This window comes from Candidatus Dormiibacterota bacterium (assembly GCA_035635555.1).
Lineage (GTDB): Bacteria > Acidobacteriota > Polarisedimenticolia > Gp22-AA2 > Gp22-AA2 > Gp22-AA3.
Genome location: DASQAT010000035.1, coordinates 288,358 through 346,028 on the forward strand (window position 1 = coordinate 288,358; position 57,671 = coordinate 346,028).

Annotated in this window: 44 protein-coding genes and 1 tRNA gene (2 of these 45 only partly in view); 32 read left to right on the forward strand and 13 right to left on the reverse strand. The window is 63.7% G+C overall.

Going from position 1 to position 57,671, the window contains the following annotated elements; translation table 11 throughout:
• The 3 genes in view from VEW47_09905 to VEW47_09915 are tightly spaced (at most 33 nt apart) and all read left to right on the forward strand, a layout consistent with a single transcriptional unit that may run on beyond the window.
• A protein-coding gene (locus tag VEW47_09905) for a TonB-dependent receptor (protein ID HYS05493.1) crosses the window boundary here: on the forward strand, positions 1-703 show its final stretch. 1,427 nt of this gene lie to the left of the window's left edge; only the last 703 of its 2,130 coding nucleotides appear in the window; its start codon lies off the left edge, out of view; the stop codon is at positions 701-703.
• Between the two features lie 33 nt (positions 704-736).
• On the forward strand, positions 737-868 hold the full coding sequence (locus tag VEW47_09910; protein HYS05494.1) for a hypothetical protein: 132 nt from the start codon (positions 737-739) through the stop codon (positions 866-868).
• 3 nt (positions 869-871) lie between these two features.
• Positions 872-1,054 (forward strand): DUF2238 domain-containing protein, encoded by a 183-nt coding sequence (locus tag VEW47_09915; protein ID HYS05495.1) that lies wholly within the window; start codon positions 872-874, stop codon positions 1,052-1,054.
• Here the strand turns inward: VEW47_09915 and VEW47_09920 are convergent.
• Positions 1,051-2,295, reverse strand: a complete 1,245-nt coding sequence (locus VEW47_09920) for a PP2C family protein-serine/threonine phosphatase (GenBank protein HYS05496.1) — start codon at positions 2,293-2,295, stop codon at positions 1,051-1,053. The genes VEW47_09915 and VEW47_09920 overlap by 4 nt on opposite strands.
• A 54-nt stretch (positions 2,296-2,349) precedes the next feature.
• A complete protein-coding gene (locus VEW47_09925; GenBank protein HYS05497.1) occupies positions 2,350-5,718 on the reverse strand; it encodes an amidohydrolase family protein in 3,369 nt (1,122 codons plus the stop codon).
• Positions 5,719-5,840: 122 nt separating this feature from the next.
• Here VEW47_09925 and VEW47_09930 point away from each other — a divergent pair, with 122 nt between their 5' ends.
• Positions 5,841-6,425 carry a DedA family protein gene (locus VEW47_09930; GenBank protein HYS05498.1) on the forward strand — a complete coding sequence of 195 codons (585 nt, stop codon included), beginning with the start codon at positions 5,841-5,843 and terminating at the stop codon, positions 6,423-6,425.
• Here the strand turns inward: VEW47_09930 and VEW47_09935 are convergent.
• A complete protein-coding gene (locus VEW47_09935; GenBank protein HYS05499.1) occupies positions 6,415-8,472 on the reverse strand; it encodes an integrin alpha in 2,058 nt (685 codons plus the stop codon). The genes VEW47_09930 and VEW47_09935 overlap by 11 nt on opposite strands.
• Positions 8,473-8,645: 173 nt before the next feature.
• On the opposite strand from VEW47_09935, the gene VEW47_09940 reads away from it, so the two are divergent.
• Positions 8,646-10,562 (forward strand): glycosyltransferase family 39 protein, encoded by a 1,917-nt coding sequence (locus tag VEW47_09940; GenBank protein ID HYS05500.1) that lies wholly within the window; start codon positions 8,646-8,648, stop codon positions 10,560-10,562.
• Positions 10,563-10,589: 27 nt separating this feature from the next.
• A complete protein-coding gene (gene asnB, locus VEW47_09945) occupies positions 10,590-12,590 on the forward strand; it encodes an asparagine synthase (glutamine-hydrolyzing) (protein ID HYS05501.1) in 2,001 nt (666 codons plus the stop codon).
• Here asnB and VEW47_09950 read toward each other — a convergent pair.
• Together VEW47_09950 and VEW47_09955 are read right to left on the reverse strand one after the other, a co-directional pair.
• Positions 12,587-13,195, reverse strand: coding sequence for a GDSL-type esterase/lipase family protein (locus tag VEW47_09950; protein ID HYS05502.1), 609 nt, complete (start codon positions 13,193-13,195; stop codon positions 12,587-12,589). The genes asnB and VEW47_09950 overlap by 4 nt on opposite strands.
• 9 nt (positions 13,196-13,204) lie before the next feature.
• Positions 13,205-13,720 (reverse strand): GNAT family N-acetyltransferase, encoded by a 516-nt coding sequence (locus VEW47_09955; GenBank protein ID HYS05503.1) that lies wholly within the window; start codon positions 13,718-13,720, stop codon positions 13,205-13,207.
• A 136-nt stretch (positions 13,721-13,856) separates the two neighbouring features.
• Between VEW47_09955 and VEW47_09960 the strand changes: the two genes are divergently transcribed.
• The 7 genes from VEW47_09960 to VEW47_09990 all read left to right on the forward strand — a co-directional run bounded on the left by VEW47_09960 (position 13,857) and on the right by VEW47_09990 (position 19,586).
• The gene (locus VEW47_09960) at positions 13,857-15,158 is read left to right on the forward strand and encodes an N-acetylmuramoyl-L-alanine amidase (GenBank protein HYS05504.1); all 1,302 of its coding nucleotides are present in this window, start codon (positions 13,857-13,859) and stop codon (positions 15,156-15,158) included.
• The gene (locus VEW47_09965) at positions 15,155-15,862 is read left to right on the forward strand and encodes a GerMN domain-containing protein (protein ID HYS05505.1); all 708 of its coding nucleotides are present in this window, start codon (positions 15,155-15,157) and stop codon (positions 15,860-15,862) included. Before VEW47_09960 ends, VEW47_09965 begins: the two co-directional genes overlap by 4 nt.
• An 8-nt stretch (positions 15,863-15,870) precedes the next feature.
• A complete protein-coding gene (gene murI, locus VEW47_09970) occupies positions 15,871-16,680 on the forward strand; it encodes a glutamate racemase (GenBank protein ID HYS05506.1) in 810 nt (269 codons plus the stop codon).
• 19 nt (positions 16,681-16,699) lie between these two features.
• Positions 16,700-17,446 carry a ribonuclease PH gene (gene rph, locus VEW47_09975; protein ID HYS05507.1) on the forward strand — a complete coding sequence of 249 codons (747 nt, stop codon included), beginning with the start codon at positions 16,700-16,702 and terminating at the stop codon, positions 17,444-17,446.
• Positions 17,443-18,072, forward strand: a complete 630-nt coding sequence (rdgB, locus tag VEW47_09980) for an RdgB/HAM1 family non-canonical purine NTP pyrophosphatase (protein HYS05508.1) — start codon at positions 17,443-17,445, stop codon at positions 18,070-18,072. Before rph ends, rdgB begins: the two co-directional genes overlap by 4 nt.
• Positions 18,073-18,168: 96 nt before the next feature.
• Positions 18,169-18,612, forward strand: a complete 444-nt coding sequence (locus tag VEW47_09985) for an NfeD family protein (GenBank protein ID HYS05509.1) — start codon at positions 18,169-18,171, stop codon at positions 18,610-18,612.
• Complete coding sequence (locus VEW47_09990) at positions 18,609-19,586, forward strand: SPFH domain-containing protein (protein ID HYS05510.1); 978 nt, start codon at positions 18,609-18,611, stop codon at positions 19,584-19,586. Before VEW47_09985 ends, VEW47_09990 begins: the two co-directional genes overlap by 4 nt.
• 13 nt (positions 19,587-19,599) lie before the next feature.
• Here the strand turns inward: VEW47_09990 and VEW47_09995 are convergent, their stop codons facing one another.
• The gene (locus tag VEW47_09995; protein ID HYS05511.1) at positions 19,600-21,375 is read right to left on the reverse strand and encodes a GWxTD domain-containing protein; all 1,776 of its coding nucleotides are present in this window, start codon (positions 21,373-21,375) and stop codon (positions 19,600-19,602) included.
• A gap of 47 nt (positions 21,376-21,422) precedes the next feature.
• Here VEW47_09995 and pyrE point away from each other — a divergent pair, with 47 nt between their 5' ends.
• The 6 genes from pyrE (at position 21,423) to VEW47_10025 (ending at position 25,986) form a co-directional block, all read left to right on the forward strand.
• Positions 21,423-22,010, forward strand: a complete 588-nt coding sequence (gene pyrE / locus VEW47_10000) for an orotate phosphoribosyltransferase (GenBank protein HYS05512.1) — start codon at positions 21,423-21,425, stop codon at positions 22,008-22,010.
• Positions 22,011-22,037: 27 nt separating this feature from the next.
• Positions 22,038-23,078, forward strand: a complete 1,041-nt coding sequence (locus tag VEW47_10005) for a proline iminopeptidase-family hydrolase (GenBank protein ID HYS05513.1) — start codon at positions 22,038-22,040, stop codon at positions 23,076-23,078.
• A 189-nt stretch (positions 23,079-23,267) separates the two neighbouring features.
• Positions 23,268-23,342 (forward strand) — tRNA-Asn (locus tag VEW47_10010).
• A gap of 451 nt (positions 23,343-23,793) precedes the next feature.
• Positions 23,794-24,249 (forward strand): hypothetical protein, encoded by a 456-nt coding sequence (locus VEW47_10015; protein HYS05514.1) that lies wholly within the window; start codon positions 23,794-23,796, stop codon positions 24,247-24,249.
• A 328-nt stretch (positions 24,250-24,577) separates the two neighbouring features.
• Positions 24,578-25,414 carry a bis-aminopropyl spermidine synthase family protein gene (locus VEW47_10020; protein HYS05515.1) on the forward strand — a complete coding sequence of 279 codons (837 nt, stop codon included), beginning with the start codon at positions 24,578-24,580 and terminating at the stop codon, positions 25,412-25,414.
• The gene (locus tag VEW47_10025; GenBank protein ID HYS05516.1) at positions 25,414-25,986 is read left to right on the forward strand and encodes a hypothetical protein; all 573 of its coding nucleotides are present in this window, start codon (positions 25,414-25,416) and stop codon (positions 25,984-25,986) included. The genes VEW47_10020 and VEW47_10025 overlap by 1 nt, the downstream gene beginning before the upstream one ends.
• Before the next feature lie 8 nt (positions 25,987-25,994).
• Here the strand turns inward: VEW47_10025 and VEW47_10030 are convergent, their stop codons facing one another.
• The 4 genes from VEW47_10030 to VEW47_10045 all read right to left on the reverse strand — a co-directional run bounded on the left by VEW47_10030 (position 25,995) and on the right by VEW47_10045 (position 29,328).
• Entirely contained in the window at positions 25,995-26,639 is a 645-nt protein-coding gene (locus VEW47_10030; GenBank protein HYS05517.1) for a hypothetical protein, read from the reverse strand.
• On the reverse strand, positions 26,636-27,652 hold the full coding sequence (locus tag VEW47_10035) for a hypothetical protein (protein HYS05518.1): 1,017 nt from the start codon (positions 27,650-27,652) through the stop codon (positions 26,636-26,638). The genes VEW47_10030 and VEW47_10035 overlap by 4 nt, the downstream gene beginning before the upstream one ends.
• Positions 27,653-28,765: 1,113 nt before the next feature.
• Positions 28,766-28,942, reverse strand: a complete 177-nt coding sequence (locus VEW47_10040; GenBank protein ID HYS05519.1) for a hypothetical protein — start codon at positions 28,940-28,942, stop codon at positions 28,766-28,768.
• Between the two features lie 239 nt (positions 28,943-29,181).
• Positions 29,182-29,328: a hypothetical protein gene (locus VEW47_10045; GenBank protein HYS05520.1), complete on the reverse strand. Its 147-nt coding sequence runs from the start codon at positions 29,326-29,328 to the stop codon at positions 29,182-29,184.
• 167 nt (positions 29,329-29,495) lie between these two features.
• Between VEW47_10045 and VEW47_10050 the strand changes: the two genes are divergently transcribed.
• From VEW47_10050 to VEW47_10075, 6 genes are all read left to right on the forward strand, one after another.
• On the forward strand, positions 29,496-30,125 hold the full coding sequence (locus VEW47_10050) for a hypothetical protein (GenBank protein HYS05521.1): 630 nt from the start codon (positions 29,496-29,498) through the stop codon (positions 30,123-30,125).
• A 561-nt stretch (positions 30,126-30,686) separates the two neighbouring features.
• A complete protein-coding gene (locus VEW47_10055; GenBank protein ID HYS05522.1) occupies positions 30,687-31,847 on the forward strand; it encodes a hypothetical protein in 1,161 nt (386 codons plus the stop codon).
• 206 nt (positions 31,848-32,053) lie between these two features.
• Positions 32,054-33,886, forward strand: coding sequence for a toll/interleukin-1 receptor domain-containing protein (locus VEW47_10060; protein HYS05523.1), 1,833 nt, complete (start codon positions 32,054-32,056; stop codon positions 33,884-33,886).
• 419 nt (positions 33,887-34,305) lie between these two features.
• A complete protein-coding gene (locus VEW47_10065) occupies positions 34,306-35,442 on the forward strand; it encodes a YaaC family protein (protein ID HYS05524.1) in 1,137 nt (378 codons plus the stop codon).
• A gap of 216 nt (positions 35,443-35,658) precedes the next feature.
• Complete coding sequence (locus VEW47_10070; protein ID HYS05525.1) at positions 35,659-36,000, forward strand: hypothetical protein; 342 nt, start codon at positions 35,659-35,661, stop codon at positions 35,998-36,000.
• Positions 36,001-36,022: 22 nt separating this feature from the next.
• Entirely contained in the window at positions 36,023-36,967 is a 945-nt protein-coding gene (locus tag VEW47_10075; GenBank protein ID HYS05526.1) for a hypothetical protein, read from the forward strand.
• A gap of 1,164 nt (positions 36,968-38,131) precedes the next feature.
• Here VEW47_10075 and VEW47_10080 read toward each other — a convergent pair.
• Complete coding sequence (locus tag VEW47_10080) at positions 38,132-38,773, reverse strand: site-specific integrase (GenBank protein HYS05527.1); 642 nt, start codon at positions 38,771-38,773, stop codon at positions 38,132-38,134.
• Between the two features lie 177 nt (positions 38,774-38,950).
• Here VEW47_10080 and VEW47_10085 point away from each other — a divergent pair, with 177 nt between their 5' ends.
• From VEW47_10085 to VEW47_10110, 6 genes are all read left to right on the forward strand, one after another.
• Positions 38,951-44,293, forward strand: a complete 5,343-nt coding sequence (locus VEW47_10085) for a DUF4011 domain-containing protein (GenBank protein ID HYS05528.1) — start codon at positions 38,951-38,953, stop codon at positions 44,291-44,293.
• Between the two features lie 180 nt (positions 44,294-44,473).
• Positions 44,474-46,237: a hypothetical protein gene (locus VEW47_10090; GenBank protein HYS05529.1), complete on the forward strand. Its 1,764-nt coding sequence runs from the start codon at positions 44,474-44,476 to the stop codon at positions 46,235-46,237.
• A gap of 788 nt (positions 46,238-47,025) precedes the next feature.
• A complete protein-coding gene (locus VEW47_10095; GenBank protein HYS05530.1) occupies positions 47,026-48,780 on the forward strand; it encodes a HEAT repeat domain-containing protein in 1,755 nt (584 codons plus the stop codon).
• A 614-nt stretch (positions 48,781-49,394) separates the two neighbouring features.
• Positions 49,395-50,441, forward strand: a complete 1,047-nt coding sequence (locus tag VEW47_10100) for a choice-of-anchor P family protein (GenBank protein ID HYS05531.1) — start codon at positions 49,395-49,397, stop codon at positions 50,439-50,441.
• Positions 50,442-50,840: 399 nt separating this feature from the next.
• A complete protein-coding gene (locus VEW47_10105) occupies positions 50,841-53,210 on the forward strand; it encodes a protein kinase (protein HYS05532.1) in 2,370 nt (789 codons plus the stop codon).
• 91 nt (positions 53,211-53,301) lie between these two features.
• Entirely contained in the window at positions 53,302-54,111 is an 810-nt protein-coding gene (locus VEW47_10110; protein HYS05533.1) for a class I SAM-dependent methyltransferase, read from the forward strand.
• A 479-nt stretch (positions 54,112-54,590) separates the two neighbouring features.
• On the opposite strand, the gene VEW47_10115 is transcribed toward VEW47_10110, so the two are convergent.
• Positions 54,591-55,415: a nucleotidyl transferase AbiEii/AbiGii toxin family protein gene (locus tag VEW47_10115; protein HYS05534.1), complete on the reverse strand. Its 825-nt coding sequence runs from the start codon at positions 55,413-55,415 to the stop codon at positions 54,591-54,593.
• Entirely contained in the window at positions 55,412-56,269 is an 858-nt protein-coding gene (locus tag VEW47_10120; protein HYS05535.1) for a type IV toxin-antitoxin system AbiEi family antitoxin domain-containing protein, read from the reverse strand. Before VEW47_10120 ends, VEW47_10115 begins: the two co-directional genes overlap by 4 nt.
• Positions 56,270-56,758: 489 nt before the next feature.
• Between VEW47_10120 and VEW47_10125 the strand changes: the two genes are divergently transcribed.
• A protein-coding gene (locus tag VEW47_10125; protein ID HYS05536.1) for a DEAD/DEAH box helicase family protein crosses the window boundary here: on the forward strand, positions 56,759-57,671 show its start. It continues 1,283 nt past the right edge of the window; 913 of the gene's 2,196 nt are visible here — the first part of the coding sequence; its start codon is at positions 56,759-56,761; its stop codon lies beyond the right edge, outside the window.

The window sequence follows — 57,671 nt, forward strand, 5'->3', positions numbered from 1 at the left end:
CCTGTTCGCCAACTACCGCAATACCTTCAAGCCGGCGGCCATCGATTTCGGACTCGACGCCGATCCCGAGATCCTGGCACCGGAGACCGCCGAGACGTTCGAGGGGGGCGTGAAGAGCGGCCTCCTGGGCGGCCGGATGGCCATCGAGCTGAGCGCCTTCCAGATGGACTTCACGAACCTGGTGCTGTCGCAGGTCGTCGGCGGCCTTCCCGCCCTGGTGAACGGCGGCTCGCAGCGGTTCCGCGGGATCGAGATGATGACCGCGATGAAGCCGAAACCGATGCTCGAGTGGCGCGTGGTCTACAGCCTGCACGACGCGCGTTTCCGGGATTTCGTCACCGAGTTCGGCGGCGTGCCCACGCAGCTCCGCGGGAATCGCCTGGAGATGTCGGCCCGCAACATGGCCTCGACCGAGTTCATCGTCGGCAAGAGCACCGGCTGGCGCGGCAGCGCGCGGGCCAACTGGGTCGGCAGCCGCTTCCTCAACAAGCGCAACACCGCCGTGGCCCCGGACTACATCACCTGGTCCGCGGGGATCGGCTACGCGCTGCAGAACATGGAGATCCGCCTCGACGGCGTCAACATCAACAACCAGCGTCCCCCCGTCTCCGAGAGCGAGCTGGGAGACGCGCAGTACTACCTCCTCCCCGCGCGCAGCATCTTCGCGAGCATGCGCTGGACCCCCGGAGGCGAGACTCACTGAATAGAGGCGCGCTTGCGCGCCCTCCAGCGCGCGATGCGACGACCCAGCCCGTACTCGCTCTTCCTTTCCGTCACAGGCGCCGCGCTCGTCTGGTCGGCGATCCGGCCGGTTGATTACGGGGTCTGGATCTTCGAGCTGTCGCTCGGTCTCGTCGGCGTCGCCTAGATCCTGGAGTGGTGGATGGTCGTCGGGTTCTACCCGACGAAGGGCCCCGAGTGGCTCGGCATGCAGGGGGACCCCTGGGACGCGCAGGAAGACATGCTGATGGCGCTCATCGGTTCGACCGTCGCCATCCTCTCGCTGTCTTCGATCCACGAGCGCTCGATGGGGCGCGCCGCCCACCGTGTCTAGATCGGCAAGGGCGGCGGCGTCACGCGCGGCGGCGGGACGATTCCCCGCGACCCGCCCGCCCGGGTCAGGACGACGAGCGACAGGTCGTCGTGCGGGCGCTCCCGGCCGAGGAAGACGTTCACCTCGCCGATGATGAGGCGCACGCACTCCTCGGCCGTCAGCCCGCGCAGACGCGGCAGCATCGCCTGCAGGCGATCGGCCCCGAACTCCTCGTCCTGCGAGTTGCGCGCCTCGGTCAGGCCGTCGGAGTAGATGACCAGCAGATCCCCGGGCTCGAGCGTCAGCTCCCCTTCCGTGTAGGCGGTCCCGGCCATCATTCCGAGAGGTATGGCGGACGCCGGCAGGCTCTGCGTCGTCTTCTCCCGCAGGACGAACGGCGGATTATGCCCCGCGTTGAGGTAGCGCAGCCGCCCGCTCGCCGCCCGCAGCTCGAGGTAGAACAGGGTCACGAAACGGTTGTCGATGCCGTCCTTGTGCACGACCTCGTTCATCTGCCCGCCCAGCTCGCTGAGCGAAGGACAGCCGGGGACGAGCGCCCGCAGCGTCGCCTGCAGCTTCGCCGTCAGGAGCGCGGCCCCCAGCCCCTTTCCCGCGACGTCCCCCAGGACGACGCCGAGACGCTCGTCCGGCAGAACGATGTAGTCGACCAGGTCGGCCCCGACGTCGTTGGCCGGCTGCATGAACGACCAGAGCGACCAGCCCTCGGGCTGCGGGTGCCGGGCGGGCAGGAGCGCGAGCTGCACCTGGCGCGCGATCTCGATCTCGTCGCGGGCCAGGAGCTTGTCCTTCATCTCGAGCATCAGCACGAGGAAGACGAACAGGTAGGCCCAGACTCTGAGATTGGTCGAAAGGGTGGCGTCGCCCAGCGGGACGCGCACCCGTCCGAGGATGCACATGATGATCGACGCGAACAGAGCCAGCCTCCGGCCGGGCGTCAGCTTGGCGAGGAGGCTCTTCAGAGTCCAGCCGACCAGCTTGATGGTACGGCGAACCCGGCCCATCGCCTCGAGCTGGGCGCGCCGCTCCTCGTCGAGGTAGAAGCGGTAGAGCTGTCTCAGGTCCTGGCGGAAGTTCGCCGGCAGCTCCGACGGTCGCAGGTCCTTGAACAGGAGATCCCTGAACCCCGGCGTGCGGATGCCACCGTCGCGGCCATTCCCCTTCGCCTTGCGCTCCCTGCGCAGCCGCTTCTTCTGCCGGGCGGCCTCCTTCTTCGATCGGGGAGCCGTCCCCTTGTCGCTCATGGCGCGATCCTAACGGAGGCAGGGCGTTCCGGAGAAGAAATTTGCCGGAGAGTCCTAGTGCTGCCAGAAGAAGGGGCCGAGCGGCTTCTTCTCCGGCCAGACCTCGTCCATGCTCGAGGCGTCGTACAGCACGCCGTCCTTCATGGTGAAGGCGACCTTCTGCGACTGGCGGATGTCGGCCAGGGGATCCCCGTCGATGACGACGAGGTCGGCCAGCTTGCCGCTCTCGAGCGATCCGAGATCCTTGCCGAAGCCGAGCGCCTCGGCGCCGTTCCAGGTCGCGGTCCGCAGCGCCTCCATCGGGGTCATCCCGTTGCCGATCGTGAAGGCCCACATCTCCCAGTGCGCCCCGAGCCCCTGCAGCTGGCCGTGCGCCCCCAGGGCGACGCGGCCGCCGGCGCGCTCGACGCGGGCCGCGCCGTTCGCCACCGTCGGGAAGTGGAACTCCTCTTCCGGGTACCAGATCCTCCGGCGGCCGAGCGGATCGAGCATCTCGTGCGGCGTGAACTTGCGCAGGCGGGCGTCGTCGTGCGGATTGGCGTGCTGGTACCAGTAGTACTCCGCCGTCGGCCCGCCGTACGACACGATGAGCGTCGGCGTATAGTTCGTGCCCGAGCGCGCCGCCAGCGTGACGACGTCCTTGTAGATATGCACCGGCAGCGAGTGCTCCAGACCGGTGAAGCCGTCCATGAGGTTCGTCAGGTCGGTGTGCAGCTCGCCGGCCCCCTCCATCGTCGCGCCGACCCCTTCCTGGCGCCCCGCCTCCACGAACCAGATGCGCTGCTCGCGGCGCGGCTGCTGGTACACCTTGAGCCAGTGGCTGCCGTATGCCTTCATGCGGCGCACGGCGTGCAGCGCGTCCTCGAAACTGTCCACCTTGGTGTAGATCGAGGCGGTCTGACCGCCGTACAGGACGTCGCCGCTGGAGTAGATGCGCGGACCGATCATCTCGCCCGCCTCGACCATCTCCCCTTCCGCGAACACGTCCTGACTGTGCGCCGAGGGGTCGTGCGTGGTGGTCACGCCGTACGCCAGGTTGGTCACGTACTCCCACTTCTTGTCCGGGAAGAGCTCCATCGACGAGTAGTGCAGGTGAGCGTGCACGTCCACGAGACCGGGGATGACGGTCTTGCCGGCGAGGTCGACAACACCGGCGCCGGCCGGGACCGCGACCGATCCGGACCGGCCGATCGCCGCGATCCGGTCGCCGGTGACGACGATGTCGGCGCGCTCCAGGATCTCGTCCCCCTTCATGGTGATGGCCCGGGCGTTCTTCAGGACGACCGAGCCCTTCGGGCGCGGCTTCTGCACGACGAGCGTCACCGGGATGGCCTCCGGCTTCGGCATCTCGGGCGCCGCCTCGGCACCCCCCTTGTCGCCCTGCGGCCCGCCGTCCTTCGCCTCGCCCCCCGCTTTCACCTTCTCTTTCTCGGCGAGTGTCTTCTTCAGGATCGCTTCACGCACTCGATCGAGTCCCTGCCGGTAGATCGTGTTCGCCATCCCCCAGACGACCTGCCTGCCGCCGTCGCTCCAGCCGACGTAGCCGCCCCCCTCGGTGCTGAGCCGATAGACCGGCACGGCCCCCTTGTCGGCCGAGACCTCCACCGGGTCCTTTCCGGAACGGGGCATGGCGGTGACGAACACGTCGTCCTGCGTGACGAAGGCGACCCACGCCCCGTCGGGCGAGGGAACGGCGTCCTCGGCGTGCACGAAGCGCAGGTGGTGCTGCTCGTCCGTGCCGTCGAGGCGGACCGAGACGAGATCGACCTTGCCGTCCCCTCCCGGCTCGGCCGGCGGGATCGGCTTCTCGAAGAAGATCCGATCGCCGTCCGGGCCCCAGGCCGCCACCGGATGGAAGCGCACCGTGTCGTAGGGCGTGACGGCCGTCACCGGGACCGCCTCGGCCCCGCCGGGAGGCGGCTCGGCCGGAAGCCAGCGGATCTCGAAGTAGGGGTCGAACTCCGGCTGCTGGCCGCGCAGCTCGGCGCCGCTGCCGGCGACGACGGCGATCCGGTCCCCCTTGGGCGACCAGGCGGGGTTCGTGTAGTGGCCGGCTGTGCGCGTCAGGCGGACCGGCGTTCCCCCCGTGGAGCGAATCTTCCAGACGTGCCCCATGTCGGCGTCCGACCAGGTCACGTAGGCGATCGATCTGCCGTCCGGGGAGAACTCCGGCGCGTACTCGCGCACGGTGTCCTTCGTCAGACGGCGGGGCTTTCCGGCCTTCCCGGACGCGATGTCGCAGATCCAGACCTTGCCGAGGGCGTCGAACGCCAGCAGCTTGCCGTCGGGCGACAACGTCGGCCAGCGCAGGACCTTCGCCTTCATCTCCGGCTCTCCCACCGGTGTCTCGACGCGCAGGAGCGGTCGCAGATCGAGCGACACGTCCGCGACGAAGGGGATCGTCGCGTCGCCGCCGGTCGCGAGGTCGAGCCGGTGGATCTTGCCGCCGCTCCAGTAGACGAACGCCCGGCCGTCCGGCGTGAAAGCGGCGGCGGGCAGGACGTCCATCTGCGCGAAGTCCTCCTGGTCGTCGCGTGACAGCTCCCGGCTCAGCACCCGCTCGGCGCCGGACCGGAGATCGCGCAGGTAGAGCCAGGTGCGCGCGTCCGAGCGACGGGCGTAGATCAGCGTCTTGCCGTCGGGCGAGAGCGTCGGCCTGAGGCCCCCGTCCGGGGCGGTCGTGAGCTGCACGAGCTCCCCGGTCTTCCGATCGAAGCGATAGACGTGCCACAGGCCGTTCGACATGTTCGGCGTGTAGGAGAAATCGGCCTTCCTGCCGGTCAGGTAGATGTAGCGGCCGTCGGGACTGGCGATCGGTCCGGCGGACGTGTCGATCTTGTCCTTCGGGATGATCTTGATGCCCGAGCCGCCGTCGCGGTGGAACATGAAGATCTCGACCGGCGGGATGCCGGCCTTCGACGTGTCCTCCTTGCGAGCCAGGACGTACAGCCCGTCCGGCGTCCAGGAGGGGGACGAGAAGACGGCGTCCTTCTCCTCGGTCAGGGCGCGCGGCCCCGTGCCGTCGGCGTTCATGAGCCACAGGTTCATGTCGCCGCCGCGGTCGCTGCAGAACACGATGGTCCGGCCGTCAGGCGAATAGCGCGGCGCGTAGTCGAACGCCGGTCCCGACGTGACGCGTTCCGCCTTCCCGCCGGCGATGCCGACGCGGTAGATGTCGCCCAGGAGGTCGAACAGGATGGTCCGGCCGTCAGGCGAGACGTCCAGGCTCATCCAGGTTCCCTCGTCGGTCGAGAATTCGATCCGGCGGGCGTTTTCCGGAGTCGCGTTGATGTCGAGCTTCGCCTGCTTCTTGTCGTCGGTCTTCGCGTCCAGGGCGAACGGACCCGGGCGGGACGCGGGAAGAACAACCATGAGAGCGAGGAACAGGACCAGCCGGAGACTCTTGCGCCGCAGGCGGTGCATCGTCTGACGCCTCATGAAGAGGTTGCGTTCAGTCCCTTGGCAGGGGGTTGAAGCCGCGGATTCTAGCACGGGGGTGCGACCGCGGGCGCCCTGTTCAACGGGGATTCATTAGAATGGGTTCCATGGAGGCGCTCCTTCTCCGTTTCGGCCTGATCATGGTCTTCCTCGGCACCGCCGTCGAGGGGGACGTGACCATGATGCTGGCCGGGGTGACGGCGCACCTCGGTATGTTCCGTCTGGCCGAGGCGGTGGCGGTCGGGGCCCTGGGCGGCTTCGCGGGGGACGTCTTCTACTACGGGCTCGGGCGGTGGCACTCGTCCACCATCAGGAGCACAGAGCTCTACCGCCGGGCGGAGCCGGTGATCGGGCGGTTCACCGCCCGGTTCGGCCCTCTCGAGATCATCGTGGCGCGATTCATCTACGGCACGCGCGTCGCCTCGATGGTGTTCTGGGGGGTCCAGCGCCTGCCGCTGTGGCGCTTCGCCCTGATCGACGCCCTCGGCTGCGCGCTGTGGGCGGCCGCGCTCGGCGGTCTCGGGTTCACCCTCAGCGGCAGCGCCGTCCTGCTCGTGGGCCGGGTCAGGCGCGTGCGCGTGTGGCTGCTCGGCGCGCTGCTCGGGTGCGCGGCGCTCGTGCTTCTGTACCGCGCCATCCTGCGACGGCGCGCCGCGAAGCGGGCGCACGCGGCGGAGACTCCTAGTTCGTGAACCTCACTCCGTGGAGGCTGCTTTTCGGTGATGGGTTCTGGCGGGTTCGAAACCCAAGGATGAGTTCCGCCCCCCCGGAGTTCTCCACAAACTGCGCGGCATTGTCCAGGCCAATGCCGCCGGCGATGATGTCGGTGACTCCGTCACCGTTGACATCTCCCGCTCCCGCCACCGAGCCGCCGAACAGGTCGTTCGCGTGCGTCTCGGTCACGGTGAAGCCGGGCTGGCTTCCCAGGCCGTGACTTCCACCGTAGTAGACGAGCACGCTACCCTCGGCGGGGTTCGTGCTGGTCCCGGTGCGCGGCGCGCCCACCGCGATGTCGGAGAAACCATCGCCGTTCACGTCGCCCACGCCCGCCACGGACGCGCCGAGGTCCGCCTGGGTCCTGCCATTCTTGGCCATGAAATCCGGCGACAGGCTCGGACCCGCAACCGACCCGTGAAACACGAAGACGCGCCCTGTGTCGTACGTAGGGGCGCCGATGACGATGTCCGCGAAGCCGTCGGCGTTCACGTCGCCGGCGCCCGCGACCGACTGGCCGAAATGGGCCACGCCTTTGTTCCCGTCGGCTGTCCAGGACGGGTTGAGCGAAGGTCCCGAGGCCGATCCGAAGTAGACGAAGACGCGTCCCTCGTCGAAGAAGCCCCCGAAATCGTACAGCGGCGCGCCGACGATGATGTCGCCGAACCCGTCGCCGTTCACATCCCCCGCCGCGGCGACCGACGTACCGAACCCCGAGGAGAACAGACCGCTTCCGGCGCTCCAGTTCGGCGTGCTCGACAGGCCGGCGAACGATCCGAAGTAGACGAAGGCCCTCCCCTCGTCGGCGTTCTGCCCGTTGTCGTACAGCGGGGCGCCGACGATGACGTCTTTGATTCCGTCGCCGTTCACGTCCCCCGCCGACGCGACCGCGGTCCCGAAGCGGGCGTTGGCCTGGTTGATCCCGGCCGTCCACGCCGGCTGCAATCCGAGGCCCGTGGACGATCCCAGGAACACGTAGGCACGCCCGTTGTCGACCACGAGATCGTCGTACAGCGGCGCGCCCACGATGATGTCCGCGTAGCCGTCGCCGTTCACGTCTCCGGCGGAGGCGACCGAGTAGCCGAACCACGCCCCCGTCTGGTTCGGCTCGAACGTCCAGGCCGGCAGCGGCGACGGGCCGGTCGTCGAGCCGTAATACAGGAACGCCGCCCCCTCGTCGAACTCCCCGTTGTCGTACTGGTAGGCCCCCACGAGGACGTCCGCGAAGCCGTCGCCGTTCACGTCCCCCGCGCCCGCCACCGACGCACCGAAGCGCTCGTCGAACTGATCTCCATACACCGTCCAGGACGGGACGACGAGCGTGGGGTCGACGACGATCGGGTAGGGGTGTCCCTGGTCGCGCAGGCTGATTCGCAGGGCGCCGGGAATAATCGCCAGGGTAGATTCCACCGGGTCGCCTGATGCATCGACCGCCATGAGCCCTTCGTAGAGGAGCGCCGTTTCGCCATCTCGCGTGGCGAACCTCACCGCGGCGCCGTTCTCCTCCTGGCGGGCTTCCAAAGGGCCGGAGAAGGCGATTTCGAGGAGCAGGGGGGAACCGTCCTCGCCGCCCGCGGGACGGGCGTCGATCGTGTATCCCTGCTCGATGCCCCTCGTCCCGTTGACGTACCACTCGGTCATCCCGAGAGCCCGTCGCCTCTGCTCGACCCTCTCCCCCGCGGCGCGCACCTCTGCCTGGCCGGCGGTCACCATCCCCCCGGCCCGGCCGAAGCCGCGGAGCGCCAGCCCGAAATTCCAGGAGGCCTTATCTTTCTTGCGCGGCGACAGTTGCACGCCGTTCGCGTCGGCGCGCAGGCGCAACCCCTGGGCCCGGTTGGGGGCCGAGAAGGCGCCGTCCGGCAGCGGGCTGAAGTGGTACTCGGCACGCGCGACCTGGTCGCGGGCCTGGCCCAGCCAGTCGGAGGACGCGACGGAGGCCGTTCCGGACGTACCGGGAGCGGGTGAAACGGCGAGCAGGAGGGCGGTCACGACTACGGTCGTCCAAAGAAGACATACACGCGGCATGTCGATCTCCTCTCATGTCCAGGGATGGTGCGATCCGCTATATACGACAAAACCGCGCCCAAGGCAACAAATCCAGGATTGCAGTGTAGGTAGCAAATGATTTGGCCGCTGCACTCCCGCGCCCGCGGTGACCGTTGACGTGACTGCCCGGAGCGCCTATTCTGCGGCGGCCCATGAGCGTTCCTGCAGCAGCCGCGCGACCGCCGGCGCCTCGAGACGCCCGAGCCCGCGTCATCTTTCCGATCGTCCTGCTTCTCGTCGTGTGCGCGCCGATCTTCTTCTTCAGGCTGGGCCGGCCGGGGCTCGGCGACCCGGACGAGGGGCGCAACGCCGAGGCCGCCCGGGAGATGCTCGAGAGCGGCGACTGGGTGACGCCGCACATGGACGGCGTCGTGTATCTCGACAAGCCGCCCGCCTTCTTCTGGGCCGTGGCGCTTTCGTACTCGCTCTTCGGCGTCGGCGAGCTGTCGGCGCGTGCCCCGTCGGCCCTGTTCGCCCTGGCGACGATCGTCCTCGTCTTCACGTTCGCGCGTTCCCGGCTGGGGGAGACGGGGGCGTGGCTCGCGGGACTGACGCTGGCGCTGTCGCCGCTGTTCATCGTGTTCGGGCGGATCGTCATCTTCGACATGATGCTGACCTTCTGCATGACGGTCGCGGTCCTCGCGGCGTTCGAAGCGCTGGAGTCGGAGTCGCGCCGGGTCCTGCCGGCCACCCTGTTCTTCGCCGCCGCGGGGCTCGGCACGATCTGCAAGGGGCCGGTCGCCCTGATCGTGCCGCTCCTGGTCGCCGTGGCCTGGGCCCTCGTGCGGGGCCGGCCGCGGGCCCTCGGTCGGCTGCGCTTCGGGACGGGAGCGGTCGTGTACTTCGCAATCATCGTCCCCTGGCTCGTCCTGGTCGAGGCGCGCAATCCCGGCTACCTGCGCTACGCGATCATCGGCGAGAACCTGGAGCGCATGACCTCGAACCGGTTCGAGACGGCGCGCCCCTTCTTCTTTTATGCGAAGGTCATCGTGCCGGGTCTGTTCCCGTTCATCCTGCTCTGCGCCGTCGCCGGCTGGCGCCGCGCGCGCGCGTCGTTCTCCGGCCGCCCGTTCAAGGAAGCCTGGCGCGCCGCCCGCGCACGGCTGGCGGGCGAATCGGACGCGCGGCGGCTGCTGGTGGCGTTCGCCTCGACCTGGCTCTCCGTCGTGCTTCTGTTCTTCTCGCTCATCGCCTCGAAGCGGCCGTCGTACATGGTGCCGTGCTCGATCCCCGTCGCCATCCTCTGCGGTCACCTGTGGGGCAGCGCCTTCGAGAGACGTCGCGAAGAGGCGGACGCGACCCGCGCCGCCCTGACCATCGGGCTGACCGGGATCGCGATCCTGTGTGCCGCGGCCGGATTCGTCGCGATTCTCGCCGGTCCCGCGGGACTGGCGACGGGATTCTCGCAGGGGAAGTATGACGCGCTCCTGTCGAATCACCTCCTGTTCGGCGGGACCGGCGCGGGGCTTGTGGCCGCGGCGGCCCTGCTGTTCGCGACGCGGCGGCTCGAGCGGCCGGCCGCGGCCTTCGCCGCCGCGGTCCTGCCGATAGCCGTGATCGTGCCGCTGGCGCACGCCACGAGCGGCTACCTCGACGAGGCGCGCTCCTCCCGCCCCGTCAGCCGCTTCCTCGCCGCGCACCTGAACCCGGGCGACATGGTGATCTGCTACGAACAGTTCCGCCCCGGCCTGAACTTCTATCTGCGCCGGCCGATCCATCTCGTGACCACCGGCACGCCGTTCTCGTCCTGGTACATCAAGGCGCACCTCGACGAGATGGGGCGCGATCCGAATTTTCCGATCATCTCGAGCGGGCAGATGCGGCGCCTGCTCGAGGCGCCTGCCCCCGGCGTCTATGTCCTGGTGCCCCGCCGCATGTACGACCGGCTGCTCGAGGAGACGGGCGGCCTCCTGCGCCCCGAGCCGATCTACGAGGACCTCGGCGCCGGCCTGTTCGTGCGCGCGGCGGGCGGTCGCGATCGCATGGCACGAGCGTCCATGGCGCCTCCCGGCGTGCTATCCTTCTGGTCCCACCAGCGCGCCGGGGCTCCGGTCCCAGGCGTGGATTGAAGTCCTTCGGGAGGCTCCAGGCAGAAGATGTGCGGCATCGTCGGCATCGCTGATCTGCGCGGGAACGGGCGGCCCGATCCGGGCCTGGTCGCGACCATGGCCGACACGATGGCCCACCGCGGCCCGGACGGCGCGTGCGTCGTCGAGGTCGGAGCCGGCCACACGGCCCACCTGACCTTCGGGTTCCGCCGGCTGAGCATCCTCGACCTCGGAGCGGGAGCGCGCGCCTACGCCGACGAGGCGGGGCGCTTCCGCGTCATCTGCAACGGCGAGATCTACAACGACCCCGAGCTGAGGCGCGGCCTGATCGGGCGCGGCCACCGCTTCGAGACCCGCTGCGACACGGAGGTCATCCCGCACCTGTACGAGGAGCACGGCCTGTCGTTCGTCCATCACCTCGACGGCATGTTCGCCTTCGCCGTGTTCGACGCGCGCGACAATCGCCTGGTCCTCGGACGCGACCGCGCCGGCGAGAAGCCGCTGTATTACCTCGAGCAGGACGGCGAGGTGATGTTCGCCTCGGAGATCAAGGCGCTCCTGGCGCACCCGCGCGTGAACCCGCAGCCGGACCTGCGCGCCCTCACCCGTTACCTTCTGTACGGATACTTTCCGGCGCCGCACACGCCGTTCGCCGGCGTGCGCAAGCTGCCGGCCGGCCACCTGCTCATCGCCGAGAGCGGGCGGCTGCGGATCGAACCGTACTGGGACCTGAAGCGGATCTTCCGGGGAGAGTATGCGGCGGTCGGGCGGGACGCGGCCCCAACGGGCGCGGAAGCCGCCCGGCGGCCGCCGGGCTTCTCCGACCCGACAGAGGACGAGGCGGCCCGCGAGGTGCGCCGTCTCCTCGAGGAGGCGGTACGCCTGCGGTTGCGGGCCGACGTGCCGGTCGGAGTGTTCTTCAGCGGAGGCGTGGATTCCTCCTCGATCGCGGCCCTGGCCGTGGACATCACCGGCGGCCCCGTGCCCACGTTCACGCTCGGCTTCGACGACCCGGACTTCAACGAGGCGGACTACGCGCGGCGCGCCGCCGCGCATTTCGGGACCGACCACCACGAGACGATCGTGGGCGAGCCGCAGATGCTCGAAGCGCTCCTGTCGATGGCGCGCGTCCTCGACGAGCCCCTGGCCGACGCCTCGATCGTGCCGACTCATCTGCTGTCGCGCTTCGCACGGGAGCACGTGAAGGTGACGCTCGGTGGCGAGGGGGGGGACGAGCTGTTCGCCGGCTACCCGACCTACATCGGCGACCGTCTGGCGCGCTCCTACATGCGCCTCCCGGCCGCCGTGCGCGGGCTGGTGCGCCGGACGGTCGAGATGATCCCGCCCGCCTTCAACAACGTCGGGACGGAGTACCTCCTCAAGAAATTCGTCGCCGGCGCCGAGCTGCCGCAGGCGGTGCGCCACCAGTTCTGGTTCGGCGCCTTCCCTCCCGACCGCCAGCAGGACTTGCTGTCGCCGGAGGCGCTCGCCCTCATCGCCGCCTCCCCCGGCCCGCCGAACGATCCCGTGGCGGAAACGCGCGCCATCGTCGACGGCCTCCCGGTCCGCCACCCGCTCGACGCCCTGCTCGCGACCGATTTCCTGATGTTCCTGCAGGACGATCTCCTGACCAAGGTGGACCGCGCCTCCATGGCGACGTCGCTCGAGGTCAGGGCGCCGTTCCTGCACCACCCGCTGGTCGAGTACGTCGTGGCGCTCCCGGCAAGGCTGAAGCTCCGCCGCCTGACCTCGAAGTACATTCTGAAGCGGGCGATGCGCGACCGTCTGACCCCCGAGGTCAGCGGCCGGCGCAAGCGCGGCTTCAACATCCCGATGGCGCGCTTCATGCACCGGAGCCTCGCCCCGCTTATGCGGCGGGCCCTGGCCCCCGAACGCGTACGGGCCGGCGGCATCCTGCGTCCCGAGACGGTCACCCGCCTTCTGGAGGAGCACATGGAGCGCCGGCGCGACAACGGACGGCTCCTGTGGAATCTCCTGATGCTGCAGCTCTGGCAGTCGCGGCACTTCGGGGGCGGGGATCTTCTTTAGATCGTGCCGAGTGCTGTGAGGGCGTGCGGCAGGACGAGGCGGGCCCACTCCGCGTACACGGCGCCCGAAGGATGCAGACCATCCGGCGCGGTCATCGATCCCGACCCGGCCGAGGCGGCGCGCCGTGACACGACAGTGACATCGACGTAGCGCGCCCCTGCCCCGTCCGTCTCCCTGCGGTTGGCCTCGTTGAAGCGATCGATTTCGGCGGCGATACGCGCGCGATCGCGCCCCTCCGCGAACGGGGTGGCGCCCCAGTCGGGGATCGACAGGACGACGACGCGGCCCGCCTCGCCTCCCGCGAGCGACACCGCCCGCCGCAACAGGGACCGGAAACGAGTCCGGTACTCCTCGACCCCTCCCCCGCGGTACTGGTCGTTGACGCCGACGAGCACAGACACGAGATCGAACGGACCCCTCAGATCCATCCGGTCGATGCCGGCCCCGAGCTCCCGCGTCGTCCAGCCGGTCCGCGCGACGATCTCGGGGTTCCCGATGGCGAATCCCTGGAGAAGGAGCAGCGCGGCGAGCCGGACCGGAAGGCTCTCCTCCGGCTCGACCCCTTCGCCGACGGTGTACGAATCACCCAGAGCGAGATAGCGCACCACGGCCGCCTACTCCCGCACCATGGCGTACAGCACGAGATCGATCGTCCGGCCGTCCTTGGTGATCCCCTTGCGCAGGCGGGCCTCCCGCGTGTAGCCGGCCTTCTCGAGGACGCGCATCGACGCGCGGTTCCCCTCGAACACGCCGGCGTACAGGCGCACGAGATCGAACCGGCCGAAGGCGTGGCCGGTGACCGCGCGCAGCGCCTCGGTCGCGATGCCGCGTCCCCAGAACTCCTGGCCCAGCCAGTAGCCGATCTCGGCCGAGCGACGGCGGACGTCCTTCTTGAGATGGAACCCGATGGCGCCGGCGGCGGCGCCGTCCACGGCGATGGCGAAATGCGTCTCCGGATCCAGAGCCGCCGCCTCCCTGATCCAGCGCTCGGCGTCGGCGAGAGAGTACGGGTGCGGGAACTGATCGCGCAGGTTGATCCAGACCGAGCGGTTGTTGGCGTGCCGCGCCAGGGACGGCGCGTCGTCCGGCCGGAAGCTCCGCACGACGCAGCGGGACAGAACCATCTCCATCGCCACGCCCCCAGTTGCCCGGAAATGCTACTACACACGCGTGTCCTTGAGTCGACGCCATGCGTGTGTTAGGCTGCCGACCGGTCTTTGGGCGGCCCCCGCGCGCTGCGGGTCGGGCCGCCGGGAGTGTCCCCCGATGTCCTTGGTCAGGCCGGGCCGCGTCGCCGCGACCCTCCTCTCGATCAGTGTCGTTGCGCTGGCAGCCGCCGCGACGACCCCGAGCCTCGCCCAGGACCAGCCGCTGCGGTTCACGCTGAAGACGATCGACAACGAGGCGGGGGTGCGCGTCGTCCTCGAGTTCACGCGCAAGCCGGCGTACGAGATCCACCGCGACTCCAAGCGGGTGTACGTGACGCTCAACGAGTCCTCGGTCGAGCCGCCGTTCAAGAAGAAGGAGTACAACGGGGCGGTCCTCGAGAAGATGAAGTTCATCGAGGGGTTCCGGACCTCCGAGCTGGTGCTGTACATCGGCGACGATTTCTCGACCTTCTCGACCTTCGAGATGGGCGAGCCGTTCCGCATCGTCCTCGACCTGCGCAAGAAGCAGGGGCCCTCGATCTCCGTGACCGTCCCGACGCCGGGCGGCGGCATCCCGCCCGGCCCCGCCCCGGGAGGAACGGGCCGCGGCGCGGGCGCGCAGGGCACCCCGGGTCCGTCGGGCCCAGCACCGGCGCCGGGCGGAGCCGAGCCGCCGGTAACACCCTCGACCGGAGGGGGCGCCCCCCCGTCGGGCCAGCCGCCCCCGCAGTCCGCCTTCGTCGTCGTAATCGATCCGGGGCACGGCGGCGACGACACGGGTGCCCTGGGCCCCTCGGGTCTCGCCGAGAAGGACGTCACGCTCGACGTGGCGAAGCGCCTCAAGGCGCGCATCCAGTCCGAGATGGACGCCGAGGTCATCCTGACGCGCGACACCGACAAGACACTGGCTCTCGATGATCGGACGTCGATCGCCAACCACAACCACGCCGATCTCTACATCTCCATCCACGCCAACGCTTCGCGGCGCGGCAACGCGCGCGGCGCCGAGACCTATTTCCTGTCGTACCAGGCGACCGACGACGAGGCGCGCGCCGTGGCGGCGATCGAGAACAACACGCTCGGTCTCGAAGAGGGGGTGCAGAAGAACGGCAACCTCGAGATGATCCTGTGGGACCTGGCGCAGTCGGCCTTCCTCAAGGAGTCGAGTGTCTTTGCCGAGATGATCCAGGAGCACCTGAACGACGTTCTCGACATCGCCAACCGCGGCATCAAGCAGGCGCCGTTCCGCGTCCTGATGGGCGCGACCATGCCGGCTGTCCTCATCGAAGTCGCGTTCATCACCAGCCCCGAAGAGGAAAAACGCCTCAAGGACGCGGCCTTCAAGGACAGGCTGGCCGGCGCCATCTTCGACAGCGTCAGGAAATTCCACGACAAGTACGTCCAGGCGCGCTCCCGGTGAAGCGGGAGACGATCGTCCTCGGCGCGGTGGCCGCCGTCTGCACCGCCCTGCTCGTCGCGGCCCTGGTGATGCGCACCGGCGGGCACGCCGGCGGGGCGACGCAGGCGGGGGTCGCGCCAAATCCCGAAGCCGGCGCCCAGCCGGGCGGCGAGGAGACGCCCCCCTCCGCCCCCGCGGCGCCCGGCTCTCCGGCCGCGGCCCCCTCCCCGGCCGCCACGGCCACACCGGCGGAGACGCCCTCCTTCACCTCCGAGCAGAACCGCCGCGAGGTGACCCTGTTCTTCCAGGAGGTCGACAGCGAGTCGCTCGGTCCGGAGAAGAGGAAGATCTTCCTGACCTCCTCGGCCGCCGACCAGGCGAAGCAGATCGTGGTCGAGCTGATCAACGGGCCTCTGGAGAAGGGTCTCCTGCCGACGCTGCCTCCCCAGACGCGCCTGCGCGGCCTCTACCTCGACCGCTCCGGCACCGCCTACGTCGACTTCAGCAGCGAGCTCGTCGACTTCCATCCCGGCGGGACGGACGAGGAGATCGCCACGATCTTCTCGATCGTGGACTCGCTCGTCTACAACCTGCCGCAGATCAAGCGGGTGCACATCCTCGTCAACGGCGAGGAGCGCGACACGCTCAAGAGCCACCTCGATCTCAGGCGCGACTACGCCAAGGACATGTCGATCGTGGACATGGACCGCAAGAGCGCGCCGTAGGGCACGGCGTGCGCGACGCGGGCATCGGGGTCTTCGACTCGGGAATCGGCGGGCTGACCGTCTTCAAGGCGCTGAAGGAGACGCTGCCCGCCGGCGAGCGGCTGGTCTACCTCGGGGACACGGCGCGCGTTCCCTACGGCACCAAGTCGGACGAAACGGTCACCCGCTATGCGCTCGAAGGGGCGCTCTTTCTGGAGCGCCGCGGCATCAAGGCGCTGGTCATCGCCTGCAACACGATGTCGGCGGTGGCCCTCCCCGATCTGCAGCGCCGGCTGAGGCTGCCGGTCGTCGGGGTGATCGGCCCGGGGGCCGAGGCCGCCTGCCTCGCCACCCGCCGGCAGATCATCGGCGTCATCGGCACAGCCGCCACGATCAAGAGCGGCGCTTACGCGCGCGCCATCGCCACCCACCTGCCGCAGGCGCGCGTGGTCGGCCGCGCCTGCCCGCTGTTCGTGCCGCTGGCGGAGGAGGGTTGGGTGGATAATGACGTCGCCCGCGCCACCGCCGCGCTCTACCTGCGCGATCTCGCGGCCGAAGGGATCGACACGCTGGTCCTCGGGTGCACGCACTACCCGCTCCTGGCGGGCGTGATCGGCGAGGCGGTCGGCCCCCGGGTCACGCTGGTCGACTCGGCGCGGGCGACGGCGAGGGTCGTGCGGGGCCGGCTCGTCGAGCGCGGGCTCCTGAACGAGGGGCCGGGCCCTCCGGGCGGCGACGATTTCTTCGTGACCGACTCGTCGGACCGCTTCCGCGAGGTCGGGTCGCGCTTTCTCGGCGGGCCGCTCGAGAGGCTCGAGCAGATCGACATTCAGGGTTGAGTCTCCCTACGGAGGACGGATGCAGCGGCAGGACGGCAGGAGCGAACGCGACATGCGACCGGTCGAGATCCAGACCGGCGTCAACATCTACGCGGAGGGGTCGGCCCTCATCAAGATCGGCAACACGCACGTGATCTGCACCGCGAGCGTCGAGGACAAGGTGCCCCCCTTCCTGCGCGACACCAACCAGGGATGGATCACGTCCGAGTACGGCATGATCCCGCGCGCCACCGACCAGCGCACGCAGAGGGAGGCGACGCGCGGCAAGGCCTCCGGCCGGACGCAGGAGATCCAGAGGCTGATCGGGCGGTCGCTGCGAGCCGTCGCCGAGATGAAGGCGCTCGGCTCGCGCACCGTCTGGATCGACTGCGATGTCATCCAGGCCGACGGCGGCACGCGCACCGCCTCGATCACCGGCGCCTTCGTGGCGCTGGTGCTGGCGCTCGCGAAGATGAAGACGCTCAACAGGCTCAACGGCCCGCCGCTGCGCGGCATGGTCGCGGCCACCTCGGTCGGACTCCTCGGCGGTGTCCCGTTCCTGGACCTGAACTACTCGGAGGATTCGCAGGCGGACGTGGACATGAACGTGGTGCGCACCGACTCCGGGCGTTACGTCGAGGTGCAGGGGACCGGCGAGAAGACGCCGTTCTCGCCCGAGGAGATGAAGGGGATGCTCGATCTGGCCAACCACGGCGTCAACCACCTTTTCGAGCACCAGAGAAAGACCCTGCGCGAGGTCCTGCCGGCCCTGCTCCCACGTCCGTGAGCGCGGTCCGGTCCCGGCTTCTCGTCGCCACCTTCAATCCCGGCAAGGCGAGGGAGCTGGTGCGTCTTCTGGCCCCTCTCGGCATCGAGGTCCTGTCCCCCGCCGACCTCGGCATTCGCGAGCCGTACGAAGAGACCGCCGGCTCCTACGAGGAGAACGCCATCGGCAAGGCCCGGCATTACTCGGCGCTGGCGCGCCTGCCGGCCCTCGCGGACGACTCCGGCCTGGAGGTCGATGCCCTCGGCGGCCGCCCCGGCCCGCTCTCGGCGCGCTACGGGGCCGCCGATCTCGACGACGCGGGACGCAACCGGCTCCTGCTTCATGAGATCGAAGGCGTCCCGGAGGAGCGTCGCACCGCCCGATACGTCTCCGTCGCCGTCCTGGCCCGTCCCGCCGGCGATGAGCCGCGTCTGTTCCGCGCCGCCTGCGAAGGCCGCATCTCCCGGGAGCCGCGTGGGCGGAACGGTTTCGGCTACGACCCGATCTTCTTCTACCCTCCCTTCAACGCAACATTCGGCGAAATCGACAACGCAAGAAAGGATCAGGTCTCCCACCGCGGCAAGGCGATGACCCAGGTCGCGTCTTTCCTGGCAACCCTTGAGGGTCGGAGCTTCCTCGAATCGTAGCCCCGCACCTCCACCCCCCGGGCGGGACTCCGGGCCGGGGCGCGTTGACAGCAGGGGGCCACTTCCTTATGCTCCGCCCGACGGAGGCTCCCCCCCATGCTGCTGAACTGGCTCCTGATCATCGCCGGCGCCGTGTGCATCCTGGCGGAAGTGGCGATGGGCGGCTTCGCCGGGTTCGACCTGATCCTGATCGGGTCGGCGGTGGCCCTCGGCGGGCTCATCGGCTTGTTCGTCAAGAACCCGGTCACCGGACTGATCGTGTCGGCGATCCTGTCGCTGCTCTACATCGCACTCGGCCGGCGCTGGGTGCGCGCCCGGCTGCAGCACAAGACCGTGGCGTCGAACGCCGACGCGCTGGTCGGCCAGACCGCCCTCGTGACCCAGCGCATCGCCGAGCACCACCCCGGCCAGGTGAAGGTGAGGGATGAAGTCTGGCGCGCCGCGACGGCCCGCGGTGTCGTGGGTCCCTTCGAGACCGGTGTCGTCGTCGTGGTCGAAGACGTGGAGGGTGTCACACTCCTGGTGAGGTCACGCGCATGAACAACCTGCCGATCCGGTTCGAGTACATCGTCCTGGGCTTCTTCCTCTTCATCGCCCTCATCATGGTGGCGCGCTCGGCCCGCATCGTCTCGCAGTACGAGAAGGGGCTGGTCATGCGGCTGGGCAAGTACAGGGCCACCGTCGACTCGGGTCTCACGTTCCTGGTGCCGATGATCGAGGACCTCCTCAAGGTGGACATGCGCGAGCGGGTCATCAAGGTCGAGCCGCAGGAGGTGATCACCAAGGACAACGTGCTGGTGACGGTGGACGCCGTCATCTACTACCGCATCAGCGACCCGGTGAAGTCGACCTTCGAGGTGCAGAACTTCGCCTACGCCGCCACCATCCTGGCGCAGACCAACCTGAGAAACCTCATCGGGGACAAGAGCCTCGACGAAACGCTGACGGCGCGCGACACGATCAACGCCAACCTGCGCAACGTCCTGGACGAGGCGACCAACACCTGGGGCGTGAAGGTCACGCGCGTCGAGGTGCAGAAGATCGATCCCCCGGCCGACATCACCGAGGCGATGTCGCGACAGATGAAGGCCGAGCGCACCAAGCGCGCCCAGATCCTCGAGGCGGAAGGCTTCAAGCAGTCGCAGATCCTGCAGGCGGAGGGGATGAAGGAATCGTCGATCCTCAAGGCGGACGGCGAGGCGCAGGCGCGCATCCTGCAGGCCAACGCCGAGGCCAAGGCGATCGAGGTGACCGCGCAGGCGGCCGAGAGCTTCTTCAAGGAGCGGGCCGAGATGCGCCAGCGTCTGGACGTCCTGCGCGCCGTCCTGGCTCAGCAGACCAAGTTCGTCGTCCCCTCGGGCTCCAACCTTCTCAACATCCTGGGGATCGACGACCTGCGCGGCGCCGTGGGGCCGGCCGGCCCGCACGCTCCGTCCGCGCCCCCCTCCCCCGGACCGGCGGCGCCGGCCCCGCCCCGGAAGATGCCGGGACCGGAGCGAACCCCGGGGTACTGAGAACCCCCGGCGTTCAGCCGCGAATCGTGAAGACGGCGGTGGTCTGGCGGACCGTGCCGGACACCAGGTCCTTCACCATCACGGTGACCTGGTACTCCCCCTCCGGCCACTTCTCGAGCGCCACGGCGTACCCCTGCGCCTGGGCCGCGCTCTCCTTCACCGCATAGGTGCCGACCTCGGCGTACGAGCCGTCGTGATTCTTCGAGCGGAAGTGGTACTCGATGTCGAGCTTCGGCTTGCCGGAGCCGGAGTCGGCGACCGGGTTGTACACCTGGAAGTAGATGTTCAGCTCGTTCGACTTGCGGAACACGGCGTCCGGGCTCGGGATGAGCCTGAACCTGCCGATGTAGAACGGCTTGCCGGGCGCAGGCCGGTAATCGGTCGGCTCCAGGGTGCCGGCGAGGGAGAGCGACGACAGCGTCAGACCGTCCACCGCGTAGTCCGGAACGTCCACGTCCTTCCGGTAGGAGGCGATCTTCTTGCTCACGCGGTCCTGCACGCCCAGCACGAGCTGGTACTTGCCCGGCTTGAAGCCCCCCGTCGCCTGGTACACCAGGAAATCCCCGATCCCCGCCGTCTCATTCGACTCGCTCTCGGCGAAGTTGCCGTCCCCGGCCAGGGGGTAGATCAGCTCGGGGTGCTCCTTGCTGATGAGCTTTCCGAACACCACCACGTCCGGCACCTCCTTCTTGCCGACGGCGCGGTACTGCACCGCGGTCGTCTTGATGCCGATGGTGATGGTCGTATAGGTCATGCCGTCGTTCGTCTTGTAGTAATCGACGTGCGTGTCGGCCGGGATCTCCCCGTAGAACTCGCGGGTGATCGCGAACGACTTGAACATCTCCTCCTCGGCCGGCGGCAGCTGCTGCATGCGGCCGGCGATGAGCAGCATGTCGAGCGGTCCCTGGGAGAGCGGCACGCCGTTCATCACCAGGGCCGGGTCGCGGCGGCCCGGGACCACCAGCTCTCCGTTGACGTCCTTCTGCCGGGCGTCCACGCGGTTCAGGCCGCGCGCCACGTCCGAGTCGATGGTGGGGCTCGTGCTGATGACGAGCTCACCGCTCTTGTCGCGCGCGAAGGCGATGGTCGTGTTGGACGCCAGCCCCGGGTAGGGGGGCTTCCTGTAGGTCCAGAACACCATGCCGCGATGCGACTTCGCCATCAGGTCCTTGTTGATTTCATCCGGCGGCCCGACCACGATGTAGATCTTCCCCATGTCGGTCTTCCAGCCCGGCTTCGAGGTGTCGGTGAACATGCGCATCGTCTCGTACACCCTCTGCTCGAAGCGCTGCTGGAACTCGTTCTCGGGGGTGCTGGGGTCGAGATCGCGCCTCTGCCAGAACCAGTCGATGAAGTTCTGCCGGTCGAGCTCCGTCTCGAGCCCCTTGTACGCCTTGATCTCCTGATGCGTGATGATGTAGCGAACCGGCCCCTGGTACCAGTCCTTCGTCGGCCTGTCGAAGTTGATCGAATCGACGGCGGCGTGCGCCTCCGTCGAGACGAAGAAGAACGCCAGCATCGCCAGGAACAGCAGGACGAACAGCAGGAAGCCGAGCGACAGCGCCCAGCGCGGGATCTCCAGAGAGTCGCGCACCCTCTGCCCCGTCGGCCGCGGGCCGTGCAGGGGCCGCAGGCGCAGGAGACGCGCGGTCAGGAGGGCGGTCAGGGAGACGACATCACCCCGCCCCCTCGGCGCGCCGAAGATCGGGGCGGCCTCCGTGGGGGCCGCGGGCTCGTCGTCGTTCGTGTTCAGCGGGCCGCCCTGGGGCGGCCGATCCGTGGATGGCATGGGTCTTTCAACCCGAGTATTATAGCAAACACTTCCGGGGGGTTCCGGTGGACGCGCGGCACAGGCTCAAGACCCTCATCGCCGAGAAATGCGTGCTCCGGGGGGACTTTCTCCTGGCCTCCGGCCAGCGCTCGCCGGTGTTTTTCGACTGCAAGCGCGTCACCCTCGACCCGGAGGGGATCCACCTCATCGCCAGTCTCATCCTCGACCTCATCCACGATCTGGTCCGAAGCGACGGCCGCCCCATCGACGCCATCGGCGGCCCGACCATCGGCGCCGACCCGGTCGTCGGCCACGTCGCCGGCCTCTCCTGGGAGCGCGCCACACAGGGATCGGGCACCCGCTCGACCGCCGCGCTGCGCCCCCTGCGCGGCTTCCTCGTACGCAAGGCGACCAAGGACCACGGCACCGGGCGCCTCATCGAGAACGACATCCCGAAAGGGAGCCGGGTCGTCATCTTCGAGGACGTCGTCACGACCGGCGGCTCCACCCTCGAGGCGATCGCCCGGGCCGAGGAGGCCGGCCTCGAGGTCTCCGCCGTCGTCGCCGTCGTGGACCGCGAGCAGGGCGGAGAGACGGCGCTCGCCCGCTACCGCTACCATCCCCTGTTCAAGAAGAGCGAGTTCGGCCTTTAGATCGACTCACGACCGAGGAGGGTCCGCATGCGCCGCGTCTTGGTCCGTCCAATCCTGATGCTCCTCCTGGCCCTGGCCGCCGCGGGGCCCGCCGCGGCCGCCGCCAGGAAACCGCGTCACAAGCCGGCCGCCCCCCCCGCGGCGGCCGCGGCCAGTCCGGTCTATCCGATCCAGGAAGGGCTGGTCGACGCGCACGGTGTTCTCATCTACTACAAGACCGTCGGCCGCGGCGCGCCGCTCGTCATCGTTCACGGCGGCCCCGGCGCCTCGCACGACTACTTCCTCCCCTACCTCCTGCCGCTGGCGCGCCAGAACCGCCTGATCTTCATCGACGAGCGCGGCTCCGGCCGCTCGGAGAAACTGGACGACCCGAAGGGGTACACCGTCGAGAACATGGTGGAGGACCTCGAGGATGTGCGCCGTGGCCTTGGCCTCGGCACGATCTCCCTCCTCGGGCATTCATACGGCGGCGTGCTCGCCCAGGCATACGCCTTCAAGTACCAGGCGAACCTGAGCCATCTCCTGCTGTGCAGCACCTTCCACAGCACCCGGGCGTTGAACGAGGTCTTCGTCAGGATGAAGCAGACGATGCCGCCCGACCTGCGCGCGCGCATCGACGGAATGGAGAAGCTCGGGCTCTACGGCCATGGCAGGGACTACGAGAAGAACCGCTATACGGATGACTACATGAAGGCCGCGTGGGGCGAAGGGTACTTCCCCTATCTCTACCAGCGCCACCCCGATCCCAACTACAACCCCACCGACACCGGCAACACGTCGTGGGATCTGTATCGCGAGATGTGGGGCTCGCACGGCGAGTTCATCATCGACGGCAACCTCGTGTCGGCCGAATACGCCGACCGCCTGCCGACCATCCGGGTGCCGACGCTGATCACCGCCGGCGACCACGACGAGTCCGACCCGTCGATCGCGCGCGAGATGCACGACAAGATCCCCGGCTCGAAGCTCGTCATCTACCCGCAGAGCGGCCACATGACGTTCGTGGATCAGCCGGTCCTGTTCGTCCAGTCGGTGAACGACTTCCTGCACCCGGCGCCGAAGAAGTGAGCGGAGTCATCAATCGAGAGGCTATCGCGATCACGGATTCGTGATTGCCCTGTTCCGCGGGCGTCGCGGCCGGCCCTTGACCGCCTCGCGCGCAATTCCATAGAATGGCCCGTTTCCAGCACAGGTGGCGTCCGGGCTCCGTATCATTATTATATGAGCGCGGCCGCGGTCGCCGCCCTCTACTACCATTCCTCAGTAGCTCAATGGTAGAGCATCCGGCTGTTAACCGGAGGGTTGTAGGTTCGAGTCCTACCTGAGGAGCCAGACCTCATACTTCTCGGAATGGCGGGTCCCTGGTTAACAGGGGCCCGCCTTTTCGTTTCCCCAGGATGTCCGCAGTTGTGCGCGGGTTGGCTCCGCGGCCCAGCGTCCTGGGATCGGCTCCGGAGAGCCGCGTGGGCGGCGCCTGCGGTCGACCCTCCGCCTCCCGACTCTCCGCCTCTCTCGGACCTGGCGGAGAGATGACACCAAGCCAGGTCCTGAACGGTGTTGGAGCGTCAGAGATCGTCGGTGGGACAGCAGCGCACGAGTGCCCTCCTTGTGCCTGAAACGGACGGGGCGTATCATCGGGCAACCTGCTTCGCCAAAACGCCACTCGGTTGCGCGAGGGGGTCACCGATGTCGCAAGAGGCGACAGAGCCTTGGAGCCTTACTGGCTGTGGCTACCTTCTTCGCAGTCGAATACAGCTTACCCGTACGGAGAGCGGAGACTCAAATGAGTGCGGAAATCAGGCGCCGGTTGGCCGAAATTGAGTGGGCCTATGGGGACCAAGACCCCCGTGCGAGCAAGGTGTTATCAAGCCGAATACAAAAGACGGCACGAGGGCAGGGCCTCATCACGTATTCAGACTTGGTCCGGGGCGTTACCTTTCAACTCCCCAACATTAACGAGGGCCGATCTTTTGAGATTGATGTGAACAACTGGTCGGAACTCGATCGCGCCATCATCGGCGAGTTCCTCGGCTATCTCAGTGCCGAAAGCTACGAGCGGGCAGGTATATTTGTAAGCGCGGTTGTTGTCACGAAGGACGATGGCACACCTGGTGCAGGTTTCACAAAGTTCATGCGCGACCTCGGTGTCCTCGGCGCCCCAAGCGATGCTGGAGCGCTGGAGTGTTGGGTGAAAGAGGTGCAGAAGGTCCACAAATGGTACGGGCGGTCCCCCCACTAGACCCGTGCGCGAACCCTGCAACGACGGCTAACCACCACAAGCAGGCGAGGGCGCACAGGTTGGGAGGGGGTGAGCGGGGGTGTTGGCCGTGCGCCCGTCGAGCCTAAACCAGAGCGTCAGTCAACAAATCATGAACGCACCCTGGACAGAAGGTCCACGTGAACTGCTTCAGCACGCGGCTGAGAGCGGGTTAGTTCTGATGGTCCTGGTTAGTCGGATACAATTCCCAGCAACTCCCGGTGCTCCCCGCATTTGGAAGTCAGAGTAACACCAAAGGTCTCGACTAGACGACACGCACCCGGTCGCCTTCACGCTGCAACGGAGAACGATGGCCAACCCACCGGACATAGATTTGCGGGCAGCCATAAATGCCATTTCTGATGTTGTTCAGAACAGGCCTCGACCACTACGCGAGCTCGACCAGATCTACATGAAATCGGGGGATATGGTGCTACAGAGCGAGCTCGTCGCCCGCTGGGCTGAGGGGAAGCGACTTGCGTTCATTGGCGACGGTGATGCAATTGGTATCTGCGTGGCATATCTGCACAAGCGCGGCATCTTGAGCTATGGCCCCGCTTCGATCGAGGTCTTCGATTTCGACGAGCGGGTCTGTTCCGCCGTTACGCGATTTGCTGACAAAGAGGGATTGGCTCAACTAAGCTCCCAGCTCTATAACTGCTTGGATCCATTTCCGGCGACAGGACAATTCGACTCATTTTACACAAACCCTCCCTGGGGGGCGAGCAACAATGGCGAGAGTGTGAAAGTGTTCATGCAGCGCGGCATGGAAGCAACTGGCTACAGCGGCGAGGGGATGGTGGTTATTGCTGATGATGATGAACTTGAGTGGCCACAGAGAGTGCTGGTGAACGTCCAGCAGTTTGCGGTGTCCTCGGGATTCTTCGTCCGCAAGATGATGTCGCAACTCCATACTTATCATCTTGACGACGCCCCAGATTTGCGGTCCTGTAACCTGATCTTCAGGGCGATCCCCGGTAATCGGTTCAGTGGAACCAGCGAGCCCATTCGAGACCCGGCTCGTCTAGCGAATTTCTATGGACGCGAGAATCCACCGAAGGTCCGGTACGTGCGTGAGCGAAAGCGCCTGGATTATGGAAAAGCCCACGAAGACGAATATGAGTTTGACTTCTTGGAGAAAAGGTGATGGCTCCAACGATTAGGAAGGGTGACGGCCTGGTGTACATGAAGGTTGGGACGCACGCGCAGGAGCCTCTCGACAAGATCGTTGGCAGGAAGACGCGCGAAATTGAGGAGGCGGGTTATGCCCTGTGGGGCTATGGCGGCGGTACGTGCCATCCTCTCACTATGGTCCAACCCTTCGCTAGGTCTTACGTAAAGCGATCGGGGGTGATCTATCTCTGCATGCAGCCTATGCTTTCGAGGCACTTCGCAGAGCAGGTTCGTGCCCGACACTTCTCGGCAGATGGCACAACTTGGAAGGAGATCCCCCCGACAATCAACTGTATCGGCTCCCGATATGCCTTGGTCATCACCGATTTACGTCAGGAGGACTTTGAGCTCGACCTCTCACACACCTCGGTGGCCATCGGCAACAGCATGGGGCTACCCGGCCAAGACTATGTCAAGGGACGAGTAGACAAGGCATGCTTGGAGGTAACGAGGATAGGCGGTGAGGCACCAGAAGATGGCCCATCGATACACATTGGCCTGACGGCGAAGATCGTGGAACCTTACGCCGTGTTCGTCCGGGAGTAGCCACTGAGTTAGGGTGCCAGTGTACGGCGAGCGGTCGCACGGAGCTCGCGGATGTAACTGTCAAGTCCATCCATGATGCTAGCAGGCATCGCATGCGGGCTACTGCAACTGAAGCAGATTGATAGAGCAACGTCAACAGTAGGTTCTGCACAAATATTGGGACGCAGGGATGCTGGGTCGCCACCATCGATAATTGACACCACCAGTTGCTCAAGGCATTTTACTTTCCCAGAGATTGGTAACATCCGGGGTTCCGCACTTAACAATTGCTCGATCGCTGCGATAGCCACTTTATCCCCAGTGAGCAGCGTCGACACTCCGCGCATTATAAGGATCGCACATAGTTGACTCTCGCCTTCATGTAGGCCGAGCCCATTGAATTGCGCCGCTGCCTCCAGGTCGGCCGCAAGCGACTGCTCTTGCGGCCTCGGTTCTAGCGTGTGGGCACCTGCGAGGAACACAGCCAACCGTTTGAGCACGATCTCGGCGCCTCCCGACAGCATCGCACGCTTGATTTTCTTCCGAACGACGAAGCGTGCAGCACCGAGGGCACCGATATCCTTTTCTGCACAGTTGAGCGACCCACAAATCCGACTAAGAATTCCGTAGCACGCACCTTTATACAGTATGTCGTTATCGATGAGGGCCTTCACGACGATTGCCGTGACCCAAGCACCGCATTCAGGTAATCTGCGGAATCGTCTGGGAGACGATCAAGTGCTAAATGCATTTTGGCGACCTTGTTAACTTCATGCCATACGGGCTTAGCAGAGGTATAGATGTGCGGCATCGCTCCATATGCCGTGGCCCAGTCACGCGTGTTGTAGCCGAAGCAAAGAGCAAGGGTGCCAGGCTCAATCCTCAGGGGCTTCGAGGCCACGCGCGCTACGCGGCCCAGTTCGCGGGAGCTTGAAGGTCCAGCGATTGGTACGACCACCGGCCGCGGTTCCCCGGTCAGGACCTCCAGCGCATACATATCCGCGGAGTCCTCTTCCCCATCCCCCTGCATGAATTCGGCAAAAGGCGCTTCCAGATCAACCAAGACTTGCTTCTCGGCTAGATGTCCTAAGGCAATGTGCGCGATCTCATGTGCAAGGTAGAAGGCAAGAGGCGCGGGGTACATCGAGTCCTTCCCAAGAAGGATAGCGGATCGCTCACCGACTCGCACTGTCATCGCAGCCATTTTCTTCTGGGGCCACGGGAATACTCTCAAGTGTGCGACCGGAATCCCAACCGTCCAGCAAAATGACAGCAAGTCGAGAAGACGAACAAACGGGACTGCCTTGCCCAGCATTGAGTCACGTACTGCGGCGGCACGAACCCGAAGATCATGTGCCGTCGCTGGCGCTGCCGTGATCAACAGTGTCCCGAGAGCCACTCCAAATGAGGTGATAGCCGCCCTCTCAAGTGCTCCCTGTCCTGATAGATGCTTGAAGCGCGCTTCGTCTCGCCAGAGGAACCGAGGTTCATCGGCCTCCTCAAGAAGCGACCGTGGATCGAGGCCGAGCTTGCGCGCAAGCGAGAATCGGAGTTCGGTCCGCGAAGAGGTCGAGGCTTCAGCGTCACTGCTCCACCACGCCGGCCAAGCTGCCGCTATCGCGTCCCGGCTCAACCCAATACTTTGGATTCGAGTTCGAAGGTGTCGCGCGTTCTCAGACTTCTTCACCGAAGCTACTCCTTAGGCCGGACGGGTCTAAGATCCGCTATCGCCTCAATCACGCGCGCGACTGCAGTCGCATGCACATCGGTTCCGTCCCAGATCCGTTCGAAGGCGCCAAGAACCCGTTGTTTACCAGCGGCTTGTGGTCTCGGATCGGTCTGGACTATTTCTGCATAAGTGAATAGAGCGGATCGCGCTTCGCCATGCCTTCTCGCTGTGCGACCCAATGATCGAGATACGGTAGACTGGCTTACCCCTGCTTGTTTCGCCAGTTCACTCTGACTAAGACTGCGTTTCTTCATAAAGACACGCAGCTGTGTTGCCGGGTCTTGCATATAGTGAATAATAGTGCATAATGCGTAGCCATGTCTAGGTAGTCTGGTCGTTGATCTCGATCTCTTTGATGCGGGGGAACAACGTCATGGTTTTTCCCGACTACTTTTGTTGGACGCGGTGCGGGGCTGAGGGTGGGCAGACCATCGACTACATCGTACACCGGAAGGAGCAGGAGCGGGTTGCGAACAAGGGCCTATTTCTTTGGGGAATTGGAAACCCCCTGGGGCCATCGGTAAAGGAGCTGCTCCGCCGCACCGCCGCACCCGATGTCTTCTTCAGCCCGATCAAGGGGGCGGCGCGGCGGGTCGACAGTTCGCCCCAATCGGTGGTGGCTTGGACCCGGGCGGAGACCGCCGACGGCCTCGCCTGGGTACTGCCCGCGAATTCGCTTGTGACCAGCCGACAGGACGTAACTGCGCCAAAGGAGACACACTACGCGCTAGTGTGCTTCAGCAAGACTCCGCTGGAATTCAGGGCGACTGGGACTCAGATAGCCGCGGATAAATTGAGAAACATCCTGACGGGGACCCCACCCGGGGCGTCGCAGGTGACAGCAATTGTGCAGCTCGGGGGTTCAACCGATTTCCGCCAACGTCTATACGATGTTCTCTTTAGGGCACAGCTCGTCAGTCCTTACTTTATCCGCCTTCGTCAACCGACGCCCATCGCGCGGCCAGTCAATTCTGACGCCACCTGGTCCGATCTGGTGCAATCCGTATGGGGTGCCCGCGGCGCGCGTTCTGCCCCGAAGGCGGAGTAGCCTAGCCGTAGGGCCTCGAAGACTCAGTCCTGTTCGCCGCTGTGAAGTTCCCGTTCCTGGCGGGACCATTCCGTGATAGGGGTCAGCTGTCTCAATCGTCGCTCGGTGATTGTGCTGTTGCCTTCGGCGATGGGCGGAATAGCCATGATGAGTTCCTGAATTGCCGGGGACAAGAGTCGAAGGTTGGCGATTTGCGTCATCCGCGCCCTCGTGACAGCAGCCAAGCGGGCTGCCTCAGCCCAGTCCCGGATCTCTCCCGACCGGATCATTTCGTCGATACGGTGGGCGAGCGCGAGAAGCCGCGCGACGCGGGGGACGCTAGTGCTCGGAACGGGCTGTTGTGGGCTAAGACCACGCTCCGGCCGCTGCTCAAATTTCACAACATGGGCCACGGACGGCGCCGGAGCGAGGACCGAGCGGGCTGACCCAGCCGCGCGCTTCACGATGCTTTCTCCGAGGTCTCGGCCGTCAGCGACGCGATGCCCGGCAATCGAAAGGTGAACGACAGCATCCCGCTGGCCCCGTCGTAGTCAATTCTCTCGATCAGTAGCCGCAGGATCCGTTCCTTCTCGGGTGTGAGCAGCAAGTCCCAAATCGGGTCGAACCGCTCCAGGGCCTGCCCGAGTTCCTGCTCGTCGATCTGGCTCGCCGGGTGACATCCTGAAGGAGTACCGAACCACCCGATACGCGGATCGCTTCTACAACCTGAAGATTGGCGTTCCCTGGGCCGACCTCGAGCGCCGCCTGGACATCATGTCGGTCCTGCGTCTGTGCTCGGAGACCGTCATGCCCGAGCGGGCCGAGGGGGCCGAGCCGACCGGCACGTACTCGATGGGTATCGACACCGGCCGTGAGCTGCACGTGGTCGTGCTCAGGCGCGACAGCGAGCAAAAGAACCGGCAGCACGTGGTCCACCTGAGCGTCTGTCACAACTTCGAGGACCTCGACGCCATCATGGCCCGCTTCCGGGTCTCCTTCTGCGTCATCGACGGCCTGCCCGAGACTCACGAAACCAGGAAGTTCGCCGGACGTCACAGAGGTGTGGTGTTCATGAACTTCTTCAGCGAGCAGCAGAGGGGCGCCACCGACTGGGACCATCGAACCCTGATGGTGAAAGTGAACCGCACGGAGGCCCTGGACGCCTCCCGCGAGGCTGTCCGCGACCAGCGGCTTATCCTGCCCCGCCAGTCCCCGATCGTCGCCGAGTTCGCCCGGCACATGTTCGCCGACGCCAAGATCCTGGACGAGGACCCCGATACGGGAGCCCAGCAGTACCGCTACATCCGCACCGGGCCGGACCACTTCTCCCTGGCCTTCACCTACGCGTGGATGGCCGCCCGCCGATACATGGAGGCGATCGAGCCCAAGTTCTACTGGATCTGAGCCGGTGCAATCTCGCGAGTTTCGTGAAAGTGCCCCGGATGTTTTGGAGGAGGCGTCCTGTCCCGGACGGACCCCCAGTGATTTATTGACCGGATGGTCTGAGCCGGTCCAGGAAGCGGCATCGGGATCCCGGAAAGGTCCCATCTAGCGGCATCGCCCCCCGGCTAGAGTACCGTTATGCGGCATACCCCCTTCCGTAGATGCCCTTTATGCGGCATCGACCCCCCGAAAAGGGCCCAGGAAGCGGCATCGGAATCGAGTTTTCAGGTCGGCTGCCGGTCGTGAGGGAGAGCACGCTCGGGCGCTAAGTCTCGCCGTTTCAGTGAGCAGGCAAGAATCGGGCTACCTGTAGAGGCGGCAGGCCCCCCCGTGTAGGCCCGGGATACTGCCGTTTGAATGCCGGTTGCCTGCCGGTCGGCGGTCCAGATCGGCTGGATCTGCCGCTTCAGTGCCGGTGGATGTTCGCCGCATGTCGTCCTTGGAGCGGAAGACGACATGTTACTCAGCGCGGAGCCCTGCGCTTGGCCTGCGCTATCATTCCGAAGATAAGGAAGCACGCGCATGCCGGAAGAAGTCCTCGAGTCTCGTGACGCAATCAGGACAATTGATTGGCTAGAGGAATTCCTCGACCCCGCTTGGCTTACTCAGAGGCTCGCGAAGCGACATGAAAAAACCCTAACTTACGGTCAATGGCTACCTCCTCGCATCAGCCCGAATGTGCTCCTGGATCTTTTCGCTGCCTACAGAGAGGACTTGAGATTACAAGGCACTCGTGCCTTTGTTGCCTCGGTCCCCGTGAAGCAACTCGTGACGGAAGCTTCAAACATCAAGCACGTCGCGAATCTCTTAGTGGATAGAGATCGACACCGACTGGCGCTGCTCCTGCAACAGCCACGTAAAGTTGAGGGCTATCTTTATCAGTGCAGGATCGCGGCCCATTACGTCCGTGGAGGCGGCAGGTTGAAGCGTTTCTCCGTGGGCGGGACGGACGAGGGTGATCTGATAATTGGGGCTGCCGGAGGTGACGTCGAGGTGCAGTGTAAGGCTCTGCAACCTGGAACCGGTCGCCGCATCAGACCGGTCGAACTCGGCGAACTCTCCGCGAAGGTGCTAAATAACATCTTCAAGGATGGGTGCTTGTGTGTCATCAGGGTGGAATGCCAAGGCCGCCTTGAGCCACATGATGTCCCCGTGCTGGCCGGGGACATCGAGGCCCTTTTGGCTTCCGGGGAAGCGAAAGCTGATGTACTGAACAGATACAGTGTCATCGTCGAGCAGCGCTCGGGCGTGATACCGTTTGACGAGGTTAATGTTCTGCGACAGCGGGATCCCATGCGGCCGCTTCAGCCTCCCCATTTGGCAATCCTAGGGCAGGAAGGCGTCGATGGTGTCCAGGCTGTCCTGATAGTGAGGAGCCAAAAGAACGACTACTTGGTCGGGAAAATGCTGGACAGAGCTAACCAGGGCGCGAACCAAGTGAAATCCGGGCTGCCCGGCGTCGTCTTCGTTCACGTGCCAGGCGAAGTCGACTGGTCCATGGTGCAATCGACTCCGGGATTCGAGAGACAGGTTTCGCATGGCTTCCGGTACTTCGGAGCAACCTGCATCGCTGCCCTTGTATTCACCTCGGACCCCATAGCCGCCTTCGTATTCCCGAATCGAGGGGTCCTGCGCGCCTTGCCGTCCGGATTCAAGGTCACGGGACCATTTTCCGAAAGCTAGGGAGTGTGCGATACCAACTCCGGAGGCGGTAACGACGCAAGCACCTCCTTACCATGGGAGCCGCCTCAGTGGTCTACCACGAAGCGGTGTGGGTCTTGGAGCGGAAGGCGACATGGATGATCGGTATCATTTGAGCATCACCACTCTCACGGTTTACAATCCAAGCATTCGTAGGCTTTGGTGTCCGGATCGCGCGAGGTAAGGCTGTGGCAGAATCGGTCCCTTCGGATCTTCGAACCCTTGTCGAAGCATCGCTCGCACCTGGAGTACTCCTCGAACAAGCCGGCAAATCCTCAGAGCAACCTGCGTGGTGGTTCAAGCTAAAGTGGCGAAAGCAATACTTCGAGTTGTGGGTCCGTGAGTTTTGGTGGCAAGGCCAGGCCACGGATCTCATCGCATTGCGCGCCAGGATTGCTGCTCCGGCACCTGAGGCGACACTTTCAGGTCAGAGGTTTTGGCTTCGCCTGAAGGGCGTCAGTGAGAATGATAATGTTCGTTATCAATTTACGGTTTTGAAGACCATACAGGACAAGGGGATTTCTCCCGTCGTCAAGATTCCCGGCACGGCCCGGCAAATGCTGAACAACACCGCAGCTCCCACTGGCCGCTATGCCCCTGAGTACGAGACCTCCACAGCGATCATTGCCCTGAAGGACCATTTCGGGGACATCGACCCGAACGGTGAAATCATCGTCAATGGCAATAATCTCGATTCCCTCACAAAACGGGCACGGCCGGATGATCCTGCAATCCGAAGATACGTGAGCTCGAAACTGTATCAAGCCTATCAGAGCTCGACCAGCGGACTCGCGCTCAAGTTCGGTAAACACGATCTTGACTACCTCGGTGTCTCCGAGGAAGACCTTCAACGCGTCATATCCCTTGTTGAGGGGGAGGACTGGGATTCTCGGGAACTGACTCTCAAACCGCGGAAGGCGTTCCTGCAGCGATTCGAATCCGAGTTCGCTGGAGGATCATCCGGTGTAGGTGGGCGAACCGACACGGCGGCGTCTGAGGCCTCTCGTCGCACCGTGTTCATCTGCCATGCTGAATCAGACAAGACGATCGCAAATGTCCTGAAGGACTACCTGGAGGCCAGTGATCAGCCCATCAAAGTTTTTGTTGCCAGCCATCCAGATAGCCTTCCAGGCGGGCGGGACTGGTGGAATGGAATTATCGATAATCTGAAAATGGCCACAATCGTTCTTTCCCTCTACAGTCCGCGGTCCAAGGAGCGCCCGTGGCTCCATTTCGAGAGTGGTGGTGCGCACCTTAGAGGCACTCTGGTGATCCCACTGGCGGTTGCCCCGGAACTCAAGACCATGCCACTTCCACTCGGTGCTCTTCAAGCATATGCCCTGGATGCCGTCGGAGACGTCAGATCTCTTGTGCATCAAATTGGGCGCACCTTCGGCGTGCGGTTCACTAACCCCGAGAATGCGCTCCATGATCGGCTCGTCAAAGAGATGCAGCATCTATCTGACACCGTCCCCGCCTCGGTGAGCAGTCTCGGTTCGGGAGACACGTCCTGGAAAGGCGTTCTCAGGAAGGCGGTGGCTGCCGGTCACCTTATCTATGTTAGCCCCGCCGTCCCCTCGATCTACAATCCGGCTGCCTTCGAGGTCGTGGCGGTTGATGATGAGCGAATCGGGTTGAGGAAAGCTGACTCCGGGCATCTCGCTAACATCCCGCCATACACGGTTATCGGTATACACAAGGAACAAGACGGCAGATACCTGCTCCGAATTGGCGGCAGAATCCAGTGGATAGACGCGGACAATTCCTGGCGATTTATGCCCGAGGCCCTTGGCGCCGACGATCCGGACGGCCTGCCCCGCGAGGTCGATATGCAATCCACAGACGTCGAGAGATTATCCGAGAAGCTCAGGACGGAAGGCTGGCAGGTTGAGTTCGAGCATGAGACCAGGGCAAAGTCCCGACTATCTCAGGACCGCCAGCTAGTGTACGGGCACGACGGCCGATACCTGAGGGTGCGGCGCGATCAGATAGGACTGTGCGTGATGGTGAAGCATCGATAACTTCGATTAATTCAGAAATCTCAGGGCAACCGTGCGGCACCTGCCCGCCGAGATCGGTTTCGATCGAGAGCGCTGATCATCAATCATCTGGAGACCCGATGCCAAGGAACAATGGAATTGGCCGTGACATCACAGCATTCCTCAGTTCTCTGAAAGTGATGAACCGTTCTCTCCGCCGTCTCGCCCCCATGCTGTCCGCCGCCGCTTCGACGAACGGCGCACCTAACACCAACGGCCGCTCGCGCCCCCGCCTCTCCTCTAAGGCCCGCGTCTCCATGGTCCTCCAGGGCCGCTACATGGGCTACATGAGGCAGTTGAAGCCGAGGCAGAAGGCGCAGGTACGGAAGGTCAGAAAGGCACGGGGAGTGAAAGTCGCGATAGGGATGGCAAGAGAATTGGCGTCCACATAAGCCCGCATCATGTTCAATTGGAATCGCCTGACATTTCTCGAAAGTACCGCGAACCTAAAGCCGCTAATCCGGAAAGCAACGGGTAGGACGCCGTCCACCAGCATCGCCCGCGAGGTGGCGACGTGCCTGCAACAGGGCCGGTTGTTCTTTCAGGCAGCCGAGGCCAGTGCCCTCGAGATACGGCCATTACTTCTTTTTTATGGAACAATGGCGTTTTCCAAGGCGCTCGTCGTTTCTCAGACGCTGCAGTCACTATCAACACTTCCGCGATCACACGGCGTCATGGACACTTCTGTACCGAGGGCGCGAGTTGTCGACCTTTCCATCCGTCTGGGGACTGCAGGGACCTTTCAAAGATTCAACGATGTCGTCGCTCAATTGAATTGCTTGCCCTATCACGACCATGAGACCATGCCTCAAATCGTAAAGCTGCCTGCGGCCCCGGCAGCGCAAATGGGTACGCTCGCACTCTCGTTGCAAGATATACTCTCTCGAGTTCCAGGCCTGGATAGTATTTACCGCAGGACATATCGTGAATCACCTCTTACGCTGCCGTTCACGTTATATGCTTCCTCGCGGGATCAGGACTTCATGGAGCTTAGAATCGACTATCCCGAGGTCTTCCGAGACCGCGCTGGGCTAGTCGACCTCGTCCGCCGATTGCGTCAGCAATTCCCTGCTTTAGCGCAGTGGCGAGTTGTGCGGGCCATGCGTGCTTGGGGAGTGACAATCATTCTCTTCGGAAATGTCGCCGTGCCAGGTGACGAGTTTAGCGCAACCACGCTTGTCGGGGACGGGTCAGAGTTTAGTCTCACCAACGATCCAGAAACGGACGCTACACAGCCTAAGAACCTGATTGTGGATATTCTGAGCCCGCCGGGTGGCTCATTTTCAAGCCATACATGTCTGATCAGCCCAATTGCTGGGCACTACATATCCGAATATGCACTGCACTACTTGGGGATGTTCTTGCTCTCATGTGTGGTTCGCTATCGCCCGCAAACCTGGGTGCATGTCATCACACGTACTACTACACAGGACAACCCCGTCGATGATCAGGCGCTTGCGCTTTTGGAGGAGTTCATGACAATCCACTCTGCAACGATGCCAGGATTGCTCGCCGATGTTCTGGATCCTGACCATTGAACGGTAAAAGCTCCCAGCGAAGAACCGCGCCTCCATGGTCCTCCAGGGCCGCTACATGGGATACATGAGGCAGCTGAAGCCGAGGCAGAAGGCGTAGGTGAGGAAGGTCAAGGAGGTAGAGGGGGTGAGGGCAGCGATTGCGAAGGCGAGAGAGATGACACGAGCTTAGACGAGACGAGGCTTTGGGGCTCTGAACCCATTCTGAACGGAGAACCAATGGTCCATGATTCTTCAACGACCACTGACGACGAGCCTGCAGACTGGGGAGAGTTCTTCGAGTATCTTCGCTCCGACAAGGGGCACGAACTTGCAACCCGAATCGTCAGCCTATTCGAAGAGATCAAGAAGGCGACGCTCGATCGCTCAGCAGAGCAAGCGCTCGTGCAAGAGAGATTTGAACCACAGCATCGCCGCAATTCACTAATCGTGCAGGCTGGCACACTCGGTCTGACAATCGTCGCCGCGAGTGTGTTGATCTACCGCGGGAAATTCGATTCTACCGCTGGCGTGCTGTTCGGCACCCTCGTAGGCTATGTATTCGGGCGGCGAAACGCATAGACGCCGTTGACGCTTGGCGTGCATGATGCGGATCAGAGACATCGACAACCCGGAATTGTTTCAGCGGCTCGTGCAGGCGCTGTTCCGTGCCGAGTACGGCGATGACTTTGAGGTGGTCGATGATGCCCGAGGTGACGCTGGGGATGATGGTTACGTCCGCTCGAAAAAGCTCCTCCTGGCAATTTACTGTCCCATGGTCAAGGCGAGTGAGAAAGCTTACCGACGGAAGGTCCGAGACGATCTGGCGAAGGCCATAAGGCTCCGCGACCATTGCGGCTACAAGATCAAGATATGGGCGTTCGTCACCCCAGCAGATGTTCCAGCACCAGTGGTGCGCTATGTCCGGGAGCGGGCAGCGGTCGTCGGAATGCAAGGTGTCTGCTTCGGCGAGACCCGGCACGCACCACTGTTCGAAAAGAACTCCCCGCTACACGATCAATTTGTTGGATTGGATGCCTCGCGGCTTAGCCGAGATGTCCGGGCCATTCGTCGCCGCATCACACAACTTGTACCAGCGAGGAGTGCGAAGGAATCGGTCGGCCGGCTAGTAACGCTGTACTGGAAACGAATGGACGATGATGTTCGCATCATTGTTCGTATTGCCGCAGGCTTGGCAATAGATGAGGGGACAGGCGTTTACTCATCTCAACTGTTCCGTGCGATGGGGAGCGTGCTGACCGGGTTTTCCCCGACCGCGGGGAAGGTCGGCTTGGAACCGCTGACAAGGGCAGAGTCTAAGCGATTCGCGCGGCTGGCGCAGGGGCTCCGGTCGATGAAGGAGGGATGCTCGGGCTATCTGTTCACCGCATTCCGTCGGATGTCGTGCGAAGGCTCGGCGTCTGGAGGGCGGATCACCGCCAAGGTCTTGTGTGAAATTGTGTTGAAGTACGCTCAGGGACCTGAGGCCCGTTGGTTAAGGGCTAGACTGCTCCAAGAAGGCCGCCGCGGCTTCTTGAGACAGTTGTAATCATCGTAACCCTCGAACTCTATCCCACATCTCCTGGTCGCTCGGATGCATGTAGATCGTCGTCGTGAGCAAGTCCGCGCTCCTCTCTCTTGACGCCCACGACGAACAGGATCTAAGCTCCCGGGAAATCGGGAGAGAGCCATGAAACGCCCCCTGGCCGTCATCGGCCTAGTCCTGGCACTGGTATTCCCTGCCTACGCCGTCCCCACCGGAAGAACCAGCGGCACGCATCACTCCTCGAGCTCATCCAAGCCGAAGGTGCACGTCAAGGGCTATTACCGGAAAGACGGCACCTACGTTGCTCCGCATGACCGTGTGGCTCCAAATACCAGCCAGTCGGCTAGCTCACCGAAGCCGCCCTCTACGACTACGCCGAGGAAGCCAGCGGCAGGCAACTCAACCTCGCCGCACTCTGGCGGATGCAAGACCTGCCCGCGGGACGCGAATGGCAGAATCCTGAGAAGCCCGGCGGCACGCGCACAATTTCTGCGACAGACCGGTTATCCTCACGGCCGTCCAGGTTACGTGGTCGACCACATCGTCCCCCTCGAATGTGGCGGTGCCGACTCCTCCAGCAACATGCAGTGGCAGACGATCGCCGAGGCGAAGGCCAAGGACAAGACGGAAGCGAACTGTCGACGGTAGTCGTGCCTCTTCAAGAGATGAAACGAGGCCGGCGGTGCCACCGGCTCGGCGCGGAGCTCTTCAGCAGGCGTAGTCCCCAACACAGGTAGGGCCCATATAGTGACAGGCGGTGTCCATGTTTGTGGAGACACACGATGAATGGTTTTGGCAATGCGTCTTGCAGAAGGCCGCGCGCACCGGCGGGAAGGCGGCCATGGAGAGCGCCGAGCCATACGGACCGCGAGCAGCCGGCGAAGGGTCGTAGAGCGCTGAAAGAGAGAGGGCCACGGCCACTAGCACGAGGAAGCGGAGAGCGTAACGAAGGGCGTGACGCATTTTCGAGTCTCCTCTCTCGGCGTTGAAGGAAGGCGCTGGGCATGCCGAGCGCGACTCAGCGCCACCGGCGGCACCACCGGCAATTGGGGCATCCGGTCCCCGTACCAGCAATACGGTGGGCTAGAGCTAATCGACTTCTAGCACCGGTGGAAAACGGCTGCAATAGGGTCCGCACCTCAATCAATCGAGTGCGAACACCTAATGTCAGCAGGACAGACCGCGGAGCTTGCTGAACAGTTCCTCGTCGCTGGGGTGGGTGTAGATCGTTGTGGTGAGGGGCGACACGTGCCTGGCGAACCTCTGCGCCAGGAACAGGTCCCGCGATCGCCGATAGACTTCCGTCACCGCGGTGTGTCTCAAGCAATGAAATGGATACAGCCTGTCGAACCCGGCCTTCACCTGCCAGGTCCGGAAGGCGAACTGGACACGGCGGGGCGAGATGCGGGTGCGACTCTGAGAGCAGAAGAGCGGATCCTCCGGCCGTAGCCCCTCGCGCCTCGTGGCCTTGTGCCGCCAGAACCTCCGGAACTTGACCAGCAGGGCATCCGGTAGGAACACGTCGCCAGCTCGGCCGTTCTTGGCGATCTCGGGCCGCAGCCGGACCCGATTCTTCGGCTTGCCATCCCCCGTGTAGACATCGCTCACGTTCAAACCTACAATCTCGGCCAGCCGTAGCCCCGTGCCGAGGGCCAGAGAATAAATCAGGTGATCCCGGGGATTGCGTCTCGTAGCGCGAAGAATCGCACTTTGCTCTTTCTGCGTCAGCGTCTGTGGACCAAGATGGGACATTTCACACCCCCCCGACCACAGGCTCCCTTGGAGCGATCCGGAAGTCAAGGCAACCATGCAATTGGCGCGTCCTGCGATCTCTACAAGACCGACGTGAACACGCCTTGATAGCGGGCCACACCAATTACTCGTTCCCGACCACTAGCCTCCACAGCCACCAGTCCAAGAGGTGCGATAGAATCCCCCAAAGCCCAACCGTACCCTGACCGCTCAAACGCGGTAGAGGCAGTGAGAATGTCGGAAGGCGACGATCTCTTTGCGGGTAGGTTATCCACCGCAGATGCCCTGTTTCGACTTCGCAAACGGCTCCTGGACCTCACTGCGAGGAACCGGCTACTTTCGTTCCGATGGACGCGGGGGAGGGTTGTCCGCGCTGTAGATACCGGTCTCGATGATCTTTACACCCATTTGCGGGAGGGCGGCGCGCTGCTCTTCCAGCCAGTCCCCGAGCCCCGCCGGGAGGACTACGAGATCGTGGGCTCCGGTCGGCGCAAACCGGAGGCGGCGCAGTTCGCTGAGAAGCAAGGGATCAACATCAGCTACGAGCTTCCACCTAAAGGCGCTGGACCCACTCGGCGCATCCAGACTCTTCTGTACCCGGAGGACTTGGAGCGCGTCCTGCGGAATATAGACAGGGCCGCCCGAACCGCCATCGAAGAGTCGGGCACCAACATGCTGTACCTGGCTTTCGGATTCCTTCAGTGGTACGAGAGTGACAATTCGCAGGAGCCGAGGCACGCGCCGCTCATCACCATGCCTGTCATGCTCAAGCGAATCCGGCACAACCAAGCCTTCTATTACGAGGTAATGCATAACGGGGAGGACATTGCAGACAACCTGACACTCCGGGAGAAACTCAGGCAGGACTTCTCCTTGAATCTCCCCTCCCTCGACGAGGAGGCCCTCCCAACCGCATACTTCGCCCAGGTTGCCCAGCTGGCACGCGCGAAAGCCGTGCCTCCATGGCGGGTCAGCCCCCAGGTGAGTCTTGGTCTGCTCTCCTTCGGGAACCTCCTCATGTACCTGGACCTCGATCCAACCCGTTGGCCGACGGGGAAGGCCATCGACCAGAGCATCTTGGTGAAGAGTCTGTTCGAGGGGACTGCTGGCGAGGCAGGGCTGGTAGGCGAGGCGTCCGAGTACCAGGTGGAGGAGGATCCACGAGCCACCCGACTGCCACTCGTCTTCGATGCGGACTCTTCACAGCATAGCGCTCTCGTCGACGCCATGGATGGTAAGAACCTCGTCGTGGAAGGGCCGCCGGGCACAGGGAAGTCTCAGACCATCAGTAACCTTATCGCGACGGCGTTGACAGAAGGCAAAACAGTGCTCTTCGTTTCGGAGAAGCTCGCTGCGCTCGAGGTGGTCCGGGATCGGCTGGATCGCGCGGGCCTTGGAATGTTTTGTCTCGAACTTCACAGCCACAAGACCCAGAAGCGGAAGCTCTTGGACGACATCGCCGGTCGGCTGTTTGCGCGAGGGACCTTCCCGAAGCCGCAAGAGCTCGAGGCGAAGCGGAAAGAGCTCGAAACCCGTCGGCTACGGCTGAAGCAGTATGCAGACCTGATGAACTCCGTGATGCACAATGAACTAGAGCTGACTGTCCACTGTGTTCTGTGGGCAGCCGAGCGTCATCGTCGCGCGCTCGGGGCGAAGGTCACGCTTCTGAGTGCTGAGGAGTACCCGCCCGCCAGGGGGTGCACCTACGCCGAGCACGAACGCCTTAAGGAGGCGGCGAAGGAGCTCGCGGAGCACTCCGGCGCGATCGGCGGGCGTCCGAAGGACCACTCGTGGTTCGGCTACTATCCCTTCAAGCTGGTCCTCGGTGATGAGCCGGCCGTGGCCCGGGTCGTCCGGCAACTCGCCGAGGCGGCTGACGAATTGGGGGCTGAGTACGCAGGGGCCCACGAGCGATTGGGCCACGATCTATCGCCGACGCGTCGCGCGTTTGAAAGTCTGCGAAGTCAGGTGACGGCCCTTCCCTCGCCCTCAGGGACTGAGGCCTTCGACCTCCTGCCCGGCATCTGTGCCGAAGGCGCCATCGAGGTCGTACGGGGGCTCGAACGACAGGTGCGTTTTGTGCTTGAGCGCCTGGCGAGGCTCCAGCGCATGCTGATCAGCACCGATCACCTGGGGCAGGCAGACATCGATATTGCCAGGGGGGCCGCCGGGGAGGCCGCGAAGCTCAATCAGGCGGATACCCCGCATCAGGATCTCCGGCGATGCGGTCAGGTACTGCGGAGTCTCGCTGCCGAGGTTCATCAGGCCTGTGAATTCTTTGCTCACGTAGCCGAGTGGCACGGGGTCGAGGTTGCGCCGACCAAGCAGGGGTTAGCGGCGCTCTGGGCCAGTCTCCAGGCCGCGCGAGCCGCGCCACTGGACCTACTGAAACACCGGCGGCCTCAGCTCGGTGAACCAGCGGCCACGACGGTTATGGAGCAGGCCGCCGCGCGAGCGGCCACTCTGCGCGAGCAACGTAAGACCGTGCAGACCCTGTTCGATTTCAGCCTCATGCCGCCACGGGACGAGCTCGTCGCCGCCCTCCGAGCAAATCGGACGAGCGCCGGGTTCCTGAGGAGTTTCCGCCCCGAGTGGCGGAGAGCTGCACGCACCTATCGAAGCATCCGCCTAGACCGACCGTGGGTACTGCGTGCGGCGCGATGCGAGATCGAGCTGCACACCCTGATCACCTATCTCGACGAAAGGGCAGCGTTCGACAGCGATGCCGAGCTCCGTCGATTGCTCGGGGAGTTATTCCTGGGCATCGATACCGATTTCGGGCTTGTGAAGCGGCTAACCGACTGGTACGCGTGCGCGAGGAAGACCTTCGAGAAGGTCAGCGGGCCAGTTGATCTCACGCTCTTGCTCGGGTTACCAGCGGATACGATCCGCGATCTGACGGCCAGGGCTTCGGAGGGCGAACGGTATTGGAAAGTAGTGGAGGATCTCCATGAATGCGTGCAAGCGGAGTTCCGCCACACCCGCATGCCTCCCGTGCTCATAAGCGAGGGGGCGCCTCTTACAGACCTGAATGCCGCGCTCCAGGCCACCGCAGTGACCCTCGCGCAGATCGCTGAGACCCTCGACGGCTATCTCGCGGCTCCGGCATCCCCTCGTGAGTTAGTCGGCCTGCTGGAGGAGGCAAGTGCGGTGGCTACCGCACGGCGGGCGATCGAAAACGCGGCGCACGCGCGGGCACTGCTTGGAGAGCGCTTCGGTGGCCTGACCACCGATTTCGGACCAATCAATGACATCGCCGACTGGAGCCAGCGCCTACAGCGTATGGAGATCCCGGCAGGAATCAAGACTTGGATTCTCTGCCCTGAGGCGATGGTCAAGTTGAACGCCCTACGAGCAGCCGTCGAAGGCATCGATGCACACTGGCAAGCGGTCCGGGCTGCCGCCCAAGAATTCAACCAGTTCGGGGTTCTGGATTGGAACACGTGGCAGCGGGGGTATAGCGAGGACGCCCAGGGTATCGCGGACCGGGCGAGGCGGGCCGTCACTGACCTCGACGGGCTATGGGTGTGGGCGGGATTCAGCCGGGCCTGCCGTCGAGTAGACGAGCAGAACCTGGGGACCATCAGTGCTCTCGTTCTCGACGGGCGACTCACGGGGTCGGAGATTAGCTCCGCGTGCGGCTTCCTGTTTTACAACTCCATCGCGCGCGCGATCTTGCGGGACAACCCCACGTTGGTCGAATTCTCTGGGTTGAGCCACGAGCATCTACGGCAGGCGTTTCAAGATCTCGACAAAGAGGTGATTAAGTTGAACGGTAAGCAGTGTGCGCACGTCATCGACCAGCGGGCGCAGGCGGCGCCTTGGGGCCTTGGGTCAGGGTCCCCCAAGAGTTACACCGAGATGGCCTTAATCGCCCATGAGATTCAGAAGAAGAGGGCTCATATGCCTATCCGTCAGCTCGTCAACCGAGCGGGCCGAGCCCTCCAAGCGTTGAAGCCCTGCTTCATGATGGGCCCGCCTTCTGTGGCGCAGTACCTTGAGCCTGGGAAGCTTCACTTTGACCTAATCATCATGGACGAGGCCTCCCAAGTTCGTCCGGAGGAGGCGATCGGGGTGCTGGCACGAGGCGGCCAGATGGTGATCGTGGGCGATCCGAAGCAGCTGCCGCCAACTAGTTTCTTCGATCGCTTCTGGGAGGGGTCCGACGGGGAAGAAGAGCGGGAGGAGACTGCCGCCGGCGGCATGCAGAGCATTCTCAATCTCTGCCTATCCCGCTACCACCCGCCACGACAACTGCGCTGGCACTACCGCTCCCAGCATGAGGCGCTGATCCACTTCTCGAACAAGGAATTCTACGACGATCGACTCATCATCTTCCCCTCAGCCCACGGTCTGCAGGCGGGACTCGGCCTCCGCCACCATTACGTAGCGAAGGGGCTCTATGACAATCGGCGGAACCTGGAAGAAGCTAGGCGTGTGGCAGATGCTGCCCTTCAGCACTTTGTCGCCTGTCCATACGAGTCCCTGGGGGTCGCCACGCTCAATATCCCGCAGCGTGACCTAATCGATGAGGAGATTGACCGACGACTCCGGATAAACCCAGAGGCGGAACGGTACATCGAAAAATGGAAGGGTGCGGGGCTCATGCCCTTCTTCGTGAAGAACCTGGAAAACGTGCAGGGCGATGAGCGCGACGTGATCTTTATTTCCACGACGTACGGCCGGAACCAGGAGGGCGTGGTTGCGCAGCGATTCGGCCCGATCAATCAGACCGATGGCTGGCGTCGGTTGAACGTGCTCTTCACGAGAGCGCGGAAGCGGATCGAGTTATTCACCTCGCTACAACCCGGAGACATCCTCGTCGATGCCCACTCGTCCCGTGGAGTACGCGCCCTACACGATTACTTGTCATACATCCGAGATGGGATCTTCGAGGGACGAAGGCCCGGAGAGAGGGAGCCGGACAGCGACTTCGAGATCGCGGTCGCTGACATTCTCCGAAATGCCGGCTATGAGGTAGTTCCGCAACTCGGGGTGGCTGGTTTCTTCATCGATATCGCCGTCAGGAACCCGACCCGGCCGGGCGAGTACATCGCGGCGATCGAGTGCGATGGGGCGACATACCACTCAGCCCGCTCGGTGCGGGACCGGGATCGAATCCGGGAGGAGATTCTCAAGGGCCGGGGGTGGCAGGACCGGATCTACCGTATTTGGTCCACCGACTGGTTCCGAGACCCGGCCAACCAGATCAAGCGGCTCCTGGCATTTCTCGAAGCGGTTCGGGGGCAAGTAGACGCGAAGGCAAGCGCTGAACAGCAGAGGCAACCAGGGCAAGTCCCTGTGCAGCCTTCGATGCCGACGGTCGCGGAAGGTCCCGCTGAAGCAGAAACGTTCGGTGTTCAAGTTGGGGACTGGGTGACCTACTGCAGCCTGGAGGCGCCGGGGGACGTGAAACGGATACAGATCGTTGAAGGGGTGAGCGATGGCCAGAGGAATATCTTGGGAAGCCATACTCCACTTGCCCAGGCACTCCTCAGAGCACAAATAGGGGACGAGGTGGAGCTTAGAGTCAAGGGCTTGCCTCCTCGACCCATAAAAGTGCTCGACATTGACTGAGGTTAAGGTTCATCAACGATTGCGGGGACGAGGTTTTGAAAGGTTAGAACTTGTGACGCGCAGAATCCAGGACCGGGTTTGATCGGCGACTTCAGAGCGACCATGTCGATGGAAAAAGTGTTCAACCGAGATGACGGGACTCGGAACATGCCCGGGATCGACTCGTCATGGCGAGCTTGGGTGAGCGCATCTCGAACGAGAAACTTCTGTAATGACGACCCCCTCCTCGACTGGCTGGAGGAGTACGGTGAAGCGAAGGGCTTCGCTAAGGACTCATCGGCCGAGTCTTATGACCCCCGCACCGATTTCCTGCAGTTCGTCCTGAAGAAGGGCAATGATTTCGAGGCCGTAGTGCTCGAGTATCTCGCGGGCAAGGTCCAACTCCGGCGGATCGCCGCGGAACCCAAAGAGGTCAGGGACCCCGCTGTGGCGGCTCGGACATGGGAAGCGATGCTGGCTGGGACCGAAGCCATCGCACAGGCTGTACTCTGGAACCCCGAGACGCAGACCTACGGGGCTGCCGACCTGCTCCTGCGGAGCGATATACTCGCCCGGCTGTTTCCTGGATCGATCTCGCGCGACCAGGCCGCCTTCATGGCGCCAGACATCGCAGGCGCGCGGTGGCACTACCGTGTAGTGGACATCAAGTTCATGACCCTCCATATGCTCAAGGACGGACATGCGGCGAGCCAACATCGCGAGTACATGGCGCAGGTCTGGGTCTACAACGAAGCACTTGGCCGCGTCCAAGGCGTGGTCCCTCCATGCGGCTACCTGCTTGGCCGCGGGTGGGAACAGCTCAAGGAGCGCGGCAGATCCGCCATGGAGCGATTGGAGCGTGTGGACCGAGACTTCGTCTTCGGGAGGAAGGACATCAGCCTCCGGGAGCTCGCGCTCGGCGCTTGTGACTGGGTCCGGAGGATGCGTGCGGACGGTGGGAAGTGGACAGTGCTCCCCGATCCGAGCATGGACGAACTTCGACCGAACATGCGGTACGCGGAAGACGCGCCCTGGCACCTCGCGAAGCAGCAGATCGCGGCCCAACTCGAGGACCTCACGCTCCTCCCGCGAGTGACGCCCCAGCTCCGCAGATTGGCAATCTCTGCGGGCCTCCACCGCTGGACTGACCCAGCCTGCACCGCGGAGCGTCTGGGAATCAGCGGCGAGACGATTGTCCCGCTGGTCAACGCGATCATCCAGGCCAACCACTCCCCCGCGGGAGGCTCCGTGCTCTTCCCGGAACAAGTCACCGTCAACCACGAGCTGTGGCGCCTCCCGAAGCCGGCCGAGTTCTATGTGGATTTCGAGACCGTATCGGACTTGGACGACGACTTCAGCAGGCTCCCGCAGAAGGGAGGCCAGCCCCTGATCTTCATGGTCGGGTGCGGCTACCTCGCCGACCCCACCGATCTGCAGACGTGGGCCTTCAAGGTGTTCACCGCGAACCGGCTGAGCACGGATGAGGAACAACGGGTCATCACGGACTGGCTCGCGCACATGCGTACAGTCTGTGCGGCAGGAAGAACGACCCTGGAAGAGTCGCGGCTATTCCACTGGTCCCCGGCTGAGGTTTCGAACCTTACGACCGCCTACAACTCCGCGGCTCCTCGCCACGGCTTCCCGCCCTGGGATCGCCTCCCCTGGATGGACCTGCTCAATAACGTGGTTAAGAAGCAGCCCGTAACCGTCCGCGGCGCGTTCGGATTCGGGCTCAAGGCTGTGGCCAAGGCCATGTACCAAGCGCGTCTCATCGCGACGAACTGGGGCGACGGACCCACGGACGGGCTCGGGGCTATGATCGGCGCGTGGTGGTGTAATGGGGAGGCTGCCAGGCGCTCGGGGTCGATGCGCGACCTGGATTTGATGAAGTCCATTGAGGCCTACAACGAGGTGGACTGCCGCGTGATGGCTGAGGTGCTGCACTTCTTAAGGACCCGGACGTGAAAAGCCCTCTCTTCGGCTCGGGCCCAACCTCAATGGATCAAGGTAGGACTCGACCAGACTGTCGCTTGGGCAGCATTACTCCACCGATTACGCTCCCATCTGCGGGACGAATATCATGAGGGGCGCAGGTGCAGGATACACATACTTCACGGAGGAGATTGGACACATGAGTCGAACAACGTCGATAGGAGCGCCCTTCTTGGTGGCTATGTCTCTGCTCGCTTGGACAAGAGCGAGCTACGCTGCCGATCTACTGCCCGATCACGTCTACCCACCTTTTCTCATCACGCAACCTCCAGCCCACATTGAATCAGGTGGATCGGCGCAAATAGTGTACGGTCTGGCGGTATTGGCGTTCGGAGCAGCAATAATCGCCCTTGAAGTCTACGTGATGATCAAGCAACATCGCTATTGGGATACATGGTCCACAAAGATGATCGGCCTTACCCTTGTCATAACCGCCGGCCTATTTTTGATACCAGCAGGGTATAGCCAAGAGCAGATCGCGCCCCTGGTGGGATTGTTGGGCACGATAGCGGGCTATCTCCTGGGTTGGGAAGGCAACCGCGAAGTCCAGCCAAGGCCCCCCCATGCGGGCAGTCGTGATTCACTCGCGCGGTAGTGGACTTTCTGCCGATCCTGGCAAAGATTCTCGGCTCTTAAGGCCCGGGGTCCGTCTATTGTTCTTTCTGCTCACTATTCCCTCCCACGCATTTCCAGCCCCCGTTGGACTCCTTGAAAGCCATGTCGTCCAGGTCTGGACTGATGAGCTCGCCGATCAGTCCAGCATGTGTCGAGAGGCGGCCGCCATCGGCCTTCGCGATGCGGAGGCTCTCGCTAGCGGAGCAGCGCCTCTCCTCGAGCGCGCCCTTGGCGATAGTGACTGGAGACTTCGGCTTGTCGCCGCCGAAGCGCTCGCTAATCTAACCTCATCGGATCGGCCGATCGATGTGACGATAGAGCTGCTATCTCATCCCGATGATGCCGCACGGGTTCGAGCGGTAGAGCTATTGTCTAGACTCCCTACCCGAGATCAACGCTCGATAGAACCTTTGCTGAACGCCTTAGGCGACGACACACCCATGGTCCGAGAAAGCGCAGCAACTGCTCTTGGCAATGTCGAGCGCGGCTCGGATAGGATTCTTGCAGCGCTGCGGAGTAGATTGTCGGACGAGAACGATGGCGTGGTGGTCGCTGCCGGTGCAGCCTACTATCATTTGGTTCATTCGACACTTGCCGAGGGCAGCGAACAGATCGCCCTGTCGGCAATTACTGATGTCCTCCGGTATACATACTACGAGCAATATCGCAGGCAGGCAGTCCGTGAGCTTGGCAGGATCGGGTTTGCTGCTCAGCGCGCCCTCCCGTACATCCAGAGATTTTGGCATCATTCGAACAGTCAGGAAGCGCAAGAGGCATACGACGCCGTTCGTTCAATATGTCCGACCGCTGTATGTCTTCAATCCAGTGTTCACTCCCTGCTGTTAGATCCTCACGCGAGTGACGCCGCGCGCCTGAACATGTTTCAGACGATGGTTTCCTTTCGTGGTCAGTTGCCATCGAAGACGGTTACCGAGTTGAATCATCTCATGCATGATAAGGATGGTGTTCTTCGGACTCGCGCCATGGGTGCGCTCTATCGGAATAACCCGCAGAACAAGACCGTCCTAGGGATGTTGATTAATGAACTGAAGAGCGTTGATCCCATCACTCGATGGTCCGCTGGTTCCGTTCTAGCAGAGATTGGAACAGAGGCAGCAATAGCGATCCCAACCCTTCGCATGGTTCTCATTGCACATCCAGAACCATCGATCGCACGAGCGCTATGGAAGGTCAGCGGTGAGGTATCAACTGCTGTCGAAGCCCTTACTGGCATTCTGAAGGACCCGCGGTTGACGTTGCCCGCTCTGGATGATGCAGCTAAGTGTTTGGGGGAGATGGGGCCGGCGGCTCGGCCGGCTACAGGGAGCTTAGTAAACGCAATGGAAGAGTGGAGTGGTATGGCGGATCTTGCTATTGCGGAGGCCCTTTGGCGGATTGAGGGAAGCCGGGAGAGAGTTCTGCCGATTGTAACTGCGAAACTTCAATCCCCAATCATTGCGGATCAGAAGCGAGCTGCCGATTTAGCGGGTGAAATTGGAGCAGAAGCGACTACGGTCCTCCCGACTCTACTTGATGTGGGGTGTTGCTCTGTAGAGCCTGTCCGGAGTGCGGTGTTTGAGGCGATTGAAAAGATTGACCCCAACGCGAACTATTTCATCGACCTACCCTCAAAGCGCCCGGAAATGGAAAGAGTGAGTTCAATGGCTCGACGAGGGGGTGTGGCGATGGCGGTTGTGTTCAGTGTCGTCGTTCTTGGAGCACAAATCGTCGTCGTAGGCCGCAAGAATGGCGAATGGAGTCGAAACGCAGTCAAATCCATCGTCGTGTCGATGTGCATCTGCTCTTGCATCATCCTCTTGAGTGCGGGAGAGCCACGAGTGTTAAGGTGTCTTAGTGGGGTGTTCGGGGTCATCCTAGGATACGTCTTTTCGGATCGCTGACCGCTCGTGCGGCCGAAACGTTCAGATTACCCGGAGCGGTAGTCAGAAAAGCGGAAACAAACGGCATGCGGGCCAGCGTTCGCGGTGTACAAAGGCCATAATTGTCTAACACCGGGCGCTTCCCGCAGATTGGAGTCCTTGTCTCTACTGAAAAGTCCATCCGGGTCGAAAGTGATACAAGGGCGAACACGCTCGTCGGCGCACCCCATCGCCGGGCGAGCTGAGACCGGAACCGGGTCCCGACGGCTCTCTGGCTGTTAACCCGCCGGTCCCCGAGTTCGAGGAGAGTTACGCTTGGGGAGCCAGAACTCATACTTCTCGGAAGTGCGGGCCGCGAGTCCCCCAGCGCGGACCACGCCGACCACCGTTCCCGGCCCGAAGCACCCCGGACAGAACCATCCAGTCAATCTCCTCCATGGTTTCCTTGACCGCAATTCAGGTTTTCCCCGGATACCCTCTCGGGCAAGCCCGGAGGAGATTAACCCTAACCGGGAGGGTGAGCCCTTTCACCTCAGAAGAGGTCTCGCCGGAAGGAGGTGATCCAGTGACAGTTGAAGAACGCGAGACTCATCCGTTGGCGTGGGCGCCGGCTTCTCAGAAAGGAGAAGTCGACCATGAAGTCCAAGACGAAGCATTTCTGGTTCGGCTGCACGACGTTCGTCGTGGCTATTGCGCTGAGCGGCTGGGCATCTCCCCTCCAGGCTCAGGTCACTTACAGTGGCAGGGCCTTCGCGGCCTACGTCAATCTTCCCACCCTGGGCCTCGGCCCTCAGTATTTCTCCGACACGGGTGAACTGCCCTCCCAAGGCGGGTCCCGGTCAGCTCAACTCGTCGACGCTCAGGTTCCAGGTATTCTCAGCGCGGCGCTCCTGGTGGCCAGGACCAGCGGGGCCAACGGCGTGGCGCGGAGCTCGGCGTCTCTTGTGGAAGCCCAGTTGTTTCCCGGGAACGTCGCGCAGGTCACCGCGAGGTTCGTGGGAGCCGAATCGGAGGCGACCTGCGATGGGGTGCGGGGCTCAACGGAGGTGGCTCAGGTCACCTTCGGGGGCCTCGCCCTCAGCGTCGATCCCTTTACTCCGAATCAGGTGTTCACTCTTCCCGATCCGATAGGAGGGCCCCCGCTGGCCACGCTGACCATCAATGAGCAGCGGAGGGAACTGGGTGCTGGGTCCAGGGCCATCACAGTCAACGCGGTGCACCTGACCCTCAAATCCGGGGACGAGGTCGTGCTTGCCGGCACCCACAGCGACATTAACGGCTGTCCGGGCTGCCCCCCAGCTCCAGAGTGCGAGGATTTCGTCACGGGCGGCGGTTGGATCATGACCGGCGGGGACCGAGCCAACTTCGGCTTCAACGCCGGGTTCAAGCCAAACGCATCCTCCCCGGACGTTTCCTTCAATTACATCGACCACCGCACCGGGATGCATATGAAGGCGACCACCATCACGGTCTATGCAGAAGGAAGGACCAAGACGAGTCGCCACTTCGAGGGGGCCGCCGAGATCAATGGCGTGCCGGGATACACCTATCAGATTGACGTGGAGGACAACGGAGAGCCGGGACGGTCGACGGACAGTCTGACTATCGGCCTCAGCAACGGCTATCGGGCTGCTGGCCACCTGGCTGGAGGGAATATCCAGCTCCACAAACCCTGCCCGTAGTCTCCGCGAAAAGCCTGTCACAAGTTCCCTGGCGGCCCCGGTCCTCCGGGGCCGCTCTTTTTCCGGAGGCCAACGGGACACCGTGTTCGAACGTTTATCTAGGTGTACACTCACGTCCTCCGTGGTTCGAACCAAGCCAGGCTCGAACGTTTACCTGCGTGTGCATGCACCCGCGCCCCTGGTTCGAACCGCTCCCGAGTTCGAACATTTCGATCACGTGGGGAGCCAACGCCTTTTCCCTCGTGAGCCTCGGTCGTTTACGCGACCGAGGCTCTTGCTCTATTGGCGCAGGACCGGTTGGCTGTGTCTCGGCGCCTCCCACCGACGCTCTGATAGAATCCGGCTCACGGAGTCACGCCGATCCGCCTTCGACTGTTCGAAATGAAGAGGTCCCGGCCGATGGAAGGCAGGACGCTTGCTCATTACCGCATCCTCGAGAAGATCGGCGGCGGCGGGATGGGGGTCGTGTACCGGGCGCACGACGAACGCCTTGAGCGTGACGTCGCCCTGAAGGTCCTCTCCCCGGGACTGCTCTCGGACGAAGCGGCCCGTCGGCGTTTCCGCAGGGAAGCGCTCGCCCTCTCCAGACTCAGTCACCCGGGCATCGCGACCGTATTCGACTTCGACACCCAGGAGGGAGTGGACTTCCTGGTGATGGAATTCGTTCCCGGGCAGACGCTGGCCGAAAAGCTGGCGGGCGGCCCGCTCCCCGAAAAAGAGGTGGCGACACTGGGCGCGCAGATCGCCTCGGCCCTGGAGGGGGCGCACGAGCGGGGCGTGGTGCACCGGGATCTGAAGCCCGGGAACATCATGGTGACGCTCAAAGGACAGGCCAAGGTGCTCGACTTCGGCCTGGCGATGCTGCTGCGGCCCGCGGGAGAACGGTCCCAGATCGAAACGCTGAGCCGCGAACACGCCGCGGTGGGGACGTTGCCTTACATGGCGCCCGAGCAACTACGCGGCGAGAGAATGGATGCCCGCAGTGACATCTACGCGGCGGGGGCCGTGCTCTATGAGATGGCCACACGACAGCGGCCTTTCCCGGAGACGAGCGCGCCGCGGCTCATCGACGAGATTCTGCATCATGCGCCCCAGACGCCGAGGTCGATCAACGGCCGTATCTCTCCCGCTCTGGACGGCATCATCGTGAAGGCCTTGGACAAGGAGCCGCAACGACGCTACCAGTCGGCCGCGGAGTTGCAGATCGATCTGGAGCGGCTGGGGGCGCCCGTGCTGCCGAGAGCTGCGCCTCGGTCGCGGCTGCGCGGCCTCTGGTGGGCTCTCTTACCGGCGAGTGCCTTGCTCTCGCTTGCCGCGCTGATCGTGGGTCTGAACCTGGCCGGTGTGAGGGAACGACTTTTCGGCCGGGCCGCCCCGGGCCGAATTGAGTCCCTGGCGGTGCTGCCGCTGGAAAACCTCTCGATGGACCCAGAGCAGGAATACTTCGCCGACGGGATGACCGAGGAGCTCATCGCCGATCTCGGCAAGATTCGGGCCCTGCGGGTGATCTCTCGAACCTCCGCGATGCGATACAAGGGGACGAAGAAGTCCCTGCCGGAGATCGCCCGTGAGCTGAACGTGGACGCGCTCGTGGAAGGCTCGGTCCTGCGCGCCGGGGACCGGGTGCGGATCACCACGCAGTTGATCCAGGCGGCCACGGATCGCCATCTCTGGAGTGAGAGCTACGAGCGCGACTTGAGGGACGTTCTGGCGTTGCAGAGCGAGGTCGCGCGGTCGATCGCCCGGGAGATCAAGATCGCATTGACGCCGCAGGAACAGGCGCGCTTTGCTGAGGCGCGCCCGGTTGACCCAGAGGCCCAGCAGCTCTACCTGAAGGCGCGATATTACGCGGCCAAGGACACCCAGGAAGGCGCCCGGAAGGCCCTCGAATACTTCCAGCAATCGATCGACAAGGACCCCGCCTACGCCGCGGCCTATGCCCAGCTCACCAACACCTATGTCATGCTCGGATATACCGGAATCGATGTGCTCCCTTCCCGCGAAACGATGCCCAGAGCAAAGGCGGCCGCCCTCAAAGCCCTGGAGCTTGACGACACCCTTGCGGAGGCCCACACGGCTCTGGGATTCGTGAGATGGGCCTACGACTGGGACTGGACGGCCGCCGAGAAGGACTTCAAGCGAGCCATCGAGCTCAGTCCTGGTTATGCCACGGCCCACCTTCGGTATGCCAACTTTCTTTGCTCGCTTGGGAGATTCGACGAGGCGGTTGAGGAAGATAGGCGAGCCCTGGAGTTCGACCCGCTTTCCATCATCATCAATCACGGTCAGGCGTGGCCGTACCACCTCTCGAGGCGTTACGACCAGGCTATCAAGACGTACCGGAAGACGCTGGAGATGGAGCCAAACTTCCCCCGGACACACCTGCGGCTCGGGGAGGTGTATGCGGCAAAGGGGATGTATCGGGAGGCCATCGCCGAATATGAGAAGTTCTCCGCTCTCGGGGGAGGCAGCACCATGGCACTGGCTCTCATCGGGAACGCCCATGCTCAAGCGGGCGAACGGCATGACGCGCTCCGGGCGCTGGAGGAGCTGACGGCGGAGTCGAAGCGAAGGTACGTGCCTTTCTTTCATATTGCGATCGTTCATGCAGGGTTGGGCGATAAAGATCAGGCCTTTGCGTGGCTCGACAGAGCATACGAGGAACGCTCCCAATTTCTCGTTGACCTCAAGTTCATTCCGATCCTCGACCCGCTGCGCTCGGACCCCCGCTTTGCCGATCTCGTGCGGCGGGTCGGATTGCCGCCATGACGCCCGCTTTCGCGCCCATCGTGCACCGATTTGTGTAGGATCGCTGGCGCCGGCCGGCAGTCACGGCCATAGCGGGGAGGGTGCATCAGCATTGGAAGCGAAGCCGAAGGCAGACTGGGGTCAGATCGTCTCCGAGAGGTACTCATCCGACGCCCTGCCCTATCGGGATCTCTGGGCGCCTCTCCTGCTCCCTCACGGGCTGGAGCTCCTCGCTTCGCTGCCGCTTTCTTCGACCTCCCGAATCATCGACGTCGGGTCGGGCTGCGGAGCGCTATTGCCTGGGATCCAGAGCCGCGCTCCTGGAGCCATGGTGATGGCGATCGACAGGGCCCTCGGCATGCTCGCCGTCGCGCCCGTCGAGGTTCCACGCGCGGTGATGGACGCCGGCCGTCTCGGGCTGGCATCCGCCTCGATTGACGCTGTGGTTCTGGCATTCGTCCTGTTCCACACCGCCGATCCTCAGGAAGTGCTGATCGAGGCACGGCGGGTTCTTCGGTCGGGAGGGGTGATCGGGGCCACAACCTGGGACGGCGACCCGCGCTTCCCGGCGCAGCGAGCCTGGATCGAGGAGTTGGACTCCCGTGGCGCTGCGCCGGCCGTTCCGGAGATGATGTCGAACCACGAACCGGTCTGCACTCCGGAGCGCATGCGTGGTCTGTTACAGCGGGCCGGTTTCGGGTCAATTCGAACCTGGAACCATCGCTTCGGGCACGCCTACACCCTCGAGGAATTCATAGCGGTGCGAACGAAGCTCGGATGGAGCAAGCGCCGCGTAGACTCCCTGGCCTCCGAGACGCGGGAAACGTTCCTTTGCAGCGCCCGCCTGCGCCTGGAGAAGATGAGCCCGCGTGATTTTGTCGACGAGGCGGAGATCGTCTTCGCGACCGGCGTCGCCCGCTGAATCCCGGGACGGGGTGGCGCAATGGTCACGGATGCTCACGATGAGCGGATCTGGTCTTGCCCCACTTTCACGCACACGAGGTCAGGTTAGTCTCGCCATAGTCTCGTCCTGCACCGGGCTTACTCCTCCGAGCCCCGACCGACTGCGGGTGAGGTTACAGAAGCCGTCGATTGGGTCAGCCTCGAAGCATGAGGTCCTGGCGGGCGGCGAACCAGCCATCCTGATCCGGGATCGGGCCGGAGTGGGGTCTCGCCGGGCCTCTGCCTGTTAAACCGAACTGCTCTCCGAGTTCGAAGAGACCGTCGCTTGGGGAGCCAGAACTCATCTGATCCAACGTTCGAACTGCTGTTAACCGGCAGTCGAACGTTGGATTTTTTCTTGTCGACGCCCGCTGTTGTTCTTCAAGCGACCCCGGACTACCGTGAGGCGTTACGCCTTGCTCGATAGCAGTCTCTCGATCAGCGGACGCAAATCTGCGATCACGCGTTCGTACGAAGGCAGGTCCGGTACGAGAGGCCCGAGCCACTGCGTCCAAGTCTTTTCGACATGGCCCAGCATCGCTCCGGGGAAGAAGGAATCCGGTCCAGAGAAGGCGACATTGCGGCGGCGCACTTTTCTCGCAGGATCGCCTCGAAATTCGATACGTCCAGCCGAGCCGGGGACGCCCCAAGGATCCGCCAGAGATCGTAGTAATCTCTGGCCCTTGAACGGACCCAACCCCGGCTCTCGAGCGCCCTGGCGTGCTGGAGAATGGCCCGCAATTTCTCTGCGACTATCTCCTCCAGCGAGTAGGTCGCGATCTCCGCGTTGAGCGGCTCGCCGTAATCATGGAGGACGAGACGCCGGGAAGGGGACCTGAGTAGCTTCTCGTCAAAAGCGACCTCGACCATGACACGGGTGTGGGGCTGCCGGTGCCAGGGGAAGCGCGCGCGAATGTCGAAGGCTTCCTGAGATCCAGGATGGGGTTCTCGTTCCTTATGGCGCTCACATACGATCTCCACGGGCGCATAGGGATCGAGAAGTTGCACGGCGCGCGCGCAGGCCTCTTTCACGGCGGCTTCCATCACGGCACCAGTCGGGACGGACTCCACACCCGTGAAATCCAGATCTTCCGAAAATCGATAGTCGCCGAAGTAGCACTTCTTCAGGGCGGTGCCGCCTTTGAAGACCAGCGAGTTCTGCAATATCTCGACCTGCGTGATGCCTGCAAGGATCCATGAAAGCAGGTAATCCCTCTCAAGAACCTCCCAGGGAAGACCCAGCCGCTTGCGCGCCTCCTCCAGGCGCAACCGCAGCGGCTTCATTCCTTCGATATCCCTGGAGCGTTCACCTGGATCATCCATCTCCGATCGCATGCTCCCCCGCGTGGACCGGTCGGATCCAAGGTCCGGTAGCCCTTGATGGGGATTTCTTGAAGAGGTTCAAGCTGGGCGGCGGCGATCCGCACCTGGTGTTCCAGGATCCATCCGAGCCTCTTCGCGGTCGCAGCATCGAGCTTGAGGGCGTAGCCGATGATGCGCTTCAACTCGAGATTGGGGGCACGAACCATGAAGGCGTGCAGGACTTCCGGCAGGCCGCCGCAGTATTGAGGGGCGGCGAGACCGTCGAGGAGGGTCCGCTCGGGATCTGTCATCTTTATGCGCGCTTCGCCAACCCATACCTCGTCTATGCCGAAGAATCGTTCGGGCTTGGTCTGGATGAACTCGTAGCGCGTCCCTGCGACGGGATATCCACTGTGAGCCCGACCATGACTTCCGCCGCGTGCCCGTGGCACCGATCGGGCCGTTGTGAGGACGAACACCGTTCGAGGGACCTGCTCGGTCAATCCGTGATGACTGAGCGCGGACCAGTGGCTGATGGCCGAAGGCTTGACAAGGGCCATCGCGATCTCGAATTCATGGGCGGGTGATGCGCCCGGGACAGCCCCGGAGAGAGCGTAGAGGCCCTTGCGTAGTCTGACGATCCAACCTGACCGCGCCAGGTGGTGCAGTCCCTCATGAAGGTAGCCGGCCGAGAGGCCCACCTTGGAAGCGACCTGACCCGCTTCCTTGACGGTGAAGATGCGTTCTCCCCTCTCGGCCAGCTTTCGAACAAGCTCTGTCCCCGGGGAGGTGTAGACAGCGCGCCTGTTTCGAGCAGCGTCTCGGGGTCGACTCATTGCATCGCTCCAGTCCCTGGGTTCGATGGCGTTAGATATAATATGGCGATGCTTGGAAATTGTCCAATGACCGCCATATGAGATCTACTTGGTGCCGTCTCGCGCAGGTGCGGGCCAGTTGAGGGGTAAGATAAAGACCTCCACCCTGAACGGCGAACTGATCGGTGATCCATGAGCGCGCCCCCAAGGGATCGGCTCAGAGAAGAGATCGCCCGTGCAGAGGCGCTAGTTGCAACGTTGGACTCTGAACGGGAAAGCGCTCGAGTGCGCCTCCAGACGTTACGAGATCAGCTGGCTAAGTCTCGGACTCTGCTCACGCCCCTGTCCGAGCCCTCCCCGATTCCTCACATGTGCGCTCCAGACACTCCCGCAGAGAAGGTTCGGCTCTTCCGTCAGTTATTCCGCGGTCGTGAGGATGTCTTCCCAAAGCTGTGGCTCAGTCCCAAAACCGGAAAGAAGGGATACGCTCCCGCCTGCTCGAACGAGTGGGTGCACGGCATCTGTGAAAAGCCGCGAATCAGATGTGGTGAATGCCCGAACCAGGCATTCATCCAGGTCGGAGACCAGATCATCCTCGATCACCTGCGCGGGCGTCACGTCATCGGCATCTATCCGCTTCTCAAGGACGAGACCTGTTGGCTCCTGGCTGTCGATTTCGACAAGGGCTCCTGGATGGACGACGTACTCGCATTCGCGGAAACCTGTCGTCGACTGCAGATACCCGCCGCCGTGGAGAGATCTCGGTCGGGCAACGGCGCTCACGTCTGGTTCTTCTTCGCGTCTCCCGTCCCTGCCAGCGTTGCCCGAAAGATGGGCTGCTACCTCATCACCGAAACCATGACCCGGCGCCACCAGGTCAGCATGGCATCCTACGACCGTCTCTTCCCGAAGCAAGACACGATGCCGCGCGGAGGATTCGGGAACCTCATCGCGCTGCCCCTCCAGCACGGACCACGTCAGCGGGGTAATACGGTTTTCCTTGACGATCACCTTGCTCCTTACGGTGACCAGTGGGCCCAGCTGGCCTCCGTGCAGAGGATCGGGCCCGCCACAGCAGAGGATATTGCGCGAGAGGCGACGCGCCTGGATCGGGTCATAGGGGTTCGCGAGGTTGAATTGACGGATGAAGGTGATGCCCTTACGCCCTGGGCCCGTCCTCCTTCGGGACTCACCCGACGATGGCCCGTCAATGAACCCTTGCCGCAGACGATCCGCGCCGTCCTTGCGCAACGTCTCTTCATCGATAAGGTCGGCCTTCCCGCCTCCTTGCTGAACCAAATCAAGCGCTTGGCGGCCTTCCAGAACCCCGAATTCTACAAGAAGCAGAGCATGCGGTTGTCGACGGCGCTGACCCCCAGAGTGATTGCCTGCGCAGAAGAATTCCCTCAGCACATTGCCCTGC

Bases quoted from the DNA above. Each gene is read 5' to 3' on its own strand.
- VEW47_09910 (HYS05494.1), top strand. From the start codon at position 737: ATGCGACGACCCAGCCCGTACTCGCTCTTCCTTTCCGTCACAGGCGCC.
- VEW47_09920 (HYS05496.1), bottom strand. From the start codon at position 2,295: ATGAGCGACAAGGGGACGGCTCCCCGATCGAAGAAGGAGGCCGCCCGG.
- VEW47_09925 (HYS05497.1), bottom strand. From the start codon at position 5,718: ATGCACCGCCTGCGGCGCAAGAGTCTCCGGCTGGTCCTGTTCCTCGCT.
- VEW47_09930 (HYS05498.1), top strand. From the start codon at position 5,841: ATGGAGGCGCTCCTTCTCCGTTTCGGCCTGATCATGGTCTTCCTCGGC.
- VEW47_09935 (HYS05499.1), bottom strand. From the start codon at position 8,472: ATGCCGCGTGTATGTCTTCTTTGGACGACCGTAGTCGTGACCGCCCTC.
- VEW47_09940 (HYS05500.1), top strand. From the start codon at position 8,646: ATGAGCGTTCCTGCAGCAGCCGCGCGACCGCCGGCGCCTCGAGACGCC.
- asnB (HYS05501.1), top strand. From the start codon at position 10,590: ATGTGCGGCATCGTCGGCATCGCTGATCTGCGCGGGAACGGGCGGCCC.
- VEW47_09955 (HYS05503.1), bottom strand. From the start codon at position 13,720: ATGGAGATGGTTCTGTCCCGCTGCGTCGTGCGGAGCTTCCGGCCGGAC.
- VEW47_09960 (HYS05504.1), top strand. From the start codon at position 13,857: ATGTCCTTGGTCAGGCCGGGCCGCGTCGCCGCGACCCTCCTCTCGATC.
- rph (HYS05507.1), top strand. From the start codon at position 16,700: ATGCAGCGGCAGGACGGCAGGAGCGAACGCGACATGCGACCGGTCGAG.
- VEW47_09985 (HYS05509.1), top strand. From the start codon at position 18,169: ATGCTGCTGAACTGGCTCCTGATCATCGCCGGCGCCGTGTGCATCCTG.
- VEW47_09990 (HYS05510.1), top strand. From the start codon at position 18,609: ATGAACAACCTGCCGATCCGGTTCGAGTACATCGTCCTGGGCTTCTTC.
- VEW47_09995 (HYS05511.1), bottom strand. From the start codon at position 21,375: ATGCCATCCACGGATCGGCCGCCCCAGGGCGGCCCGCTGAACACGAAC.
- VEW47_10005 (HYS05513.1), top strand. From the start codon at position 22,038: ATGCGCCGCGTCTTGGTCCGTCCAATCCTGATGCTCCTCCTGGCCCTG.
- VEW47_10015 (HYS05514.1), top strand. From the start codon at position 23,794: ATGAGTGCGGAAATCAGGCGCCGGTTGGCCGAAATTGAGTGGGCCTAT.
- VEW47_10020 (HYS05515.1), top strand. From the start codon at position 24,578: ATGGCCAACCCACCGGACATAGATTTGCGGGCAGCCATAAATGCCATT.
- VEW47_10025 (HYS05516.1), top strand. From the start codon at position 25,414: ATGGCTCCAACGATTAGGAAGGGTGACGGCCTGGTGTACATGAAGGTT.
- VEW47_10040 (HYS05519.1), bottom strand. From the start codon at position 28,942: ATGACGCAAATCGCCAACCTTCGACTCTTGTCCCCGGCAATTCAGGAA.
- VEW47_10050 (HYS05521.1), top strand. From the start codon at position 29,496: ATGTCGGTCCTGCGTCTGTGCTCGGAGACCGTCATGCCCGAGCGGGCC.
- VEW47_10055 (HYS05522.1), top strand. From the start codon at position 30,687: ATGCCGGAAGAAGTCCTCGAGTCTCGTGACGCAATCAGGACAATTGAT.
- VEW47_10065 (HYS05524.1), top strand. From the start codon at position 34,306: ATGTTCAATTGGAATCGCCTGACATTTCTCGAAAGTACCGCGAACCTA.
- VEW47_10070 (HYS05525.1), top strand. From the start codon at position 35,659: ATGGTCCATGATTCTTCAACGACCACTGACGACGAGCCTGCAGACTGG.
- VEW47_10075 (HYS05526.1), top strand. From the start codon at position 36,023: ATGATGCGGATCAGAGACATCGACAACCCGGAATTGTTTCAGCGGCTC.
- VEW47_10080 (HYS05527.1), bottom strand. From the start codon at position 38,773: ATGGTTGCCTTGACTTCCGGATCGCTCCAAGGGAGCCTGTGGTCGGGG.
- VEW47_10085 (HYS05528.1), top strand. From the start codon at position 38,951: ATGTCGGAAGGCGACGATCTCTTTGCGGGTAGGTTATCCACCGCAGAT.
- VEW47_10095 (HYS05530.1), top strand. From the start codon at position 47,026: ATGTGTCGAGAGGCGGCCGCCATCGGCCTTCGCGATGCGGAGGCTCTC.
- VEW47_10100 (HYS05531.1), top strand. From the start codon at position 49,395: ATGAAGTCCAAGACGAAGCATTTCTGGTTCGGCTGCACGACGTTCGTC.
- VEW47_10105 (HYS05532.1), top strand. From the start codon at position 50,841: ATGGAAGGCAGGACGCTTGCTCATTACCGCATCCTCGAGAAGATCGGC.
- VEW47_10115 (HYS05534.1), bottom strand. From the start codon at position 55,415: ATGAAGCCGCTGCGGTTGCGCCTGGAGGAGGCGCGCAAGCGGCTGGGT.
- VEW47_10120 (HYS05535.1), bottom strand. From the start codon at position 56,269: ATGAGTCGACCCCGAGACGCTGCTCGAAACAGGCGCGCTGTCTACACC.